This window comes from Aliiglaciecola sp. LCG003 (assembly GCF_030316135.1).
Taxonomy (GTDB): domain Bacteria; phylum Pseudomonadota; class Gammaproteobacteria; order Enterobacterales; family Alteromonadaceae; genus Aliiglaciecola.
In genome coordinates this window covers 1,845,488-1,903,158 of record NZ_CP128185.1, presented here as the reverse complement: position 1 = coordinate 1,903,158, position 57,671 = coordinate 1,845,488, and the positions used below count along the sequence as shown (strand labels likewise).

The window sequence follows — 57,671 nt, the reverse complement described above, 5'->3', positions numbered from 1 at the left end:
AGTCATCAAGGTATCCAAAGATTCAGTGTAAGTTTGACGGTCTTCAAACAAAAACTTAATCAAGACAATGCCAAATTAGCTATTGGATTTATGCCAACGGCACAAATTAATCAGTTACTCCAAGACGGTCTGTTAAACACCAATCAAGTTATTATTTCGGCACTTACGATGGATCGAGACGATATTCACCCGGTGGCTATGTATTCCAACCTGACATTGGGCAATAGTTTGTCGAGTCATTTGGACTTTGCATCAACACTGTTGTCACAAATAGGCTGCAACGCCCCAAGCGATGACTATTCAGTTGGGCAAGCAATGCAAAGCCCTCGCCGTAATTGGTTAGTCGGCACTAAGGGAAGTAAAGTTATAGTGATGCACAACGGCAACCGAATTGAGGTATTGAGCAACGGTAACTATAAGATTTTCGATCGCCAAACCGGTGAAGAAAGTACCGAAGCTCTTAATACTGGATTACTAGGTCAAGCTATCAAGCACTTGACCCGTTTTACTCAATAGTTTACCCGTATTTGATAATATCCAGCAAAGATGTGACTTGAGTGAAAGTCACATCGCTTTTTTGTTCCCTTACAGGCCCATATAAGAAACGCTTTGCTACCCCTGCGGCCTGCGCTGCTTGCATGTCGGAGAGTTTGTCGCCGACCATAATACAGCTAGTTAAATCGAGGTGATATTTATTGGCGGCCTGTAATAACATGCCAGGTTGAGGTTTACGACATCCGCATTGGCCTAAGTACTGAGATTTAGCATCGACTGGGTGGTGAGGACAGTAAAAGGTATCGGCTAACTCCACTCCCCGTTTGACGAACTCTGCGCTGATCCAATTGGCTAAAAAAGCAAATTCAGCTTCCGTATAAAAGCCCCTGCCAATGCCCGACTGATTGGTCACTATAATGATCAAATAGCCTTGTTGCTGGAAGTGCAAACACAAACTAAACACGTCTTCAATGAAATCAATGTCTACTGGACGAGAAACATAGCCATGGTCAATATTGACTACACCATCTCGGTCTAAAAACAAGGCCCTCTTCATGGATTTTTTCTCATCAGATGAATATCAAAGGAGGCATTGCATGGCTGCGTAGACTGTTCAAATTTAGCTTTGGACCCTTCGCTGGCGCGCCAATAAAACGGCGTCATTTTGAGTAATGACAAACGGTCTTCAGGCTGTTGAAAATCTAGTTTAAAATCTAATTGATAACGAGTCATGGTGGTAAAAAAATCAGACTCTGCACTGATAAGACCATGAGATTGAGATGTCTGATAAATGAGATGCTTTAATTGAGCCAAGTGCAGTGGCCCTGGATTTACTCTGATCCAACGACCGTTGGGCTTTAGGATTCTGGCAATTTCTTGCTCACTAGACGGTGCAAATACCTGTATCACCCAATCCATGCTGTTATCAGGTAGCGGGATTTTAAAGGTACTGGCGACACTAAACTCACAACTAGGATAGCGTTTAGCCGCCTGTTGTATGGCAACCTTCGAGATATCACAACCATAAGCCGCTATATGCATATTAGCGTGGGTTGAAACTTGCTCCACCGTATTTAAATAATAGCCTTCGCCGCACCCTGCATCAAAAACATGAATATCCTCTGCAGTATCATCCGTTGACATGCACACAATTTTAGCGATTTCGGCCGCTAATGGCGCGTAATAACCCTGTTGAAAAAATGCTCTCCTAGCTAGGATCATCTCCTTGCTATCACCAGGGGACTTACTATTACGCTCCTGGGCAAGTTGCAAATTGACATAACCTTGTTTGGCTTTGTCGAAAACATGGTTAGCCTCACAACGCCAACTGCTATTGTCATTTAAAAGGGGTTGTTTACAGGCTGGACATATCCACATGAAGCAGGAACTACCTTTGATATTGTTGCCGACAAGTTTGAGTGCTTGTCGGCAATGCTTAATAATGGGGGCTATTAAACCCTTGTTCCACCATCAAGTTCAAGGGTACGACCGGTAAAATAGTCGTTTTCAAATATAAATTTAGCAGCATGTCCCAATTCGGCCACGTCGGCTAAACGACCAGCAGGTACGCTGGCCAAAAACTTATCACGCATTTCAGGACGCATTTGGGCTGCCATAGCGGTATTTACCAAGCCGGGGGCGATACAGCCAGTACGGATATTGAAACGGGCCAATTCTTTCGCCCAACTGACTGTCATGGTTGCCACCGCAGATTTAGATGCCGAATAGTTGGTTTGTCCCATATTACCACCTCGAGAAACCGAGGATAGATTGATAATCACCCCATGGCTATTTGTCTGGATCATCTGCGTAGCCGCTTCTCTGCTGCATAAAAACGTACCAGTAACATTAACATCCATTACTGACTGGAATTGTTGCTTGGACATTTTGCTAACTACCTTGCCCTCTTTGACCTTTAGCAACATCCCATCACGCATGATCCCGGCACTATTAATCAAACCATTCAACTGGCCGAAATCTTGAGCTATTTGGGCAAACGCCAATTCTACTGCTGCCTCATCGGTCACATCGAGTGCATAACCCATGGCCTTAACGCCTAATGCTGATATGCTGTCGGCAGCGGCCTTCACAACGTCTTCTTGCATATCTATCAAGGCCACATTTGCGCCTGCTTCGGCGAATGACTGAGCCATGGCTAAACCTAACCCCTGTGCCGCGCCTGTAATTGCAATAACTTTATTTTTTAATTCCACAACATACCTTACTTATTCATAAATGTAATTTTCAGCATAATTTACTGTTGTTTGCTGAACATTTCAAAAATACTGGAAAAGTCCTTTTTACCATTCCCCTGCAAACTATGCATGGAAAATAAACTCTGTGCCAAAGCGCCCATCGGCGTGGCAGAATGACTCTTCACTGCAGTATCCATTGCCAAGCCTAAATCTTTGCGCATCAAGTCCACCATAAAGCCACCTTGATACTGATTAGAGGATGGCACATTCGCCATTACACCCGGACATGGGTTATATAGTTCTAAGGTCCAATTCCGGCCGGAACTTTGGAGCATAATGTCTGACATAACGCTGGGATCCAAACCGTTATCGATAGCCATTTGCAGAGCCTCGGCAGTTCCTGCCATTAACACTGACAGTAGCATGTTATTACATATTTTAGCGATCTGACCGGCACCTACATCACCTGCGTGAAATATGTTTTTACCCATATTTTCTAACACCGGTTTACTGGCTCTAAACTGTGCATCGCTACCGCCGACTATGAAGGTTAAGGTGCCCGCTATTGCCCCTCCTACTCCCCCTGATACCGGTGCATCTATGAAGCCGATGTTTTTGTCTGCTAAAGCTTTAGCGACTTTTTGCGCAGTTGCCGCATCTATCGTACTGGAATCGATAACAAGAGTAGTACTGGATAGCGTGCCGATAAGTCCATCTTCAGGATCTAAATACAAAGCTTCAACATGCTTACCAGCAGGTAACATTGAAATCACGAAATCTGCATCACGGGCAACCTCAGCCGCTGATGTCGCCAAGGCTGCACCTTTTTTAGCCAGTGTTTGCATTGCCGAGGCAGATAAATCAAAGACCGTCACTTGGTGTCCGCCAGCTAATAAATTTGCAGCCATAGGACCGCCCATGTTACCTAAACCAATAAAGCCAATTTTAGCCATTTTATACCTCTATGTTATTCTAATTTCGGGCAAATTCGCCAAGCTGTTCAAGGGGATGCTGATTAGCAGGCCAAGGGCTGACAAAAAAGTCATTGATAATTGATGCATCTACTTCTACGACATCATTAAACGTCCACTTAGGTTTGCGATCTTTGTCAATTAACAAGGCTCGCACGCCTTCTTGAAATTCACCGAAACTTGCACAACGACACGCCATCGTCAGTTCCATCTTAAAACAGTCTTCAAGGGATAAGTCCTTGCCTCTGACTAACTGCTCATGAACCAAGTGCAATGTAATTGCAGATCCATACTCTACTGACTGTTGTGCTTTACTTAACCATTTATCCTGACTCACATCCAGTTGTGCAATTCCGCGCACGTAAGACACAACATCGGGCTGTCGATTTAAATCCGCCACTATGGCTTGATGACGTTGTAAATTACTCATACTGTTTTGCGACTGAGCATGATACTGCTCACACACTTTAGTAACAGCTTGGCTATTTAGACTAGTGTCGGTAGACCAATTAATTTGTTTTAATGAATTCAGCAGCGACGATTTATCCTGATGGGAAATTCGATGATCCGCCAAACCCACAAACAATGCGTCGTCGGCATCAATACTGGCACCTGTAGTGCCTAAAAACCTGCCAAATCCACTTGGCATTTTATTTAAAAACCAGCTCCCACCTACATCTGGGAAAAGTCCTATACTGACCTCAGGCATAGCGATCCGTGAGGACTCGGTGACAACACGATGACTCGCACCTGCCATTAAGCCTAGTCCACCGCCCATGATGATGCCATTTCCCCATACGAGTATAGGCTTACCGAAGGTATGAATAAGATAATCTAGTCGATACTCTTGGCTAAAAAATGTTTGCAATGATGGGGGGATGGACTCGGGGCTTTGTTGATGCCCCTTAGCCCTAGCGCCCGCAGTGTCGCGCATACCACGATACATCGATACCACATCGCCACCCGCGCAAAAAGCCTTGTCGCCCCGGCTATCTATCACCACCATCGCCACATCAGGGTTTTGCTGCCAGGCAAGCAATTGGATCGATAGTAAATTGACCATTTCAAGATCTAGGGCATTAAGAGCCCTAGGCTTATTTAAGGTTGCTATACCGACGGATTGCCCGTTGCGACAGGATTGTTGGTCAAATAAAACAGCTTGAGTCATGTGTTCCCTCAATTTAGCTAAACGATGGGTGTGTCGTTATCTGCCAATAAACGACGACCAATAATGACCCGCATAATTTCATTGGTCCCTTCCAATATCTGGTGAACCCTAACATCTCTGACATGACGTTCCAGTGGATATTCTTGGATATAACCATAGCCACCATGCAACTGCAGTGCATCATTACATACCGAAAAGCCTACATCGGTTGCAAAACGCTTAGCCATTGCACAGTAAGTAGTTTTGTCAGGGTCATTTTGGTCGATTTTAAATGCAGCGAGACGAACCATTTGTCTGGCCGCCACAAGCTCGGTAGCCATATCAGCAAGTTTAAACTGCAAAGCCTGAAAAGCTGCTAATGGTTTGCCGAACTGGGTTCGGTCTTGCATATAGCGGGTAGCCGTTTCTAACGCCCGTTGCGCGGTGCCGACTGAACAGATGGCAATATTCACTCGACCACCATCTAACCCTTGCATGGCAAATTTGAATCCCTCCCCTTCATTTCCAAGCAGGTTCTGGCGCGGAACCTTTACATCTTCAAAGGTTACCATACGAGTCGGCTGAGCATTCCAACCCATTTTTTCTTCTGCTTTGCCATAAATAATACCTTCAGCATCAGCCGGAATGACAAGCGCGGAAATACCATCCGCACCCGGCCCACCGGTTCTGACCATCACCACCAGAACTTCGGTTTCTCCAGCCCCAGAGATAAACATTTTTGACCCATTAACCACATAATGGTCATCTTGCAATTTTGCACTAGTGCGTAACGATGCAGCGTCCGAGCCTGAACCTGGTTCAGTAAGACAATAAGACGCCAACTTCTCGCCGGTGACCAAGCTTGGGCACCATTGCTGTTTTACCGCTTCCGTTCCCCAAGATGCGATCATCCATGTGGCCATATTGTGAATGGTCATCATTGCAGTGGTAGCTGTACAGCCGGAAGCAAGTTGCTCAAAGATGATGGCCGAATCAAGGCGACTAAGTCCTAATCCACCAGCTTCTTCTGGCGTATACAAGGCACAGAAACCTAATTCACCCGCCTGCTTGATGACATCTTTGGGAAAATAATGTTCTTTGTCCCATTTAGCAGCATGTGGCGCTAGCTCTTGGTCAGCAAACTGTTTAGCAGTTTGTGCAAAGGCTAACTGGTCTTCAGTTAAATCAAAATTCATATCTTCCCCACCCTGACTGATTAGCGCAAATTGATGGTCATATTAGGTCCAGACGGAATATCGTCTTCGAACCAACGTGCTGTGATGGTTTTAGTTTCTGTGTAGAAACGAACGGCTTGTTTACCATAGGCATGCAAATCCCCATAAAAAGAGTTTTTCCAACCGGTAAAAGAGAAAAACGGTAGCGGAACAGGAATAGGTACATTAATACCGACCTGGCCAACTTCAATTTCATGTTGATACTTACGCGCAGCTGCGCCACTTGCGGTAAATATAGAGGTACCGTTGCCATATGGGTTGCGGTTAACCAAGGCAATCGCTTCTTCCAAGGTATCAACCGCCATACAACATAGTACTGGGCCAAAAATCTCTTGCTGATAAATCGCCATTTTTTCAGTTACATCGGTAAATACCGTTGGGCCAACCCAATTGCCGGATTCGTAGCCTTCGAGGGTAAAATCTGATCCATCGACTAAACAGGTTGCTCCTTGATCTTTACCTTGTTGGATCAAGTCCAGTACTTTAGCTTTAGCCTGAGGGCTAATCAGCGGTCCAAAACCGGCTTCTTTGTCGTCCCACAATCCCGGCTTCACTTGTTTAAGTAATTCGGCAAGCTCACCAATCCACTCTTTGCTTTCACCGACAAATACTGCTACAGAAATAGCCATACAACGCTGCCCGGCAGCACCTACAGATGCGCCAACCAAATTATTTAGTACTTGCGCTTTATTCGAGTCAGGCATAATCACTGAGTGATTTTTAGCGCCCGCAAAACATTGCGCCCGTTTCATATGATCAGTGGCTGTTTTATAAATGTGCTGGCCCACAGGTACTGAGCCAACAAATGAAACCGCTTTAATATCTTCATGGGTTAAAAGTTGGTTAACCTGATCTTTACCGCCATGCACAACATTCAATACGCCTTTTGGCGCGCCGGCTTCCATAAACAACTCAGCCAATCGTGTCGGTGTCAGAGGATCTTGCTCTGAAGGCTTTAACACAAAAGTGTTGCCGCAGGCGATTGCCATGGGGAACATCCATAAGGGTATCATCGCAGGGAAGTTAAATGGGGTGATCCCAAGACAAACCCCAAGGGGTTGAATGTAGCTGTAAGTATCAATGCCTCGAGCTACGTTTTCAGCGGTTTCACCCATCATCATCGAGCAAACATTAGCAGCTTGTTCGACAACTTCGATGCCACGCCAGACATCACCTTTGGCATCTGCAAAGGTTTTACCTGTCTCACTGCTTAGTATTTCTGCAATTTCATCATGATGCTTTTTCAACAACGCCTGATAATTCATCATCACACGGGCACGCTCAGGCACAGGAACTTCACGCCAAGACATAAATGCGGCCTTTGCACTGGCGACTGCCATATCAATTTCAGTATCAGTGGCGCAAGGAGCTTGAACTATGACTTCATTATTGATTGGGTTAGTAACATCAATAAAAGTTTGAGTTTGGGATTGAGAGAACTCACCGTTGATGAGTAGAGGCACCTGTTTCATATCTTAAACCTTTGCAATTTAATGCCAGCAATGACGCCAGCATGGGGTGTGTTAAAGAGTTGTAAAATAGACTACCAAAGTTTTTACCTTAACGTTAACGTAAACCAAAAAAAACCGACGTCCTATTGCCAACTTATGTATACATCTGTTTACTTAGCACAGTTGAGGGACAATCAACTAGTCATAAAGGTAACAAGCATGGGAATTATTAACCAGCCTATTACCTATTGAGCCTATGTGTAGTGATGGCGTTAAAATTTCGCCAATGGAAAATGCAAACGGATTGTTTTTATTAAAATTTTTCAATTTTTGAAAATTGGTTTTTGCATCCCTTAAAGTATTATTCCGTTGTCAGCCTTGCTATATTTAGCCTAAGCTTGATTAATAGTTGAATGCTAATTGAATATGCGCAAACTCAACATTGCGATTGTTGAAGATAACGGTATGGCAAGGATCCTTTTGCGCAATCACCTGATTGATATGGGGTTCATGGATATTGCCTGCTATTCCCATGGTCGTGAATTGAAGCGAGTGATGAAAAATCGCCAATTTGATTTAATCCTGATGGATTTTCATCTCGGCAATAACAAAAATGGTGTGGAAATAATTCAAGATTTAAACCGGGATAAATTGCTTAGCTACACTACCAGTTTGATTTTTGTAACCTCTGACCGCCTTCCCCTTATTATTGGCCAAATAGTAGATATTCATCCTGATGATTTAGTCGTCAAGCCCTACACCATAGGTATTCTAGATAAGACCATCCGTAACACTCTGAAAATTCGAAAACACTGCTTGCCGATTTTACGCCTAATGGACCAGCAAAAGTGGTCAAAAGCTTTGCACGAACTGGACCGTATTACTGCCCTCAACTTACTACCAAAATCCCGGACATCCTTATTAAAATTAAGAGCCCGTTTATTATTGAAGATGCAACGATTTGATGACGCGTCATCCTTATACGAAGGCGTATTAAAGAGCTCCGCCAACGTTATTTGGGCAAAATGGGGGGTAATTCATGCGCAATATTTAGCCGGTAAAATAGAAATAAGTGAAGAGCTTTTAAAGGAAATGCTTGGCACCCATTTAACCAATGACAAAGCCTGTGAATGGCTCGCTAGAATTTGCGTGGGTCGCAAAGAATATGAAGAAGCGGAAGAGTATATAGATTTGATTCAAGAAAGTAGTTTATCCATGTCCGCCGCAAAATTAAAAGCCAACGTATATTACATCCAAAATAAAATGGACAAGGCGATTGACATGTTAGAGCGAAAGCGTGCGAGCAGTAAACATGTTAGAGATAAATATGCGGAGCTATCACTGGAACTTGCTCGTTGCTATTTAGCTATCGCTGAGTCTGCTCCAAACAATGAACGAGATAAGCCAATTCAAGTTGCGCGCTTTCTTATCGGCAGTGCTGGCAGAGGTTATTTGGAAGAGAACTTGGTCCTTAAAAGAGACATCATAAATATATTGGTGGCCATTACCGAAGGAGAGCAAGATAAAGCCCATGCTCTTCTTGCGGAAATGGATTTGAAAGACTTCAGTTTGGCGGATGTGCCAACAATGACTGATGCTGTAAAAGCTTGGTTTAGTATCGGGGATGATGTCCGGGCCGCACAAATTTTGTATGACACCGAACGTAAAGTGCAGGACATGGAAGACTTGACTGACAAAACCATATCCACTATTGCGGTGGGCCAGCGAGAACAAGAAATGGGCGAACGCCGTCCTCGAGCCCTTAAATTTAATAAGCAAGGGCTGGAAATGCACAGTCAAAAGCGTTTCGAAGAATCCGTTAGCTATTTTTATCAAGCATATATTCTTTTCCCAAGAGAGGCGGCCTTTGGCTTAAACTTACTGCAAGGTTTAGTTGAATCATCCCTACCAGAACATAAGGATGCTAAAACACTTAGAATATTTAACGAATTAGATAAACGCGAATTGAGTGAAAGTAACCGCAAGCGCCTCAACGAAATAGGTAAGCGGATCAGTGCAGATAAAGATGCTTTCATCATTCAAGGGGAAGCAGATGAGCAGGTATGGACTAATATTTAGCGCTTAAGCGGGCCGAGGGTTTTTAGCTTATCAGACACGACAATTATTTACGCCAAATCCGCCCAATTAACTTGCTTTGCACGAAGCAAAAAAATGAAGGCCATCAAGAAAACCTGATGGCCATTGTTAGTTGAATCAGTTAAACACTATTACCTAAGACGTTTTTTGTGGCCTTTTTCGAGGCTTTAGCTGCTTTCTTTTCTTTTGCAGTTAATAGTGGTTTCTTTTTGTCATTTTTTTTACTGTCTTGGCCTTTACTCATAATACTTTCCTCTTGATGCAATTAGTTAATCCTCAAGTCAGTTGGAGCTAACTAAGGGCCATAGAACTATGCATCGACCTTGATTCAAACGGCCAAATCAATGCGTAGCATTATCAGTATGGCGCTATGCAGCAACAATAGATAGCACTAGCTACAAAATGGCCTATCTCTTAGGCATGTAACCTCAACTCAGATTACATAACCTAGCCCTAGCACCAAGAAATACCCTAGGGTATAAGCCAGTAACAGCAGAAGACTGTATTTTGCGTAGCGGACGAAGCTTAAACCCTGCACTTTACTCATGGTGACAATACCAGCAGCCGAGCCGATAACCAGCAAAGAGCCACCTACGCCAACCGCATAGGTCAAGCTCAGCCAAGAGGTCAATTCCATGTGGATGTCCGTTTTGAGTAGTGCAGCGGTTAACGGCACATTGTCTACCACCGCCGATGTTATACCCATAAGATAATTGGCATAGACAGGCGGAAGATGCTCATATAATTGGACTAGAAAATCGAGTGCATGTATTTGCTCCAACATGCCGACTAACAATAAAATACCTAGAAAAAATAATAAGGTATCAAATTCTATGTAACGAATATATTCGAGTATAGGGTCCTGCTCATTGTTATCATTGAACCAATGCGCAACTAAAAACATTATCGATAAACCCGCTAAGAAACTTAACACCGGGGGGATGGTAAACAACACGTTTGCACATATAGTGAAAATAATAGTGATGAGAAAGATCCCAGCTATCCAATAATCTAACGTACGAATTTCGCGCCGATTTTGCTTTATTCTAACCCTGCCATTCATGCCAATACTAAGCAGTCCCGCAAGCACTAATACCGCAACAAACGAGGGAACAGACAGCCAAAAAAGATTTAAAATACTCACTTTATCAGCTAAAAATATCATTAAGGTGGTGACATCACCGGTAATCAGAGACACACCACCAGAGTTCACCGCAAACACCACTAATACTGCAAATCGCATAGTTTTGTTGGGCGGCAAACTGAGTGACAAGACTAAGGTTATAGCGACCAAGGTAGCCGTAATATTATCTGCCAGAGACGAGAACAGAAAACTAAATATCGCAGTGAAAAATAGTAATTTACGCTCGCTGATGGCCTCAGGCATGACCTTATGCAATAGACTTTCGATGAATCCTTTTTTATTTAGATATGCGACGAACGTCATGGCCGCAACTAGAAACAACCATAAGGAAGAGATATCGGCCAAATTTTCTCGTAGGCTATGATTGATAAGCTCGCGATCAGCACCCGTTTGGGCGAAGACAAACAAACTAATCCATGCGAGGGTACCAAAGAACAAGGTTACTTTAGCTTTATTAACGTGAGTTAGCTCTTCGAGCACCACACCGAGCAACGCTAACCCAGCTAAACTAATCAGAAAATAATGAAATATCATAATACATCGTACTTGCGGGAATTTGGCTGCGTATTTTAGTCTTCGCCACTAAGAATACAATAGCCGAAACAGCTTTATTCACTAGGATGAGCAAAGCAGAATTACTAGCAAAATATATCACATTAACTAGGCTAAAATATGCTGAGTGTTTTTTCAAAACGTTAAAAGACAGTTACAATTCCCCGCCCATTCGCGAAGTATACCTCTCACCAGCATTTCCGCTAAAAAGCTATTCGCTGTATTATTTAAAGCAAAACTATCAATATGAACCTCATCCGTAAGATGTCAGTATATAAATGAATATTTTAGCATTTTTGGAAACCAGTATGGCTTCACTTAAATCCATCACCATTGACCCTGTAGAGGTGGCTTACTACGAGAAGCTCTCATCAACCTGGTGGGATAAACAAGGGCCTTTTTGGCCATTACACATACTCAATGAACTTCGCATGCAGTGGATTATTTTGCAATTATCTAATATCTATCCCTCTGAGCAGCCCCTTAAAGGATTGAAGGTACTTGATGTGGGTTGCGGAGGAGGTATTTTAAGTGAAGCATTGGCTAGGTCAGGCGCACAAGTCACAGCTGTGGATGTGGTGGAGAAGAATATTCAAATCGCTAAGATCCACGCTCAAGAAAGTGGCTTAAATATTGATTATCAACTGACAACTATTGAGCAAATTGCCGCCTCGGGGATGACATTTGATGTGGTTTTTAACATGGAAGTAGTTGAACATGTTGCATGCGTCGATACATTTATGGCCGCCTGCAACAGCGTGGTCAAAACCGGCGGGATTCATTTTATCGCCTCAATTAACAGAAACTGGTTAGCCTTTATGGTAGCAATAATCGGTGCTGAGTATATTACTAGGCTTTTACCCAAAGGCACCCACCACTACAAAAAACTGGTGAAACCGGAAGAGTTAGCCACTATTCTAAACAATAATAATTTCAAGGTTTTTGCAACAACAGGTGTTTCAGTTAATCCTTATAAACGTAATATGAAACTGGTGAATTCAACTAAGGTTAACTATATGTTGGCAGCGCAGAAAACCCGCTAAAAAATTGAGGGTTAATCAATCATTCCCATCGGGTATAGCAACACTATGAATTCCTTAGCTTCTAAAGTAGTACCGGTCGTAAAGAGCGCATTAGCATTCTTAAGCTATCAGCGTGTTGCTGGCTGAAAGTGTTGTTCTGGGCAAATTGCAGAAGCACGGATTTAATATCATCTAACTGCTTCCCTTGCCAACTGCTAGTAAAACCCATGGACCAATCAGAATAGTCCCGCGTGACAATGGAATTTACCCCAATTACCCGTATATTTTGATGCCGCCTATCCGCTTTGATAGATTCCATCAAAGACAGCACATTATGCTCGGGACCTTCAATGACTTGAAATATGTGTTGATTAATTACCACCATCATTCCAGTAATCCCAAGCCCCCTATTTTTCGTTACCGCTGATTTGAGTATAGCTTCAAAATCCTCTGATTTAAGTTCATCGGCAAAATCACTGGCATATATATATTGAATCATGGTGTACACATGTCCTTAGAATATCGAATAGAGTAGGAATTCATCTTTGTAATAATCTTGTACAAAGCTTGAGCAATCTATAGCGTGGGCCAATAACAAAGAAAGTTAAAGGTAAAATAACAACTTATTAGTAGCAGCTTACGCAAGGTTAACAATCAGCTCATTACAAGAGTAGATTGTCTACATGAGTAATAGCGGTTTGCCTGGGCGGGAATATGGGGTTATTTAGTCTTATTTTATTCCATCTAACGAGCCTGCATTTAAGCATAAAAAAGGCCCCAACAGCGCTTTGCTGAGGGGCCTTTTTGCTTAACTACAGCTTAATAAAAAGAGTAGTTAAAGTTCAACATATAAGAAGGACCAAATTGACGACGAGTGGTGACAATACCATTGTCATCAACGGTTTCTTCATCTTCGTCAGTTAGATTAGTGCCTTGCAATGAAACTCGTAACCCTTGCAGGTATTCATTGTCGCTGTCTGCAAAATCGTAACTGATTTGTGCATCAACAAGAGTAACCCCGTCACGAGTAGCTTCGCCAATCTTGTTCGAACCACTGCGCTCATAGGTCAAGAACTCAGAACGGTCAGTTGCTGCAACCCGTATCTCAAACCCTTCCATCGCATAGTATGCGGTAATAGATAAGGTTTCGTCAGACTGACCTGCGATTTTTGAGCCGTCATCCAATTTAGCATCAATGAAAGTAGCTGATGCAGCGATACCAAACCCATCTAACGTATCTGAGAACATATTAAATGGGATATTAGCGGTTAATTCAAGACCTTGCACATCACCTTTTAATCCGTCTTCAAAGAACGAGTAATTACCAAAATCTGGTGGCGTAGCGATATCGCCCTCAGCATAAGCTACATCTGCCGGACCATAGGTGCCATCTTGGTCAATCACGCGGTCGTGGAAACCCGGTATAAAATAATCCGCACCGTCATTAGTGACATCATTACGGAAGTTAATCAGAGCATTGCCTACAGATGATTCCCGCGTCAAATTCACCAAGTCTTTATAAAACAGCGCAACAGATACATAACCTTCATCTTCAAAATAATTTTCAAAGGAAATATCAAAGTTGTTGGCTTCCAGCGGACGCAGCATTGGATTCCCTGCAAATTTAGACCACGGCGAACCATAGGTGTTAACTGCCGCTTCAGAATTAGGAATAGTGATTAGGTCAATATTTTGCTCAAACTTCACAAAACCTGACGCTTTCATCTGGTCAATTCGAGCACGGCTGATTGATTTATTCGCTGCTAGGCGCACAAATTGATTGTCATTGACCTCAACACTGACGTTCACACTTGGCAAGAAGTGACTATAATCGGTGCTCATTTCAGTCAAACATCCTGCATCAACCTGGCCATCATCGTTGGCATCACAGACTTTGAAATTAGCGCCTACAACACCAATATAACCACTAGAAGATTGGTCAGTTTGTACATATTGGAAACCTATATTACCCGATACAGGGAAGCCACCTACTTCTGTAGCAAAATCCGCTTTTGCGTATAGTGTTAAGACTTCTTCTTCAACAACATAGGTATCACCTAGGCGGTCCGGCTCAAGCAAGCCCGCATCGTTAAGAGAATAAGTACCGTCATTATAAGGAGCAAAGCCATCATAGGCGACAACATGACCTAAACCCGCCCAAGTCAAATCTGCCAAACCATACACATACTCAGCCGGAATACCTGTTGATGCGGGGTAAGCACTTGATGTGGCGAAAAAGCCTTTGTTTACCTTATCTTTATAGCGGTCGCTGTAATTGACACCAGCGGTCACCGTACTGAAGATTTCACCATCGATAAAGCCTTCTACTTCAAAGCGTACTGTGGTCAACTCTTCGCTGAAATCAGCATAATTTAAGAAGCCATCTTGGGCGTTAAAATAGCTGTACGGTTGACCATTAGCCTGTAAAACATCAGTTTCAAATTGCTCAGCCAAGTTGGCCATACCGCCACCCCAGACTTGAGGACCCGTAAGCTGTAAAGCATTAGGATCAGAAAAAGCGTCTAGACCGCTGGAGTCAGTGAAGAAAACCCCATCTGAGCTCATCACAAATTCACGCGAGCCTAGTTGATCATTGGTCAAAGTACCTGAGCGGGCTAAACCAGCATATGACTCACCACGTAAATCATGCTTAGTTGACTTGCTGCGGGCTGCATCCAGTTCAACTTTCCAGTTTTCATCTAGTTGATACTCAACATTTAAACCGTAAACTTTTAAATCACCGTCTTTTTGTAGCGGATCCGTCCTTAAAACTGGGTTAGACTCAATTTGTGTACCCGTCGAATTGGTTCCAGTACCAGTTACATTGTCAGACGAAAACGGTTCGATAAAACCACGTAACACACCAGAATCGGAATAATCGATGTTAAGGGCATCGACCACTATGTCTAAGTTATCATTCGGTTGAAACTGCAACACTACAGAAATCGTGTCGCGCTCCAGCACGGTACTGATAGATTGTGAGTCCAAACCGCTGGGCAATATTGCCCCTTCACCGTTATCATTGTAGCCCCACACGCCGTATTTACGCTGATTATTAGGGGATTCTGTGGTAGCTAAGGCAACAGCTAAACCTATAGTGTCGTCAGCAAATTTTTCAACGAATGATAATGAGAAACGCTTACCGGTGTTATCAAATTCTGGGTTATCTGAATCACGGCCGCTTAGTTCGTAGTTACCATTTAAAGTGAGGGTTTCACTCGCCTGCAAAGGACGCACTGTTTGTAAATCAACCGTACCACCAATACCTTGCACTAAAAGGCTAGCATCCATGGTTTTATAAATGGTTGCACCCGTCATAATCTCAGACGGATACAAATCGTATTCAACCCCACGGTTATCACCAATACCAATAAGCTCACGGCCATTCAGTGAAGTACCGGTGAAATCTTCTTTAAAGCCACGAACTGAAATACCTGAAGTACGTCCGCCAACGCGCTCTCCTGCCATACCAGGTAAACGTGCTAAAGACTCGGCAATAGATGAGTCAGGTAATTTACCGATATCTTCAGCAGAAATTGCCTCAACAATAGATGAGTTATCCATTTTCACCGCTTGAGCTCTAATCAAAGAGCCTCTGATCCCTTGTACTGAAATGACTTCGACATCGTCGGCTTGAGCATCTTGAGCCAAAGCGACAGGTGCTGTTGCACCGAATGCGAAACCGCTGGCAATCAGTGCAGTTTTAATTAAATTGGGCTTAAAGTTTTTCATATGTGTGTGTCCCGGTTTACTGGTGAAAAAGTGTTAATCCATTTTCATTTTTTTAGACGAGTAATTAACACTGTTTTAAAATCCAGCGGATAATATCGTTATAACAGCTACACACTCAACTTTATGCATACGTATTCAGCACTTTAAAGATACATTTCATTTACAAAGATGAAAATTAAAAGTCATTAACAGCACGCTTTTACTACTGCATAAGTAATTGTATTAAATGACTTTTTACTAATATGGCAACGCCCCTCCAAATTAATAGAAACACACAATTTGTCAGTTAAGTAAATCAAAGGTAAAAAATAATCGCCAGCCCTAAGATAGGTTATAAAGAATTTGTTAAGGTGCTTATAACCCGGATTGACGCTCAACTACCAAATATCAGTCAGCTGTGATGGTAAGGCATTAGCATCCCGTTTTAAGCAAAGCAATCTGCACTAAATAGATCTTTTCGACCAATAGATAGGCTGCTGCTAGCTAACCCAAGAAGAGCGGATAATAATTATCAGCTGGAAAATTTGCATTAAAAAACCCCATCAAGTTTTAAATTTGATGGGGTTTTTATATCGCATTTTTAGATCACGACTAAATTACCAACCAGTAATTTCACGTAGTCCTTTGCCGATATCAGCTAATGAGCGAACGGTTTTCACACCGGCAGCTTCAAGCGCTTTAAATTTATCATCAGCAGTACCTTTACCACCTGCGATAATCGCACCAGCGTGACCCATGCGCTTACCTTCCGGAGCGGTTACGCCCGCAATATAAGATACAACAGGTTTAGTAACGTTGTCTTTGATAAATTCAGCCGCTTCTTCTTCAGCTGTTCCACCAATTTCACCAATCATAACGATTGCTTCAGTTTTTGGATCGTCTTGGAATAATTTCAAGATATCGATGAAGTTAGAGCCAGGGATTGGATCGCCACCAATACCAACACAGGTAGATTGGCCAAAGCCTTCATCTGTGGTTTGTTTAACGGCTTCATAAGTAAGGGTACCAGAACGAGATACGATACCGACTTTACCGGCTTTATGAATGTGACCAGGCATAATACCAATCTTACATTCTCCAGGAGTGATAACACCTGGGCAGTTTGGCCCAATCATGCGCACACCTTTCTGATCGATATACTCTTTAACATAAAGCATATCAATAGTCGGAATACCTTCAGTAATACATACAATCAATTCGATACCAGCATCAGCCGCTTCGATGATTGAATCTTTACAAAATGGAGCAGGTACATAAATAACAGATGCAGTCGCGCCTGTGGTTGCAACAGCTTCACGTACGGTATCAAATACGGGTAAACCTAAATGGGTAGTCCCGCCTTTACCAGGCGTAACACCACCCACCATTTGCGTACCGTATTCAATCGCTTGCTCAGAATGGAAAGTACCTTGCCCACCGGTAAAACCTTGGCAGATTACTTTGGTATCTTTATTGATTAATACACTCATGCTGCACCTCCAGCGGCTGCAACCACTTTCTGAGCACCGTCAGTTAAACTTGTGGCAGCAATAATATTCAAATCACACTCTTCTAGGGTTTTGATACCTAGCTCAGCATTGTTACCTTCTAGACGAACTACAACAGGTACATTAACACCTACCTCTTCGACTGCGCCTATAATACCTTCAGCAATCATGTCACAACGTACTATGCCACCAAAGATGTTAACGAATACTGCCTGAACATTGCTGTCAGAAAGGATAATTTTGAATGCTTCTGTTACACGTTCTTTAGTTGCACCGCCCCCAACATCTAGGAAGTTAGCTGGGTTGCCACCGTGTAATTTGACGATATCCATAGTACCCATAGCCAAACCTGCACCATTAACCATACAGCCGATATTGCCATCTAGTGCTACGTAGTTAAGTTCCCACTTAGCAGCTTGTGCTTCGCGAGCGTCTTCTTGCGAAGGATCATGCATATCTAGCAGCTTAGGCTGACGATACATAGCATTGCTATCAATAGAAACCTTAGCATCTAGGCAATGAAGATTTCCGTCAGTTTTAATTACCAAAGGATTCACTTCGATAAGGGCAACATCAAGCTCTTCAAACATTTTCGCCAAGCCCATAAAAATGGTGGTGAATTGTCTAATTTGAACCCCTTTCAAACCAAGTTTGAAAGCGATTTCCCGTGCTTGATAAGGCTGTGCACCTACTAGAGGATCCACTTCAGCTTTAAGAATCTTTTCAGGTGTCTCTTCAGCCACTTTCTCGATTTCTACGCCACCTTCAGTCGATGCCATAAAAACAATACGACGCGAACCACGGTCAACGACCGCACCAAGATATAGCTCTTGATCGATGTCGGTACAGGTTTCAACTAAGATTCGGCTAACAGGCTGACCATTTTCGTCTGTTTGATAGGTAACCAAATTTTTGCCTAACCAGTTTTGAGCGAATTGTTTAATTTCGTCTTTGGTTTTAACCAGCTTAACGCCACCCGCTTTACCGCGGCCGCCAGCGTGGACCTGACATTTAACAACCCACTCGCTACCACCGATGCGATCGGCAGCTTCAACTGCTGCGTGAGGAGTATCTGCAGCATAGCCCTCAGAAACCGGTAAGCCATATTCTTTGAATAATTGCTTACCTTGATATTCATGCAAATTCATGGTGTTTCTATCCGTTTTATTTAACATAAAAGCCGCGTGAAACGCAGCTTGATTAAGGTGCCCGTATTATAGGCTAAATACGAGCGAACTGGTAGATGATAACTGCGTGCTACCATCTACCTATTTTTTAGATCAATTCGTTACACATCTAACAGTAAACGAGTTGGATCTTCTAACATTTCTTTAATAGTAACTAGAAAGCCTACTGACTCTTTACCATCGATGATTCTGTGATCATAAGATAATGCCAAATACATCATTGGCAAAATTTCCACTTTGCCATTCACCGCCATTGGGCGATCTTGGATTTTATGCATACCCAATATCGCGCTTTGTGGAGGATTGATGATAGGAGTCGACATCAAGGAACCAAACACTCCACCATTGGTGATAGTAAAGTTACCGCCTTGTAAATCTTCCATTGCCAGCTTTCCATCTCGACCTTTCAAGGCCAAAGCCTTAATACCGCCTTCAACACCGGCCATGCTTAGTGAATCACAATCACGCAATACCGGGGTGACTAACCCCCGTGGGGTAGACACGGCAATCGAAATATCGAAATAATTATGGTAAACAATGTCATCACCGTCAATTGAAGCGTTAACTTCAGGGAAACGTTTCAATGCTTCAGTAACCGCTTTAACATAAAACGACATAAAGCCTAGACGAATACCGTGACGCTTCTCAAAACTTTCTTGGTATTGCTTACGCAAATCCATAATAGGTTTCATGTTGATTTCATTGAAGGTAGTCAACATTGCAGTAGAATTTTTTGCTTCAAGGAGTCGGGTAGCAATGGTTTTACGTAGACGTGTCATCGGCACGCGTTTTTCAGTGCGTTCGCCCAAAGGTACCACTGGCGCAGCTACTGTAGTTGCAGTAGCACTTGCAGGCTTGCTAGAGGCAGCTTTAAGATGTTTTTCAACATCTTCTTTGCTGATACGACCGCCTTTGCCGGTGCCCTTAATATTTGCGGCATCGATACCTTTTTCAGCTAACAAGCGTCTCACTGATGGGCTAAGTGCATCATTGTCATCACCATCACTTGCTGCGGCGTCTGCGCTCGGTGCTGCAGTAGAAGAAGACACTGCGCCTTCAACAAAATTCGCAATAAGCTGCTCTGCAGTAACCGTATCACCTTCTTGCGCCAGAATTTCGCTTAATGAACCGTCAGCTGGTGCTACAACTTCTAGCACAACTTTGTCGGTTTCGATATCCACAAGACTCTGATCGCGAGAAACACTCTCACCTGGTTGTACATGCCAAGTTGCAATTGTTGCATCGGCTACCGACTCCGGCAGCACAGGAACTTTTATTTCCACTGATTTACCCTTTGAACTAGAAGTAGATTGTTTTTCTGGCGAACTCGCTTTAGGCGCTGACGCCCCAGCATTAGCTGCCTTGTCTATTTTAGCAATAACTTGCTCTCCTAAAACCGTATCTCCCTCGGCATCGAGTATTTCTGTCACGATACCTTCTTCTGGAGAGACAACTTCAAGCACAACCTTGTCAGTTTCAATATCGACTAGGTTTTGATCACGGCTGACCTTATCGCCTACTTTCACATGCCAGGTGGCTATCGATGCATCTGCTACGGATTCAGGTAGCACCGGTACTTTTATTTCTATTGTCATACTGGTTCCTAATTATAATGTTAATGCATCGTCAACCAACGCTTTTTGCTGTTGATTGTGAACTGCGTTATAGCCAACGGCTGGTGATGCAGAAGCTGCACGACCGGCATAGGTCAATTTTGCCCCATCAGGGATTGAAGCCCAAAAATGATGTTGGCTACAATACCAAGCGCCTTGGTTTTGCGGCTCTTCTTGACACCAAATCCAGTCTTTTACATTTTTATATCTGTCATTAACAATTTGTGCCATTTCCGCATGGGGGAATGGATACAACTGCTCGATACGCACTATAGCTACATCTGTTTGTTCATTTTTGCGACGTTGCTCTAGTAAATCATAGTAGACCTTACCTGAGCACATCACCACACGCTTGACGTCTTCAGATTTGATCTCATCAATTTCATCAATCACATTGTGGAAAATTCCATCCGTTAACTCGTCCAAACTAGACACAGCTAAAGGATGACGCAATAAGGATTTAGGCGACATAACAATTAACGGACGACGCATAGGTCGAATCGCTTGACGGCGCAACATATTGAACACTTGTGCTGGGTTAGATGGCACACACACCTGCCAGTTGTGATCCGCACACATTTGCAAGAAACGTTCTAATCTTGCTGAACTGTGCTCTGGGCCCTGCCCTTCATAACCATGAGGTAGCAATAAGGTTAATCCGCATAGACGTCCCCATTTTGCTTCACCTGAGCTTAAGAACTGATCAATAACAACTTGAGCACCATTAGCAAAATCACCAAACTGCGCTTCCCAAATGGTCAAGGTGCCCGGCTCTGCAGTAGCATAACCAAATTCGAATGCCATAACTGCGGCTTCAGATAGCACCGAGTCGTACATTTCCATACGGCCCTGTTCTGGATGAATATGCTGTAATGGCATATAGGCATCACCATCAGTTTGGTTGTGCAAAACCGCATGACGATGGAAAAAGGTTCCTCTACCGGAATCTTGACCTGTCATTCGAATGCCAGTACCTAAATCAACAATACTGGCATAGGCCAGGTTCTCAGCCATACCCCAATCTAGGAGTTTGTCACCTTTGAGCATGGCTTCTCTGTCGCCATACAATTTGGCCACACGAGATTGCAGTTTGAAGTTTTCAGGATAACTCAAAATAGCGTTACCTAATTCAAGCAGCTTTTCTTTGCTAATCTCACCTGGATACTCGACATCCCAATCGTGACCAAGATAAGGGGTCCAATCGACCGAGTGCTCGGTCATCGGACGCCACTCTTCGACTACACAAGCACCGTGATCCAGTGCCGCACGATAATCACCTATCAGTTTTTCAACTTCATGGCTCTCAATAGTACCTTCAGCAGTCAACTGATCAGCATATATTTGACGGGGAACAGGATGCTTCTTAATTTTTTGATACATCAATGGCTGAGTAGCATTAGGCTCATCAGCTTCGTTATGGCCATGACGACGATAACAAACCAAATCAATTACCACATCACGCTTGAAAGTATTACGGTAATCTAACGCCAATTTAGTTACAAACAACACTGCTTCAGGATCATCAGCATTCACATGAAAAATGGGTGCCTGAACCATTTTTGCAATATCAGTACAATATTGAGTAGAACGGGTGTCTTCTGTTTTAGAAGTGGTAAAACCAACTTGGTTATTAATCACTATCCGTACTGTTCCACCCACTTGGAAACCGCGGGTTTGCGACATGTTGAAGGTTTCTTGAACGACACCTTGTCCAGCAATCGCTGAATCACCATGAATTGTAATCGGCAAAACCGTTGAGCCATCAGTACAATTACGACGATCGAGTCGGGCCCGCACTGAGCCGATAACCACCGGATTAACGATTTCTAAGTGTGAAGGGTTGAATGCCAGGGCTAAATGCACATTGCCGCCAGGGGTGGCAAAGTCAGAGGAGAAACCGGCATGATACTTCACATCACCCGCGCCTAGACTTTCATCATGCTTACCTGAAAACTCATCAAACAATACGGATGGATTTTTACCAAGTACGTTGACCAGCACATTCAAACGACCACGGTGAGCCATACCAATAACGACTTCTTTTGCACCGTTAGTCCCTGCATGATTGATCAAGGATTTGAGCATGGGAACTAAGCTATCGCCACCTTCGAGTGAGAAACGCTTAGCACCTGGGAATTTAGCCCCTAAATACTTTTCCATGCCATCAACAGCAATTAAGCCTTTGAGAAGATTAATCTTCTCATCGCGCTCGATTTGTGGTTTAGCCTGAACAGATTCGATTCGCTGCTGTAACCAACGCTTTTGTTCCGTGTCGGTGATATGCATATATTCAGATCCAATTGAACCACAATAAGTGCGATTCAACGAAGTGAATAAATCTCTTAATGTCATGGTGTCTTGGCCAATGGCGTAAGAACCTACATTAAAAGAGGTATCAAAATCTTTGTCAGATAAGGAATGATGGGAAAGTTCCAAGTCTCTTACTCTAGGTTGCTTCCACAACTCTAGGGGATCGAGGTTTGCGTGTTGATGCCCTCTAAAACGAAAGGCATTAATCAACTGCAGAACTTTAACTTGTTTTTCATCTCCACCGGATTGAACAGGTGTAGCACTGCCAGCTCGACCAACAGGGCCTAACGCGGCTAGCGCTTTAAATTGTTCACGGATTTGGGAATGATTTGAGTCTAATTCGACACCATCCAGTTTTGGAAGAGCATCAAAAATGGTACGCCATTGCTGCGATACACTACTTGGATCATCCAAATAGGCTTCGTAGAGTTCTTCTACGTATGCAGCATTGCCACCAGCCATGTGGGAAGATTCCCACCACGCTTTCATCACGCTTTGTTGCATTATTGTCCCTTGTTCAAGTAAGGCTAACAACTGAATGACTGTGACACACAGCCATCCTTTAACTTTCTACTTTATACCGAATCGTTACTTTTTTTAAGCAAAAAAGCCATCCTTTAAAGGATGGCTATTTAGACAATGGTTTAGGATAAACACAAATGTTTATCGAAACTATACTAAACAGCCCGTTGCAGTAGCATTGACTTAATCTGGCCAATCGCTTTTGTCGGGTTTAAACCTTTAGGACATACACTTACACAGTTCATTATGCCGTGGCAGCGGAACACACTAAATGCATCATCTAAGTCTGCCAAACGCTCGTCAGTTGCTGTATCACGACTGTCGATTAAGAAACGATAGGCATGCAATAGCCCTGCGGGACCGATGAACTTATCAGGGTTCCACCAAAATGATGGGCAAGATGTAGAACAACAGGCACACAATATACACTCGTAGAGACCATCTAGTTTAGCTCTTTCTTCAGGAAGCTGTAAAAATTCTCTTGAAGGCGGTTGCTTGTCATCATTGATTAGAAACGGCTTGATTTTTTCATACTGAGTATAAAATTGACTCATGTCGACAACCAAATCACGCACAACAGGTAAACCTGGTAAAGGCCTTACTGTAATTTTTCCTTTACCCAAAGCAGATAGAGGAGTGATACAGGCAAGGCCGTTCTTACCATTCATGTTTACACCGTCTGAGCCACACACACCTTCACGGCATGAGCGTCGAAATGACAATGTCGGATCTTGTTCTTTCAGGGCAATCAGTGCATCAAGCACCATCATGTCTTGCCCTTCTTCAACCTCTAGCTTGTATTCTTGCATACGAGGAGCGTTATCAACATCCGGGTTGTAACGATATACTGAAAAATTAAGTTGCATCTTCGTTACTCCAATTAATAAGTTCTGGCTTTAGGTGGGAAAGCTTCGCGTAATTTAGGTGACATATTCACCTCACGTTTCAGCATGGATTCAGACTCAGGTAAATAAACTGAGTGACATAACCAATTCGCATCATCACGATCAGGGAAGTCAAAACGACTGTGGGCACCACGGCTTTCAGTTCTAAAGTTGGCTGCGACGGCTGTACTAAATGCCGTTTCCATCAAGTTATCCAGTTCTAGACATTCAATACGCTGAGTATTGAAATCACTGCTCTTATCATCTAGACGGGCATTTTGTAAACGCTCACGGATTTCTTTCAGTTCAGCCAAACCTTCTGCCATAGCTTCACCTTCTCTGAATACTGAGAAGTTTAGCTGCATGCATTTTTGTAGGTCTTTCTTGATTTGGACTGGGTCTTCACCTTTACCAGCAGTGGAACCTTCCCAACGATTAAAGCGCACTAGTGCTTCATCTACTTCAGTTTGAGAGGCTTCACGGGATTCAATTTGATCGATTGCTTTGCCCAAATGTAAGCCAGTCGCTCTGCCAAATACTACAAGGTCAAGTAGCGAGTTGCCGCCTAGACGGTTTGCCCCATGCACAGAGACGCAAGCGATTTCACCGCAGGCAAATAATCCAGGAATAGGCTTCTCTTTGCCATCTTTGTCTATGCTGAGCGCTTGACCGTCTACGTTAGTCGGAATCCCCCCCATCATATAGTGACAGGTTGGAATAACTGGGATCGGCTCTTTAACAGGGTCAACGTGTGCAAAAGTGCGAGACAATTCAAGAATACCTGGTAGACGAGATTCAAGTACGTCTTTACCCAGATGATCTAATTTGAGTTTAAGGTGCACTCCCCAAGGGCCTTCACAACCGCGACCTTCTCGAATTTCTGTCATCATAGAGCGTGCGACTACGTCACGACCGGCCAAATCTTTAGCATTAGGCGCATAACGTTCCATGAAGCGCTCACCGTCTTTATTCAACAAGTAACCACCTTCGCCACGGCAACCTTCAGTGACCAAGGTACCTGCACCAGCGATACCAGTTGGGTGGAACTGCCACATTTCCATGTCTTGTACAGGAACACCTGCACGTAATGCCATGCCTACACCGTCACCGGTGTTAATGTGGGCATTGGTAGTTGACGCGTAGATGCGACCAGCACCACCAGTGGCTAAAACCACGGCTTTAGATTTAAAGTAAACCACTTCACCAGATTCAATATCAATAGCGGTACAACCAACTACATCACCGTCTTGGTTCTTGACCAAATCTAGTGCATACCATTCACTGAATACTTTAGTTTTGTTTTTAACATTTTGCTGATAAAGCAAATGTAATAACGCATGACCTGTTCTATCAGCTGCTGCTGCAGTACGAGCACCCTGCTCTCCGCCGAAATTCTGCGATTGACCACCGAAAGGACGTTGGTAAATTTTTCCGTTTTCGAAACGTGAAAATGGTAATCCCATGTTCTCCATTTCAATAATGGCTTCTGGACCGGTTTTGCACATATATTCAATAGCGTCTTGGTCGCCGATGTAATCAGAGCCCTTAACGGTGTCATACATATGCCATTCCCAGTTATCTTCATGGGCATTCCCTAAAGCAACAGTGATCCCGCCTTGTGCAGAAACAGTGTGAGAGCGAGTGGGAAAAACTTTAGACAACAATGCACAAGATTTGCCTGATTGAGAAATTTGTAGTGCGGCGCGCATACCTGCACCACCTGCGCCAACAACGACTGCATCGAACTCATGAACTGGAATACTCACTTAACACCCCACAAAACAAATAAACCTACCGCAACATATACAAAGGCAATAATGTTAAGTACATATTGCAACGTTGCCCGTAATCCTGGCGCTTTAACGTAATCTGTTAATATCTGCCACAAACCAATACGTACATGAAACATCACCGCGATCAGAGTCGCTAAGGTAAACACCTTCATAAACATACCTGAAAACAGATCTTGCCATACTTCGAATGTTACCGTAGGCGTGGAGATGAAAAAGTACATCATGTAAAAAGAGAATAAGGTGATGAGCAACGCTGTTGCTCGCAAGGTGACAAAGTCCTGCACACCATTACGTTTTAAACTTGCTTGATTTGTTACCATAATGCTACCCCTACTACCACGGTTAATACCAACCACAATCCGATTGTCGCTTTTGCACTGATGTCACCTGATTCAAGCTCTTCCCAATGTCCCATATCCATAATGACATGCCTGATGCCGCCAAGGATGTGATAGGTAAGGGCGGAAATGGTGCCTATAGCAACAAATTTTCCAAGAGGGCCTGACATGACGTCGGTTACCAGCGCGAATCCTTCACTGGATGATACTGAAACAGCCCATGCCCAGATCACAAAAATCATCGCGAAGAACATAGCAACGCCGGTGACTCTATGTAAAATGGAAACAATGGCTGATGGAGGAAAGCTAATTGTATTGAGTTGTAGATTTACTGGTCTTTGTTTTTTCACTTTATGTGCCTGTAATCATCGTAGGGATATTATATTTAAAAACTAAAGGATTTACCTTTAATCCATTAAATGACATTTTCTGTTCAAAACGGCTCTAAGGTTAAAGTATTGTTAATAAAACGTTAAACCTTTAACAATTAAGCATTTTCAGCGCATTTAATGCATCAAAGTATATCCAGCGTTTTGATTAATTACAATTTTTGTTCTTTATTAAAGTGTTATGAACCAAAGTTAATGTTTACATCGTATACTATTGGTCCATCATCAGAATATATATTAACCATTCACGCATTAAAATTGACTTAATGTGACTTTATAAGTACAAATAGCGACACTTTTTTTCAAGGTCGTTGAAAATATATTCATTTAACGTCTACAGAACTAGTCTGAGGAGAACATCTTATGGCAGAACAGAAAGCCATTTTAAAAGTAGGTGATAAAGAAGTAGAGCTTCCGATTTTATCGGGTACTGCTGGGAACGATGTAATTGATGTTCGTTCTTTAGGTGCGCATGGTTATTTTACTTTTGACCCTGGTTTTATGGCTACTGGTTCATGCGAATCATCCATTACCTTCATTGATGGCGCTAAGGGTGTGTTATTACATCGTGGTTACTCTATCGAAGAATTAGCCCGTGATGCTGATTATATTGAAGTGTGCTACATGTTATTACACGACAAAACGCCGACGTCTGAAGAGTATGCAGATTTTAAAAATACTATCACCCACCACACTTTGGTCCATGATCAAGTAACTAACTTCTTTAGGGGCTTTAGACGCGATGCTCATCCGATGGCAATGCTATGCGGAACAGTGGGTGCGTTAGCAAGTTTTTATCATGATGATTTAGATATTTCAGATCCGGAACAACGTCTGCGCAGTGCATACCGCTTAGTGGCTAAAATGCCCACTCTAGTGGCAATGTGTTACAAATACAGTGTTGGACAACCTTTTGTTTATCCTAAGAATAACCTTAGCTATGCAGAAAACTTCTTAAATATGATGTTCTCTGTTCCTGCAGAGGATTATGTGCTCAGCCCTGCAGTGTCCAGAGCAATGGATAGAATTTTCACACTGCATGCCGATCACGAGCAAAACGCTTCAACTTCCACCGTGCGTTTAGCTGGTTCTTCAGGTGCTAACCCTTATGCATGTATCGCTGCAGGTGTTGCCTCATTGTGGGGACCAGCCCATGGTGGCGCAAATGAAGCATGTCTAAACATGCTACAAGAGATCGGTTCAGTAGACCGTATACCTGAATTTATCGCTCGTGCTAAAGACAAGAACGACCCTTTCCGTTTAATGGGTTTTGGTCATAGGGTTTATAAAAACTTTGATCCTCGTGCAACAGTTATGCGTGAAAGTTGTCATGAAGTGTTGGAAGAACTAAAAATCGATGATCCTTTGCTAAATGTAGCGATGGAACTGGAAAGAATTGCGTTGAGCGACCCCTACTTCGCTGAGAAGAAGTTGTTCCCGAACGTTGATTTTTATTCCGGTATCATCCTCAAAGCAATTGGTATTCCAACCAATATGTTTACCTGTATTTTTGCTTTGGCAAGAACCGTAGGTTGGGTTTCTCATTGGCATGAAATGTTGAGCCAGCCCGGTCAAAAAATCGGTCGTCCTCGTCAATTATATACGGGTGAAGTACAACGTAAATATACCCCTATTAAAAAGTAATTTTTAATATCACTCACTAAAATAGCGCCAAATGGCGCTATTTTTTTCGTTGGACGTTGCATATGAATAAAGCCATCCACTGTCAAATTCTCGGATATGCCGGACTCATCCCATTTATATTACTGCCTTTTTTGACCGTTTGGGGCACAGTATCCTTCTTCGAAGGAGTGAGCTTCTTCAACCAATACTCCGTCATCATTTTGTCATTTCTTGGCGGTGTATTGTGGCAGGATGCAATCCGTTTCGATAAATCTAGCTCACAGTTGTACATTGCCATGCTACCGAGTCTAATCGGCTGGTTTGCCCTAGCATTACTACCGGCAATGAATGTACTTTGGGTACTACTGTGTTGCTATCTACTGGTGTTGATTTACGAATTTAGTGTAATGGATCAGCAAGTTTGGTATCGCTCATTACGAATACGCTTAACTGCCATCAGTATGGGTGGGCATTTGATGATGATTTGGCTGCTTTATACTGGTTTCTAAGCTGCTGGCCGCAGAACTTGAGCTAAGTAGCAATCAACTCAAAAGCTGACTGCTACTTGATTTAGTTAAGCGCGGATAAGATCTAGCAGCTCTTTGGTTTTCTGCTCCATCAAGGGGATATCTCCACGAGACTCCACATTAAGACGAATAACAGGTTCGGTGTTTGATTTACGCAAATTAAAGCGCCAATTACCAAACTCTAAGCCTACGCCATCGGTATTATCGATCACGCTGGCGTGAGGTTGATATGCGTCGATAACTCTTTTCAAAGCGGCATCCGCATCACTCAGCAAACTATTTATTTCACCAGAAGAGGGAAACGCTGCAATACGCTGTTTCACCAGCTCAGACAAAGATCGGCCAGAAGTACAGAGTAACTCAGCCACCAACAACCAAGGGATCATGCCAGAATCGCAATATGCGAAATCACGGAAATAATGGTGAGCACTCATTTCACCGCCATATACGGCATCCTCAGCGCGCATCCGCTCTTTGATAAACGCATGGCCGGTTTTACTTTTTATCGGTGTACCACCGCCAGCTTGCACGATATCTTCAGTATTCCAGTAAACTCTGGGGTCGTAAATGATCTTACTGTTGCTATCTTTATCTAAAAAGGCTTTGGCCAGCAGGCCGACAATATAATAACCTTCAACAAAATCGCCTTTTTCATCAAACAAGAAACACCGGTCAAAATCACCATCCCAAGCAATTCCCATATGAGCCTTATTATTGATCACAGCATTAGCCGTGTCCGCGCGGCTCTCCGGTAGCAATGGATTCGGAATACCATGTGGGAAGTCGCCATTGGCTTGATGATGCACTTTAATAATTTCTATCGGGATACCATGGGCAATCAGTTGCTGTTCAATTGCATCAAGCGCATCTCCTGCAGCACCATTACCAGCATTGACCACTAATTTGAGTGGCTTAAATTTGGCCAAGTCCACGTAAGATAACATATGTTCAACATATGCTGGCATGCAAGACTTAATGGTGTAGTGGCCTGTATCAGCCAATTTAGCCACAGTGACACTGCCCTGCCCTTTAAGAAATGCTTCATCTGAAGCAATTTTTTCAGCGTAAAATGCTAAGCGTGCATCAACGTCAGACTGTTCGAATTGCTCGGCAATATCTTTAATTGCAAACAACCCGGTGTCACCACTGATGGGTCGGGAGCCGGCCTTAACCAGTTTCATGCCGTTGTAATCAATTGGATTATGACTAGCAGTCACTTCGATACCACCATCAACACCTAAGTGTTTGGTAGCGAAGTATATTTCTTCTGTACCTGTCATTCCCAAGTCAATGACTTCGGCACCACCGTCTATCAAACCAGCGCTTAACGCCAGCTTCAACGGTGCAGAGGTATGGCGTACATCGCCGCCAACAACAACACGCTTAGCGTTTAAAAATTGTGCATAGGCGCGGCCAATGCGATACGCGACATTTTCATCTAATTGTTCGATTAATTTTCCGCGTATATCATAAGCTTTGAAACAACTGATCTGCATTTACTTGCCCTTCTTGTCTTGGCTACGGCCATAGCGGTCAGAAAATCTTACGATATCGTCTTCGCCCAAATAACTACCAGATTGAACTTCAATCAACTCTAGCGGTAATTTGCCTGGATTCTCCAAAGCATGAACCACGCCGATAGGAATATAGGTTGATTCATTTTCAGTAACTAAGAAGGTTTTGTCGCCATTAGTGACCTTTGCGGTTCCCGAGACAACGATCCAATGCTCTGCACGATGATGATGCATTTGCACCGACAATTTTTCACCGGCATTAACGGTTATGCGCTTAACCTGAAAACGTTGGCCGTTATCGATAGAATCATAACTTCCCCAAGGACGAAAAACCTCGCGGTGGAATTCGAATTCTGGTCGATGTTGCTGTTTTAGGCTATTAACTATGGTTTTGATATCTTGGACTTTGTTTTTATTGGCTACCAAAATCGCATCTTTGGTCTCAACCACTACCACATCATCTAAGCCGACTACTGCAATTAAGCGCTGCTCAGAATTAACATAACTGTTACGCACATCAGCTAACATCACATCACCGACAGTGACATTTCCCTGACTATCTTTTTTATCTGCTGTTTCCCACAATGAAGACCAGCTACCGACATCATTCCAACCCGCATTTAAGGGCACCATAGCGGCATCGTCGGTTTTTTCCATCACCGCGTAATCAACCGAATCATCTGGGCAAGTGGCAAAGATAGCGGAATCGATTCTGACAAAATCCAAGTCTTTGGCTTCGGTAGAGATGGCTTGTTTACAGATTTCGAGCATCTTGGGGGCAAATTTTTCTAATTCTTGTAAATAGCGGGATGCTTTGAACATGAACATACCGCTGTTCCAAAAATAATCGCCGTTATCGATATATTTTTTGGCTGTATCTGCGTCAGGCTTCTCAACAAATTGCGAAACCGCAAAGCCCGTCTCAGCTTGATTGAGCTGCTCACCTCGGCGAATATAACCATAGCCAGTATGAGGACTGTCAGGCACGATCCCAAAGGTGACGAGTTTTCCTGACAATGCTAGGGCATTAGCATGGGCAATCGCTTTATGAAAAGCACGTTGATCCTTAATTAAATGATCCGCAGCCAGCACTAGTAAGACTGGATCCTCACCATTTAATTGCGCATGCAAGGCGGCTAAAGCAATAGCCGGAGCCGTGTTTCTGCCCATAGGTTCGAGTAAGATGCCGCCATGCTGACGGCCTTGTTGGCGCAGCTGTTCAGCCACTAAAAAGCGATGGGCTTCATTGCATATAAAAATAGCAGGTTCAACATCTAAACCATCCAATCGACTCACGGTGCTTTGCAACATGGTTTGCTCTTCGGTTAAGGATAAGAACTGTTTGGGCAATGCGGCGCGAGATTTTGGCCACAAACGACTACCCGAGCCACCGGCTAATATAACTGGTTTCATTAAAATTCCTTTATTTTTGAACGGACTGACAATCATTGACTTCCGCGTCTTAACTCGATGTGCGAATGCTATAAAAGCTTTTACTACTATTCAATCATTGAATGCATTTAAACGCTTAATTTGCCTTAGATTTTGGTTTATTCAAGCTTTTGCGCAATATTGCGCACAATTTCTTCAGCTATTGGCAATGCTGAGGTAGCTGCAGGTGAAGGGGCGTTGCAAACATGGAAACTCAACTCACTGCTGGCAAATTTAAAATCGTGGATCATTTCACCATTATTGTCCACTGCTTGCGCCCTTACTCCACTTCGAAAAGGTAATAATTCGTCTATGAGAATTTGCTCACAATATTTATGTACTTGATTCAAATAGCCCTGTTTAGACCATGAATTTTTTAACTCATCAATCACACTAGTCTTGTGCTGGGATAACAATCGCCAGAAACCTGCAAAGCTAAGGGTATCGGTAAAATCCTTTAGGTTGAATGCGGTTTTGCTATATCCTTCTCGCGCCATAGCTAGCACGGCATTTGGCCCAACCGTCACGCTACCATCGATCATTTTAGTCAAATGTACTCCCAAAAAGGGTAAATTGGGATCGGGAACGGGGTAGATTAAGTGCTTAAATGTATCATTGTATTTTTTCGGTAAGCGAAAATATTCGCCTTTAAAGGGAATGATCTTAAAATCCAGCTCTAACCCAAAAGCTTTCGCGACCCTGTCAGTCATCAATCCAGTGCAATTGACCAAGAAGCCAGTATTAAGTATTTGCTTAGCGGCGAACAGATCAACACTATTGGTATGTTGTATAATTTTGCGCAGATTAAATCCATACATCACCCCCCCGCCCAACTGCTGAAATCTATCAATTAAACTTCGACAAATTGTAGAATAATCGGTAATTCCAGTTTGCTTAATTAAAATCGCTTCCTTGCCCTTCACGTCAGGCTCATGTTGTTTTAACTGCTGTTGGCTCAACCTAATCGGATTTAAATCATTTTCCACACAACGTGAATACAAATCATGCAGTCTGTGTTGTTCTAAGTCAGACGTTGCGACGATCAGTTTGCCACACTGCTGATAAGGGATGTTATTGCGCTGGCAGAATTCGATAGTTTGCGTGAGGCCTTCCCTACACAGCTTGGCCTTCAGGCTACCAGCGGGATAATAAACCCCCGCGTGAATCACCCCTGAATTGCGCCCAGTTTGATGCTGTGCACACATCTGCTCTTTTTCAAGTAAGACGATCTTTTTGCTGGGGTATCGTCTTTTAAGAGTCAAGGCAGTGGCGGCACCAACAATACCAGCCCCAACTACCGCAATGTCATATTTATTTAGCATCTGTGCTACTGCATATAGATTTGTGACCCTATATTGATATACTTCGCGCAATTTTATAAGCCACAATCCAAATTATATGACAAATATTAAAAACCGTTTTGGCGGTACTGAGCGATTGTATGGTCAGATGCAAACCGACAAGTTACGTCAAGCACACTTTTGTGTTGTGGGTATTGGTGGTGTTGGCACTTGGGTTGCTGAAGCTTTAGCACGGACCGCTGTTGGCCAGATCACGTTAATTGATTTGGATGATATTTGTACCACCAACATCAATCGTCAATTGCACGCCTTGGATAGCACCGTGGGCGAGTCCAAAGTTGATGCGATGGCACAACGAATTAAGCAAATAAATCCTGAGTGTGTAATCAATTGCATCGAAGACTTCGTCACTGCAGAAAATGTCGGTGAATATATTCAGCCGCAAATGGATTATGTTATTGATGCCATTGACAGCGTTGTGGCTAAAGCCGCCTTGATAGCCCATTGCAAGCGTAACAAAATTAAGATTATCACCACTGGGGGCGCAGGAGGCCAGATAGACCCGACCTTGATTACAGTAGGTGATCTTAGTAAAACCATACAAGATCCCTTAGCCGCTAAACTGCGCTCTCAGTTGCGTCGCTTTCACAGTTTCAGTACTAACCCGAAACGCCGGTTTGCAGTTGAATGTGTCTATTCAACCGAGCAATTACGCTACCCGCAGACTGATGGCAGCGTTTGTCATAATAAACCTAATAACCAAGAAAGCATGAAGTTGGATTGCAACTCTGGATTCGGTGCTTCAGTTGCGGTAACCGCAAGCTTTGGTTTTTTTGCCGCATCCAGAGCCATCAACAAATTTTTAGCCCGTTAGTGGGATTAAAACAAAACTAACTATTTCAGACCTGTCTGTATCGAGTAATAAACTAGTTAAACAGGATAAATTCGACAAATAGATCAATAATAGCGACAATCAATGCGACCGTTGTAATTCACTAAAAAGGACCGGCCATGCGAATGACCCAAGAAGAACTTGATCAACTTATGGCTGACAGTGCTCAAAATGCCATTGAAACCACTAAAACTGAATTTAATATTGACCTTGATGGCTCAGTTGAGAGTATCGCGCTGGTAGATAGTGTGATTTTGGCATGGATAGACAAATATAAAGATCAGGCGCTAGAAGACAATGCTGTTTTCACAATATGTAATATCTACGGTGCCTACATAGGTGAAATTTATAAACAATTAGTTGGGGGGCATTGGCGTTACGATGAATCAGATCAAGACGCCCCTTACATCGTGGTTGAATATGCTGGGAAGTCATATGCATTTGCTGGTATCTGCTATCAAAGATTGGTTAACGATAGTCAGATAAGTGTTAATAACTATTTCGAACAAGCAGTGGGCAACAGTATTCAATAGATAATTGCGACAGGGAACCGCAGAGATCAGTGCGGTTTCCAATCTGCCAGCATTAGCCTCACATGACGACTTTTTATCAACCAATAAAACAACACTGCATCAATCATGATAAATAGGCCGATTACCCAAGAAAATTGCCAATTTCCTTCAATTGCAATTTGTATTTGATGGCCGATATCTAACATCAATGTCAACATTAATAAGGGCTTAATCAAGTAACCCAAGATCGCTAACCTACCGCTCCACCACTTTTCTCGATGGGCGGTAATGAGCATGGCAATCACCGCTCCTGCACCAATAATAAAGCCTAAATACATTTCTGACGCATCAGGATAAAAAAAATCCAACAACATGTCTGAGTCTTTTAAATTACTCATAGACACAACAAAAATAAAATAACTTTTGGCTAACAGCAAGCCACAAATCCAAAAAAATTTAGGCGGTTTTATCCGGCCCGCTTCATCATAATGATGTAAAGGTAATAACAATTTACGCATAATAAGTCAGAGTTTCTTTGTAAAATGATGGCTGGAAATATGAAAACCTTTGTTCAAATAAAATTTATGAGCTGCAAAGCGCTGAACACCAGAGTCGAGGTGTATTTGTTGGCACTGGTTAGCTTCTGCATAATCGCTCAACCACTCAAGCATTTTCGCTCCGATACCAGCGCTGCGGACTTCACTAGATACGATGAGATCATCGATATAGAGAAATTTCCCCCAGGCCAAATTCCTTGACAGCCTAAAACCGCCCACACCTGCTACTTCATCATTATACTTGGCACACAGCAGTAAGTAGCCTTCCTGCATTTGAGCTAGCACGGATTGCTTGATTTGCGCCACGCTATATTCAGTCCTAAGTTGATGTAGTACCACACAGCATTGCTGAATTTGCGTGTCGGTTTTGGCCTCATACACAGATAGATTGTTATTCATGCTCGGACCGTTTCTATGCCTAGTGAAAGCTGCATATCATCAAGTACTTCGTCTAAGTCGTCAAATTTATGCCCTGTGACATAGACACTCATACTCGACTGTATACTTACTTTGTCACCCTGATGATCGCCTAACATGGTATTTTCTAACGCATAACGCATACGTTCAAAAAATGATTTAGCTGAGTCTTCCTCTATATCGGTTAAACACACAATAAATTGTTCAGGTGCAAAACGACCTAGAATATCTCTATCACGGGTAACCTGACTAAAGGCATGGGCAATTTGTTGTAAAGCCAGATCACTATTGGTTGCACCAATTTGGCGATTCACTTCGCGAAAGTTGCCTAAATCAAACAACGCCAATGCGTTTGTTCTGCCTGCAGATGGCGGGGGCACCCGACGGATTTTAGCTAATGCGGTTCGGTTATTGAGCAAGTTTGTGGCTGAATCATATGACTTACTATTCAGATATTTTTTTCTGCCAAAAAACAAAATAATACCCAATACAAATAATGAAATAGACACCACTAGCACTATCGCTTGAATACGGAAATTCTCTGATTCTTCTAGACTGGCTTCTAAATTCAAAACTTGACCATGTAGATTAGCTACGCCCAACACTTTGCCGGATGCCTGCTGCTGCCACATTTTATCAAACATCATGTCCGAAAACAGCTGGAAGTCTTGTTGAGCGCCTTCAATATCACCAAAAAATAACGCTATCTCAACTTTAAATTTCACGAAGTCTTTGTTGCGCCTCAAAAGCGAGTATAAACCCGGACTAAAGTCTTTCTCTTGGGCTAAGAACTCAGTTAAACAGGCTTTATCCCCATCCGCTAGACACGGCACCGCGCTATACCATTTAAACAATCCTTCGTATAAGGGGCTGCTAATGCGGTCTAAATAAATTTTCCAACGGGCTAAGCTGTTGCGTAGCGCATCTATATTGCCTGTGCGGTAATGATAACCTGCCTCTGCGAAGTGCAACCACACATTTGACAAGGGGGTATCAACTAGTTGATTTTGAACTTTTAACTCATCTATTACCTGCTTGGCTTGGTCAAATTCACCACTGGCCATTAAAGATGAAATGACACTAATTAACGTTGCAATCCGGTTTGAGCCCGAATAGGTGTTAAACCCTAATTCATAGGTTTTTTGGTATTGTTCCGCTGCGAGCACATGTTGCCCCAACTCGCCGTACAACAAGCCAATACTATTGTGGATTGTCGCTACTGCTGCTGCGCTATTACCTTTTGCACTGTAACGTTCTAGCATGGCATACAATTTACCGAGTTTTATCCCCTCATCGTTATGCTCATTACACATAGTAATTAAGCCCAACTCAGAGCTTAAACTGATATCAGAATATTTGTTTTCGGCTAAATTCTTAGCACGGCTGTAGTATCCGCAACGCTCAGGGTTTTCATATACGTCAGCGATAAAACCTAATTGATAAATCGCATCTGCGAAGTACTCTTGATTCATTTGCACGTTAGGATCTTTTATCAGTGCTAATAATTCATTTTTAGCCTCTTGATATTTACCGACACAAACTTGATGCTGGGTACTCATTACTTTTAGTTGAAAACCCTGCATCGCAGTAATGGTTGGCAGTGCCAAATACTCTTCAACCATTTGTTGGACATGGTCTGCAGGGCAATCGTAGGTTTCGACTTGTGAGTTTTGAATAAATTCGTCGATCTGAATGCTGGATTGCGCAAATACCACTGGACAGGCAATAATCCAAACAATAAAAAAAATTGATGTTAATTTTAGGGCTTTCAAAAAACCGTCCTAGCCAATTATTATTTTCGACTGGGAAATGAAAAATATCATTCCTAATCATTGAGCAATGTAATCTACTGGAATTGATTTTAGTCTAGTCTTTTACCTATCTATGTACAAGACTGTGATAAACGCTGATTTAACAAAACCAGCGTCTACAAAGCAATTCTCACAGGACAGACAGAATAAATACCTATGAGCCATGTTCATTGATGTAGTAGAGGGAGAGTGTTGGCTGAGGTGTTTTGGATATGAAAAAAGCACCAGATAAATGGTGCTTTTTGTTTTAACTATTAGGTGGGACAGATTCGCTTATTGTTTGTTAAATCTTCTTGATGCTAAACCCATAATACCTAATACAAATATGGCTAAGGTCGAAGGCTCTGGGATCGGGGTCTGGCCAATAGGATCTCCGTCAGGAGAAGCTGCCAACAATATGTAATTTCCACCAAATCTGAATTTGCTGAAGGAACTTGCGCCCAAATCTATCCCTCTAAAGCGAAAATCATTGAAGCCGCCTGGCGTAGAAATGGCAGCAGAGACTGAAAGATCCCAGGTTTCAACTACATTGTCGAATTCATCTAGTGCAGCAATAAAGGGATTATCCCCATTGCAACTTGGACAATAATTTATATAAGCACCGAAGGTAGAAACCGCACTGTCAAAACTAAGGTCTGCGTAACCGGTTGCTGAATCAACACCTATATAGACTGCATCACCACCAAAGGAACCGTTCGCCCCTAAGCCGTAGCCACCTTGTCCAATTACTGAACCCGAGCCACTATTTCCACCGCCACCTGGTGCTGCTGTAAAAGTAATCCCGCCTGGCAAGACCTCTGGGCCGAAAGTAAAATTATAACTTCCGTTTTGATATGCGGTGAGGTTCAATCCCATCCCGCTATACCCAACATCTGTAGTAATTAGCGCAGCGTTAGCAGAGTTACCTAGACAAAACATCAAACCGACCAGCGTCGTTTTGAAAAATGTTGATTTCATCAGTATTTCCTTTCAGTTATTTTAAAAAATATCATTTTTTATACTAATGGCTATACATCATCATCGGCACCCACACTACTTCAATCAAACCTTAGGAACAAATTTCACCAGCCTAAAAAACAAGCACGCATAAATCAAACCGTGAGTCATAAACCTATATTTTTCAGATAATTAAGAAATATTAAAATGGCCATAAACCCAAAGGTGTATATTTTTCTGACAATTTTTTACGGAGTAGCATAGTGCTTTATTAAACGCCATTGAGTAAAAGACGTTGCTAATTTGGTCACTCACAAGCTAGCTAACTCAAAACAGTAAACTACCATGCTCAAATACATTGCTGTATAATCCGCGCGATTAGATAACGGTCAACGCAAAATAACAGCTTATTTGCAAGCATCCAGTTATTACCTTTTTTCATCACGCTTAACTCATTCGATTGAAGTCAGAGCAGCAAGGCACAGTATGTCAGTAGAACAATTTACTCCTAAGCAAACCACAACCTTAGAGACGCCATTAAAGGTATTGGAAAATGAGCGCGCAACCTCATCATCAAGTGGCAGTCGTATTGGTTTCGTTTCCTTAGGTTGCCCCAAAAACCTGGTGGATTCAGAGCGCATTCTTACTCAGCTCAGAACCGAAGGATATGATGTGGTTCCGACTTACAATGATGCCGATTTGGTAATTGTGAACACCTGTGGGTTTATTGATACTGCGGTGCAGGAATCCTTGGATACCATCGGCGAAGCTTTGGCCGAAAATGGCAAGGTTATAGTCACCGGTTGCTTAGGTGTTAAAGAGGATGAAATTCGTCAAGTGCATCCTAATGTTTTGGCGATTACCGGACCCCATGCTTACGAATCAGTAGTAACCCAGGTTCACCAACATTTACCTAAACCCCAACATGATCCTTTCATGCAATTGGTGCCTGATCACGGCGTAAAACTAACCCCTAAACATTATGCTTATCTAAAAATATCTGAAGGCTGCAACCACCGTTGTACGTTTTGTATTATACCTTCCATGCGCGGAGACCTCGTTAGCCGTCCAGTGGGCGAGATACTCGATGAAGCCAAACGCTTAAAAAATGCCGGGGTAAAAGAGTTACTAGTCATCTCACAAGATACCAGTGCCTATGGGGTTGATGTTAAATACCAAACGGGTTTCTGGGATGGCATGCCGGTCAAAACCGATATGTTAGGCTTGTGTAAAAAACTCGGTGAGATGGGTATATGGGTTCGACTTCATTATGTGTACCCTTATCCATCTGTGGACAAAATTATTCCACTGATGGCTGAGGGTAAAATACTGCCGTATTTAGATATACCGTTCCAACACGCTAGCCCACGTATACTCAAGTTAATGAAGCGCCCTGCGGCAGCAGAGAAAACCATGGAACGGATTAAAAAGTGGCGAGAAATTTGTCCGACTTTGATCATTCGTTCAACCTTTATCGTTGGGTTTCCGGGTGAAACGGAAGAAGAGTTTCAACAGCTACTGGATTTTCTCGAAGAAGCGCAATTGGACCGTGTGGGTTGTTTTAAGTATTCAGAAGTAGATGGTGCTAAAGCCAATGATCTGCCTGATCCAGTTTCTGAAGATGTTAAAGAGCAACGTCTTGCCCGTTTTATGGCGGTTCAATCTCAAATCAGTGCTGCAAAATTGCAACAAAAAATTGGCTTGGAATATCAAATACTAATTGATGAAGTGACTAGCGAAGGTGCGGTTGGACGCTGCTTCGCCGATGCTCCTGAGATAGACGGTAGTGTTTATTTAACCGATGAATTCGATGTAAAACCTGGAGATCTGATCTGGGGTCAAATCATTCATGCCGATGAACATGATATGTGGGCGGTAAAAGTAGAAGATTAGTTTTTAACTTTAACGACTCAATAACGCATATGAAAAAGCCCAATTTAAACTAAATTGGGCTTTTTTATTTCTAAAATATGTTAGCGAAAATTAACCGATAATCGCCTGTTTCGATGCTTTATGAGCTTTAAAATCGCCAGCTTTTGTGTGTGCTTCAGGAACAATTAATGACCAAGTTCCCTCGATATTTATCCTAATAGTTATTAAAACAATCATAATCTATTTATTTCTCGGCTCAAGTCGATATTGCTATTAGTAACTAGTTTTTCGAGCACTATCACTCTATCAACCAATATATCTAATCTCTTCGTCGTTGCTACTGCTGTATGACTATTGCTTTCTTTTTGTAGCGCTAACAACTTTTGATTGACCTCCGATTTATAATTAAAGTAATTGCGCACAAATATAGTAATTAAAATTGGTGATGTAAGCGCCATCATGACTAAAAATAAGTCAAACATAGTTAATCTTCCTAGCTGTATTGAGGTGTTAGTGAATTTTCAATGGATTGATTTTTCCACAATGATGCAAGGGTTATTTCGCGCTTCTTGCCTCGGCGAACAAGCAAATTAATGTAAACCAAACTTAAAATTATTGAGCTGGCCTTAAATATATTGCCCTCTAAATCACCGGCCGCACCACCTGACATACCGAATATCCCATATGAAGCATTCATAAAAATATGCATCCACAAAGGAAACCAAATCCGATAGCCTGATTCACAGAATAACCATGCAAACCAAGTACCTGCTACAGAGGTTACAGCGAAAGACGCAAAGGCAGAAAGTGCGTCATGTCCTTGATATATATGTCCCATACCAAATATGACTGAACTGACTAAAGCGGCGGGGATAAATCCCAATCGGCAATACCTAAATAAAACCCCAAATAAGACCGCTCTGAAAAGAATCTCTTCGAACACTCCAGCATACACTGAACCTACCATTATTCCCGATAGCTCAAGGTTTAACTCACTACTTAAATAAGCGTATCCTAAGGTCATTGGTAAGCAACACACTACAGCTGCTAAGAAGTAATTTTTAAAACCTTCAATTTTTAAACCTAAAATTTCGAGTAATTCCACCTGTTTAAATAACAATGTTGCAACCAACACTAAGGGACCATAAATAAATAGATACTTTGCTGGGGTTAAAAGAAGGTGAGATTGCTGATCTTGTGCTAATAAAAATTCACTCCAACCAGCGCCCCAAAAATATCGCATCACATAGTGACAGAAAATAAAGGTGGCTATCATTATCAGTGTTTTAATCTTGTTATCCATATGTGCCTTCTTAACTAAAGTTTAAATTTCAAGTTAAGCATGACGAACACTCAATCTAATATCGATTAAATAGGGATAAACCCCAAGCAAAGGTATTAATTACAAGGATTAGGGGAGATTAACAAGCCTCTGGGACTAACAACAAGGCTTGTTTTATCGTGTCGACGTAAGTTCGGGATACAGGGACATTGACACCAATAGACTTCATTACTAATTTTAAACCGCCAGCATTTCCCGAACTAGTTTCTACTAATGCCAAGTTTACTGCATAAGAACGATGACAGCGCAGCACCAATGATTTTTCTGGTAGTTGTTTTAAAATACTTGTAAGTGAACTACGTAATAATTGATGACTAACCCGTTGGTCATTGAAAATTGCAAGCTCACAGTAATTATCAGCCGATTTTATATATAAGATCTGCGATAACGCTATTTGTATTTTGTCACCTTTATTCTCGCCCGTTAAAGTTAATAGTTTGGATGATATAGGCTCGATATTAGCTAACCTATCTTGGCAATTCTTAACTATACTTTCGGCTTCAATAACCTGGGGTGACAAAGTGGCTTTTCTTGCATGGTGATTAACAAGGTAAATAAAAATGATCGGAAACAAACCTATTGCTAATGTATACAAAACAAATAGTAATTGATTTTTCCAATACCAATTTCCATATATTGCGACGACAAAATAGCTATGATTAAACACTGATACAGTGCCAATATAAATGCAAGGAAGAGCCATCAAGCGGAATTTGCTTTTGATTTTCAGGCGAATTGAGCCTATTTCTAATGCTCCAGATAACAATAGAGCACAAAACGTAACCAAACCATAACCAGATAGTCGAAGAAATTTATATGAGATTGAATGATTACTGGTGCCAAAAGGTTGAAACACAAATAAAATGAATAAGGTAATTGTGGAAAAGAGTACCGCACGCTGGACCACTATTTTTCTGGATGCTAGATCATCCTTGAGCCACAGCTTCATTATTTAAAAGTCTTTTGATATAAAATGAATGAGAAAAATAACATAAATTAACCTCTATATGCAGGTATTTTTAGAAACTTATGTAATTAAACTCAATAATAAAATCCCTTTTAGTTAACTGACTTAGGATGTCATTTTGAATGTCCAATTTAGATAAGGTAACTGACCGTTCTAGTTGACCTGAACCCATATCAAAACTCTCTATCAAACCATGATAAATGCAAGATAAACTGATTAAGTGAAGGATTAGTATCCTTGGACTATGATAGCGAACCGGTTGTTAATACCAGCCAACTGTTGAAGGTCTGATTTCGCGCGTATCGAGTGAATAAATGGCAGCATCTACAGCTCAAACATGTACTAATTGAGTATTAAATATAGGTCAATTTTGAAATTAGGTTAGTTGCAATTTGGAAGTATCTGTTTTTCCGCTGAAATAAATGTGCCCGTTAATGCACTTCTCCTCCCTCTCTATACTCAACACTCATTAGACTGGCGATGCAGAACTTATAAGTCCAAGAAGAGCTTCCACTCTTGTGCTTTGCAGTAAAGCTGGCCGTGATTAGGTGTTATATTAATCAGCGCGGCTTAGTTGAAGTCTATCCTAAATCTGGTATTTCACTATCTCCCTAAACTGGATTAAAAGTGATCGACATTGTCACAATAAAAACCCGTGTATTGATAATCGGGAATAATTTGAAGGTATTAACATCAATCGGTCTAAACTTAGGCATGATCTTAGGAGTAAAGTTGGATTAAATCGACTAGACGTGACTGAATGAAAAGACCGCATTGCCTGCTCAGCTTTGTTGTGAAAGATATAAATTAGTCGCGTTCGAGCAAATATTATTCTCCTATGACCACAGCTATTTAAGATTGTCCAAACACAGTTGCGACCTGAGTCACTTAGCACTAGACCAAAGTTGAATAGCGCGTAATTACGCAAAATAGTAGTGTATCAACGCGTATTTTTTACTTACTTATTGGGACATTATGGAATCTTTCGCACGTCGATTCTCATTGGAGATAACGACCCTGATAATATTGGTAGCTTCAGCTTTTGCGATTAGTGCATTCGTTACCGTGTCCAAATCCGTTGAAACCCAAAGTCGAAAACATCAACAATCCTTAGCTCCTGCACTTGAGGTGATTGTTGAAGAGTTAGTAAAACCTTTGCATATATCCGAAACCCTTTCCCGTTCGTCTGTACTTAAAAACTTGCTAGATAGCCCCAAAATTGATGAGCAAGCGCTATTGTTGGAAGTGAAAAACTTGCAGCAAGAATATGGCATGCAATTTTTTGTCGCCAGTGAAGTCAACAGAAAACAATATAATTCCGATGGAAGCACCATGGACTTAGAAGAAGGTAAAGTAGAATGGTATTTTCGCAGCAAACAAGTTCCGCAAAAAATTATTGGTGCGCTAGGCAATCGTACTGATATACATATTTACTTCGACGTCAAAATTTTCAGCGACGAAGGTGAATTTTTAGGATTTATCGGCATTGGGCGTCGCCTCAATAGCTTTATAAAATCATTCGAACGATTCAAAGATGAGTTTGGCTATGATTTTATTTTTGTAGATCAAAATAAAGACGTGGTGCTTTCTTCTGATACGAGTGTGGTGGCAGATGGAAAACGTGTTTTACAACTACAAGACGTACCTTGGTTCAAAAACATAAAAGCTCAAGATTTGAGTGTAGAAAGGCTCAATAATATTGTCGTCAATATGGACTCTACCCAGTACCTCATCACTGAGACTAACCTTAAAGGTCTCAATTGGCGTGTTTTTATCATTAATCCATTAAATTCCCGACAAAATGAAACTACCCTAGTGTTCGTCAAGCATGCCGTTCAAATGCTGGCGGTGATGATCTTTGCCTTTATAATACTGCGTTTATTCTTTGGTTACGTGTTAGAAGAATTAAAAGACAATGATAAAACTGATCCATTAACAGGTTTGCCAACACGGGCGCAATTGACCTCACAGTTCTTGCAGATTCGTCGAGCTAAGCAGAGCTTGTCGGTGATATTAATTGAGCTAGAGAATATTGCCCAAATCAATACAGAACACGGCCGAGAAGGTGGTGATAAAGTGTTGATTCAAATGTCTTGTGTATTGAAAACCGAGATCCGTGAACAAGATGTTATTGCCCGTTGGGATGGCGCAAAATTTGTCATTTTATTACCTGCAACGGACGAAGTCCTAGCCCTTACGATTGCGCAACGCATGGTCAGGAAAATGATTAATCATGCCGTTTTGTTGGGCGATGATGTGGTTAAAGTCACTGCTAATTTTGGTTCGGCGTACAAACAGGAACCAAACCTGCTTGAGGATATTATTGTTCTAGCCGACGACGCATTATATAAAGCCAACGGAAATATCTCAAAAACCATAAAAGTAGCCTCATTCAGCAGCATGCAAGAATGAGTACTCCCTTGGAAGAGCGAGACAAGTCAAAGGGTCTCAATCATTAGCTAACAGATTTTAAATATAGCTTACCCACACAAATAAGTGGATAGCTGACAACAGTTATAGTTTAGTAGGAAATGAAATGTCAAAAGGACATGTATTAGGAATATGCGTATTTGTTACCATAATTGCCTTCGGCGCTTATATCGCTAACTTCCAAAACAACAATGAAAAACAAAAACTAGAGCTGTCGATTCAAGCTTATAGTGATGACTTTATTGGATTCATGGAAGCACAGTCAGAAGCGCTAATCGCATCTCAATTGCGCTTAAAATCCCGCTTAGAAATGGCTGGTTTGAACAGTTCGTATGACTGGACTAGTGATGCGAATCAACATATTGAGGGTTTTGATAGCCTAATTCACTTATATCTAAGTGGTAAAGATGGTCAATTATTTCAATCCAGTGATGAGCAATATAGTAAAATTGATTTCTATGCTGAGGTGAAACCCGCGCTATTAACTTTTTTAGCGCAGCAGCCAGCGTTAGACTCGAGCGGCGAAATTGTGCCCCTACTCAACCAATCAGATAACTTACTCTTTGTTGTCCCATTTACTGACGCAAACAGTAACAGTGGTTATCAAATTATGATGTGGAACATCACAGATTGGGTTCGAGACCTGCTGTCTAAATCCACATTTTTTAAGCAACATTTTAATCTAGAACTAAGCTTTGGAGAACGCGCCTCTTATTCAACTATTGAGCGCTTGGGAAACGGCCAAACGCTGCCGATAATGTCAGCTCAAGCAAAGCTAACCAACGGTATTATTGATGTAGTAATCCAGCCTCGCGAGCAGTTTATTAGTCTGTATCATTCAGACCTGCCAAATCTTATCTTATTTATGTCATTCCTAATGGCTGGGCTCACCGCCTTTGTGCTAGGTGTTTATATTCGTAACACAGAGTTATTGCTCAATCACAAACTCGTCTCACAGAGTTTGGAGCGAGAGTTGGTTGAACGCACCAACGCTCAAAGAGCCGTAGAGATGTCGTCTCGCAAAATTGAAACTATTTTAAACTCAATGCAGGTCAATATTATCGCCACGGATCATGCAGGCACCATGACTTTTGTAAATGACTTTGCTGTGGCGTGTTTAGGCTATAGTAAAGCGGATATACTCGGCCACAACGTAAGTAAGTTGATGCTCGAAAGTGATGCTAAGAAGCATAACTATAATTTGGTTAATTTTATACAGGACGAATTTAATAGCATTGTAGGCAAACCCAGAGACATCAAAGTCGTTAAAAATGGCGGCAGTACCTTTGACGGCCAAATCAGTGTAGTAGAAATTGGCACCAGTGGTGAGCAAGAGTTCGTGGGTGCGATCATAGACATCACCGCACAGAAAAAATTACAGCAACTTGATAAATTAGCGGCCCAAAAAGCCGAGCAATCCAATCAGAGTAAAAGCTTATTTTTGGCCAATATGAGTCATGAAATTCGCACTCCAATGAACGGAGTAATGGGCACACTGCAGTTATTAGAAAGAGAGCAGACCGCCGAAAAGCGTGACCAATTAGTACAAAGCGCAATTCGCTCAGCAAAAAAATTACTGACAATCATTAACGACATACTCGATTTTTCGAAAATAGAAAGCGGTCAGTTAGCATTAGAATCTATCGATTTTGATCTAAATGACATCTTAGAAGATATAAAACATACCCTACTGCCTGCGGCTGAAGCTAAACAGATTGAATTGATATTTATTAATAAAGAAGCCTTTGATGACGGCTGGAGAGGCGATCCCACGAGGATCAGCCAAATTTTACTCAATATTATATCCAACGCGATTAAATTCACCGCCGTTGGCAAGGTAACCGTTGAAGTTAATGCCAAAGTGCTTAAATTTGGCAAAGTGTGTTTGGCTATATCGGTCAAAGATACCGGCATAGGTATTGATCAGAGCACCCAGAAACATCTGTTTACGCCTTTCAGTCAGGCGGACGAAACCATTACCAGGCAGTTCGGTGGTACAGGCCTAGGTCTGAGCATATCCAAACAGTTGACCGAACAAATGGGTGGCAAGATTGTATTGGACAGTGAGCCTAATCATGGCAGTGATTTTACCATCTATTTGCCATTGAAAAAATGTGACCGTTCTAAAATTAAAAAATCATCCTCTTCAAATCGGAATATTCCAGATTTATCCCATCTTGATATATTAGTGGCTGAGGATAACGAAATAAATCAAACCATAATGCAATCAATGTTGGAAGAGACCCATGCCAATGTCAGGTTCAGTTGTGATGGCCAGCAGGCGCTGGATGAATTTGCCAAACAAATCCCAGACTTGATTTTGTTAGATATACAAATGCCAGTAATGGACGGAATTAGCGCTTGCGAAGCATTGCGAGCGGCTAAGTTTGAAGGTCCCATTATTGCTATTACGGCGAACGTAATGAAACAAGACATAGCCAGGTATAAAGCAGCGGGCTTTTCGCAGCATATTGCTAAACCTTTTGTAATGGGAGACATGCTTCAATCTCTCGCAAGACATGGAGAAGCCGTGAAAGAAAAAAAACAGAATAGAACTTAGCGTTATGTCTATACCTAATTAATCCTTAAACGATTTTCTTGTGTACATAACTATTACTAATACCAATTGAGTGGCAACATGTTTTCAATATTCAAATCTGACCCGACGAAGAAGCTCCGTAAAAGCTATTATTTAAAGCTTGAGCAAGCCATGCTTGCGCAGAGAAAGGGTGATATAAAATCTTACGCTATCATTACTGAACAGGCCGAGGAAATTCAAAAACAAATTCAAGCTATAGAAATGGCGCAAAAAGATTAATTAAACCTGGAACAAACTGTGAGAAACATTAAAACAGCTAGATACTGATATAGGGTGTTAATTGCCTAATCAATTAAGCTCTAGGCTGACTGGCTATGAATGTCGACCCAGCAGGATAAATTCGCGCCTTGTTAACGGACTAAATCGTTAGCAGCATGAACCGGCGGTTGCGTTAACTGGGATCTACTAGACCAGTTAAATCTCCGGTAAACAGCGCTTCCCTTTGGAATAATCCTAGTTGGGGATTCAAAATCAAATCGCCAATACACGACTAGACTGGTGATGTAGAGCAAGCCCTTGCTTGCTTCCCCCCCACTGTGGATTTTCAGCTTAAAAAGATCCCCAGCCTAGACCAATTCTGTCCTAGTTACCGAGTCAGAATATGATATCAGCTTGAAAGCACTGGCCGACGCAGTCTGTAAATTCGAAATTTTATTTGTGCTTATATTGTGTGGGGCAATAACCCCTGCTTATCTCCGGTGAGCGCAGGCTTAGATGTTTAGTCGTTCGACCTCTGTGCCGACTACGCCAAAGTTTGAAGCTACTGGGTTTCATAGCTCGACGCATCAAATCTACAAGCGCTTTTTGACTGAGCCCAAATTGAAGCTCTATCGCTTCAAAAGGGGTTCTATCTTCCCAAGCCATCTCAACAATTCTGGACTCTTCGTGCTCCCTTAATATCACATTTACTCTCCGCTCTTTTAACGTAAACAAAGACTACGGGGGAAAACAGCTTAGAGATTAATCGAAAATCAAATATTAGGGGTAGAAGGGCCGAAAAACCACGACAGCCGCAGAACATCACAGCCCTGTGGTCAGGTGTTTTTCTAATGAGTATCACTGTTCAAGGGCTTTATACTCAGAGCACCACATCTTACAGATTTGCTCGAGCTCGATTAACGAGGATTGCTTAACACTGTCTGTTAGTCTCAGGTACCAACCCGCCCCCTTAGCGATGACACAATCGAATCCGTTTATTTCTTGTAAGCGTGAGAAGAAGATTTTCTCATCCTCTTTGCATTTAAAAACGGGGGCCACTATCTCAATCAACATAGGTTACATTATTCGCCGCTAGGATTAAAATTCACTTATTTTCTTTGCTAGGGGTATCATTGCACAGTGCACACTCCGCACCTTTGCGAGATTGATAAACCCTTGAACCTATAAATACCAAGGTCGCTACGCCTGACCATGTTAATGCGAAAATAATAGCATCTTCGACAGAGTGCTGTTTCAGTAGTTGAACAATAAACAGTATTACCAGCACGCCAATAAAAACGTTAAGGGCACGGATAATCCAAAATTTAAATCCCATCTGTTCTCCGACTTATTTAAATAAGTAAGCCTAACTTAGAAAAACCAGTTAGCTTTAACCGACTGTCATTATTCACCTATTGAAGGTGCATTATGTATGGCGTCAGGCTAATTCACCGCTGATTTTTCAACTTGCCTTGCCTGCCTCTGTAGCTTCAGGAACTTCTACCAGTCGACCCGATTTGCAATCATAAATATAACCATAAATTGGAATTGCCTTAGGTACCATTGAGTTATTTCTAATCCGTTGAACATCCGCCAACACGCTTTTACTTTGATCGCTAATGGTCAGCCATTCAAAGAACTTACCATCTGTTGTCCCCCCACCCGCATGGCTATCATGCCAACCGGATTCATCGACACTTGCCGTCTGTAAACTACCAGATAGAAGATCACCCATTATTTCATTGTTGAAGGTTTCCATTCCGCAGTCAGTATGATGAATAACAAACCATTCTTTTGTACCAAGCAGCTTATAGGAAATGATCAATGAACGTATTGCATCATCACTGGCTCTGCCACCCGCATTACGAATGACATGGGCATCACCTTCTGCAAGGCCTGCATATTTAGCTGGGTCTAGGCGGGCGTCCATACAGGTAAGTATGGCGAATTGACGGCCAGGGGGCATAGGCAAATCCCCCTTACTGCCAAAATCTGCTACATAGTCAGCATTTGCTGTGATGACTTCATCAACTATTTTACTCATGTAATTTTTCTCCTATGACTGCCACGTTCCGTTCTATGGTTACAATAGCTGGCAATTTTACAAAAGTCTATTCGTTAACGCGTAAGGCTAACAAACCAGTGTAGGCCCGGTATTCCTATTAGGACGGGGCCTGAAAGTACATCACTATATTTAACTGAATTTGGTGAAGTGGTTAACTTTTCTCAAAGCTGCGTAAGGCATCTTATCCCTCTGACTGCTTGTATAAATAATCCCAAATAGACTAACGCTATGATCAAGTCCCACACGCTTGCTAGCGAGGCAAATACGCCTCCCCCTATAAGGCAGAGTATCGGGGCGATGATAGCGCCTCTAAATTCAACTTCAAACAACCCACTCATAACAGGCTTACAACGTTATGGCTTCGAGAGGTTTATTAACTCGAAGATGACTCAAAGCAAAAATAACAAAGATTTCATACCTTGCATAAGTACAAGCTAAGCCAGCAGCCAGTTTTCCATAACTGAATAGGGTTTTACAAGCTATTTACAACTTTAGTGTCTAAACACTAGAACGCCTTAGCAGGGAATAACAATTAATGAGCCTGTTTAATAACGTCTTGTGCCTTCGTGAACCTATCCTAACCTATGTAGGGAACAAAACCAGAGCACTGCATCTAAGCTGTTTAAGCTTAGGCCAGAGCCGCCAATAATTTTTCCGCCGCTAGTTCGGAGCTCGCAGGATTTTGTCCGGTAATCAACAAGCCATCCTGAATCGCAAATGCATTCCAGTCAGCCCCCTTCTGGTATTTTCCACCCCGCTTGATCAATTCATCTTCTAATAAGAAAGGAACTACATTTGTTAATTGAACAGCTTCTTCTTCGCTGTTCGCAAAACCGGTTACAGCCTTGTCTTTGACCACATACTGACCAGCAGCATCTTTGATATTTAACAATGCTGTGCAAGCATGACATACCGCTGCAACTGGCTTGTTGGCAGCTAAGAAAGATTCAATTAAGGAAATTGAATCTTGGTTATTGGTAAGATCCCACAATGGTCCATGACCGCCTGGATAGAAAACCCCATCAAAATCAGAGGCGTCAACATCGGCCAGCTTAATCGTGTTTGCTATCAATGCTTGGGCTTCACTATCGCCGTCATAACGTTTGGTAGATGGCGTTTGAAAATCTTCAAGTTCACTCTTTGGATCGATAGGCGGGTGGCCCCCTGCAGGTGACACTAACGTTACTTTTATACCTGCATCGATAAAGGTGTAATAAGGTGCGGCAAACTCTTCAACCCAGAATCCGGTCTTTTCACCGGTATCACCTAGCTCTGCATGAGAGGTTAAAACCATTAACACTTGCTTAGTTGCTTGTTGTTTATTCATTATATGTCTCGCTTATTGTTAACCTGAATGAGAGTGTATGTCCTATTATTGCTGGCTTAACGCCTCACTAAGGATTTGCTTAAATTATGCGAAGAAGGAGCAAAAACCAAGTGTTATGTGTCCTTTTGAATGACTATGCCACTACACTTGGTTAAAATAGTGCACGCAGTGAACCAAACCAAGCAGTATTTGTCTCCGTTTAAATTATTGTTATGCGATCCCCTACTCCCAACAACTATATCCATTGGCAAAGATTGTCTTTTTAGCGGCATGAGCAGCAGCCCATCCAAGTGAAAGTGGTGGCCGCGCGTCTGGTGCATCTTCGCGATTCGTCAGTACAATCACAGAAAGCTCGTCTTCAATCGCTCGAATATATGCGGTACCTGCGTATCCACCATGAGTTAGAATGCGACGCTTATTAACAACCTGTACCTGCCACCCACGGGCATACCCCCATGTATCACACGATTTGCCTGTGTCGAATACACGCTGAATAGCCAATGTACCCTCCACCGCATCAGGATTGATCACTTTCGGATCTGCAAGTTCAGCTTCCCATAGCATCATGTCATGTAATGAAGACATTATGCCAAAATGCGATGCCAAGGCGAACTGCCAGACTCGTCGATTGCGTTGAAGCCTGCCTTCCTTCCATGCGTAACCCTGTGAAAGGAATGGCACTATCTTTCTTTGATCCAGTAGATGAGTTTGTTTCATACCTAATGGTCTGAAAAATGTTGACAGCATATACTCGGCGTAGGTTTGTTTGGTCACTGTTTCAATAATACTTCCTAATAAGAAGTACCCTTGATCCGAGTAATTCCAATCAGTGCCCGGTTCTGCGATCATCGGCGTTTTTTTAGCTGAAGTCATCATGGCCTCACGGGTGTAATCAAGTAGTAATACATCATCAACAGTCTGCTCAAAGCGATGTGCTAGTCCACCTTTATGGGAGAGAAGTTGATCAGTTAGCCCAAGCTACAGGAGCTTCTTCAATATAATCGACTAGCTTGGCTTCAAGACTCAATTGACCTTTTTTAACAAGTGTCATGACCGCAAGCGCGGTCATCTGTTTAGTTAAAGACGCCAGTTCAAATACCGTTTGCGTGGTAACTGGAACATTGTTACTTAAATCAGCAAGTCCATAAGTACCGATATGAACAGGTTTTCCCTTGCGCATAACGGCCAGTGCGACGCGCCCCCTGGAAAATGCCCATCTTTCCGAAGTTCTTCAATTCTTGCGTCGAGCTTCCCAATGCGTGAAGCACTCTGAGACTCCCCCCAAAGACGAAGGAACTTCCCAAGGTAAGTACCAATATTAATAATCTGAAAATGCCTTTTAACCGCATACCAACTCCTTTGTTACAGCTAACGACACCATATGGGGCAGCGCGTTTTTTGTGCATCCAGTGAAGGCCGTTTTTTGGCCGTAACGATGTTTAATAAACTTGTTATATTTCACTTATTTCTTGCCTGTGCCAGTGATGCTGTGTGTTAGGATCTAGCTTTACTATCTGGTTTGTAACCTTCTGATTCGCAAATAATTAGTAGCTCACTAACTTTAATAGATATTTTCTGGACTATTTGGCCAGTGGCTCTAAATTCACTAATAGTCTTTTCGGCACTAGCGCGCCATTCTTCGTATCTATCATCAAGTGATGACGGATCATCTATCACCTCTTTCAGACACTTCCATTGTTCAGGCTCAAACCATGCAAAAGAATAAACTATATCTTGTTTACTCATGCTGAATTAAGCGTGAAATATAACCGGGGTGTAGAAAAACTCTCGACCTAAAATTTATTATAAAAACATGCCAAAAATGATCGTAAAACCGTGGTGCTACGTGAAATCAGGATAACTTTCACTATTGAACAACAATTACATTCAACATAGAACATTACTGTTTTTTGGCTCCGACCTTTTTCTACAGCCTCAACGTCGCAAAAAAACGGCTAAGTAATAGTTGGCTAAAATGTGAAGCGAAGCGGAACCGGCCAACTGTTAAAAGTCCTGCTTGAATGGCATGTTTTACGGCGACGGTAACCTACCTTGGCTAATATATACAGCGGCTAACTTACTGTCTCCACTAGCAACTATAAAATCACTTTTACCATCTTCATTTAAGTCTACTAACACTAGCCCCCACGGATCAGGGATATTTAAATGTTTAAAAATGATAGTTTCAAAAGTAGCCTTACTACCTAGAGCAACGAGTATTTCACCAGACCAATTACTGACTAAAGCATCCTTAATACCATCACCGTTAATATCTCCTATAGCAATTTGTTTAGCTCCAGAAGAGGTTTTTATTGATATTTTCTTTTCTTCAATAAAGGTGCCCCGGCCGTCACTTGGAATGATAGCTATAAAACTTCCTGCTGAAGCCACAATTAAATCTGTTTTGCCATCTCCAGTAAAATCAGCTAACTCAACTGCAAAGGGAGATTCGAATGGCGCTAATTTTTTTAACGAAAACGATAAATTATCTGCGCTAGTGTTGATAGCTATGCCAATCTCACTTTGATTTGGTGTAACTAAGTCTAATTTTCCGTCACCATTTATGTCGCCAGTTGTAAATCCAAGGTAAGGGTCACCACCAACGTCGATAACTTGTTCCGTTTTTTTGAACTTTCCATTCCCAAGTCCTTTTAATACACTTAATCCTTTATGAGTGCGATTATCTACAATCAGATCTACTTTATTATCACCATCTAGATCTTTTAATTGAACCATATGAGGATGGGGCTTTGCGTTAATATTTAGCGGCGAATGAGGTGCAAATTTAAAGTTTCCCAGTCCATCACCATAAAGCAATGAAACATATGATGTTTCGTGATTTGCTATAACCAAATCAATATGTCCGTCACCATTTATGTCAGAAATCGACATATCTGTAGGTTTTTCACCCGCAGAATGGCGACTAGCTTCGACCAAGTTGCCTTTACCATCGCCCCGATAAACGACAATGTTATTATCTAAATAATTAGAGACAATAATATCTTGGTGTCCATCTGAATTGAAATCAAAAGCTGAAATCATCGATTCACCTGCCCCAACATTTAGTAGTGAATGAACGAAGGTTGTATTACCTATCTCGACTGTTTTAGCTTGGCAAACAAAACTTAATGAAATAATTAACAAAAATAGAAAATAAGGAACTTTTTTATATTGCTTCATATTGCCACCTTAATTTGATTAGCCATATAATGCCAAAGTTTAGCTTTGAAAGCCGCGCAGCGGGTTGACGTCGCAGCCAGCGCTGTTTGCTGGCGATAAAATTTTTTGTTAGGTTTGTTTTTTAAAGACATGCAAAACATAAGTTTGATTAAAAACACTTATTGCCCCATTAAATACATCAGTTTGCTCAAAGCACCAGCCTTGTAGCGTGCATTCTACCGTCACAGGCCCAGCCGTTTTCTGTTGGCCATTTAATGCAAAAATACTAGAACACGAAGTTGGCTCTACGCCCCTTTCAGCTGAACAGATTAAAATACCTGTAGGTTGCCATGAGCATTCAGTGTTTGGTGATACTTGCTGCAGCGGAATGTGAGTTCTGTGGGATAATCCGATTATTTGTGGATAATAATCAAGGGTGTAGGTTTTTACAATTCTCCTCCCCAGAGCAATACTATAATCGGTGCAAGCAGGTGTCTGAGCTGTTGTCCGATATTCAACCCTTAATTTGAAACCGATTGACTCATCGACATTTCCGACAACATCAATAAATTTTTCAGACGGCATATCAGATTGAACTAAGTCTGTATGCAGCGCACAAGAGCTTAGAACGAGAGCTAAAAATACTGACAAACTCAAACTTTTCATAAAAAATCTAACGCTTAATATTACTGGAAAATACGAGCGCTTTTTCAGCGAGTAATTTTCCAGACGATGTTTTTGTTAGCGGGTTAATTGCAAAGGTTATGATTGAACTCCAGCCATTTCAAACAGGAAAAATGCAAAGCCAGCGAATAAAAAAATACCAACAATAACTATTACTGTGAGGGTTTTAGAACTCTGCATTGAAGTTGCTAATTCTTTTGATGGTAATAAACCCAAAGCGATTAAAATAGTTTCAATAAAACTCAATCTACAACTCCATTTGTTTTACCTGCCAAGCCTTTGAACAACGACTAAATAACTAAATAACTAAATAACTAAATAACTAAATATTAATACTATGCCTTAATAATGTAGGTGGTTAAGAAGCATATAATCAAGGCTTAATCGTGGTAGAGCGGCCCATTACTGAGCCGACCCCACACAGATCCGGACGTGCGGAATTACCGCATCCGGCTCTTCAGTTATATATTCACCCGTGTAAATCACGCGCACCTTAATACCAGTCAACATCGATCACTCTTTTGCTAACTCGTAGCTTCTGTATTTGGAAATACTCTAACATCTTCTTAAAATCACGCCAATTGTAACTTCGACGGCCACTGCGTCGGTTCAGCCATTTGTATAAACTATGCAGTACATAGTTATACAGCTTACTCACGCTGCGGCTGTTGTCGGGTAATCCGAAGTAATTTCTAAACCCTGTGAGTTTGCGTTTCAATTGAGGCAGCCAAATTGCTAGCTTCTGCGAGCGTTTGGCTTTAATGAAATGGTAAAACTCGCTTAGACTGGTTTGCTGCTTCTTACTTGCAGTTCGCCGCCGCAATCTCGGTTTACCTTTCACATCCACTCCCCAGTAAAACGCAAAACCCAAGAACACAAACTGGCGCTTACGACTGGGATGGAATCGACTGAACCTTATCAGGCTCGTCTTTTCTGGTGCCGTGTCCAGTTTGAACTTCTTTAGTCGTTTTGGCAGCACGCGGTAAAATCGCTCGGCATCATTGGCATACTGAAACGCACACACAAAATCATCTGCGTAGCGGATAAGCATAGCTCTGCCTCTCATCTGAGGTTTTACCTTCTTCTCAAACCATAAATCCAATGCATAGTGCAGATAGATATTGGCTAACACAGGGCTAATGATACCGCCTTGTGGGGTGCCACTTTTTGGTTTGAGATATTCTCCTTGCGGGGTGTGTATCCGTGCTTTTAACCATTGCCCTATTAAGCTCAAGAGCGCGTTATCATCAATGCGTTGTTTAAGCATCCCCATCAGCCAGTCGTGGTCAATATTGTCGAAGAAGCCTTTAATGTCAGCCTCAACAATATAACCATAACCTTTGAACTGAAGATTCAAACTCAAACTATGCACCGCTTGATGCGCACTCTTATTTGGCCGATAACCATAGCTGTTAGGCAAGAAATTCGCTTCCCAGATACCTTGCAGTATCTGGCTCACGCTTTGCTGTACCAGCTTGTCATCCACCGTGGGTAAACCTAATGGACGTTGTTTGCCATGACTTTTGGGAATGAAGACACGCTTAATATCATCAGCCCGATAGCGCTTGGCTTCCAAGGCTGAACTTAAACGTGTGACGTTTTCCACAAGCGATGTCTGGTATTTCGGCATAGTGATACCATCAATACCTGGCGCCGCTCGTTTATTCAGTTGCCCCCAACTTTGATACAGTAAATCATCTCCTAGTAATCCATATAGGTTCTGAAATCTGTGATTAGGGTGTGTCTGTGATTTAATTGTGATGGAATTTAGTGCGGTTGTCATAGTGAATCCAGCCCTACTTTGTCCGGCCTATGTATCTGCTAAATACCTGATATAACTGCTTGCCCCTTCGCCACGTGATTGGCTTTCCCAACCTCAAACTACTATGAGCAAGTCTGACTGCCAGAGGGTCATCGTTGGCCTCGCTTGTGGCTTAGCGTCACTACCATTTTCCTTATGGAACACCTTTGGCTCTCTCAAGTTCTCAATACATCTCTTTATACATGCCACGGCTTAATAACTCCGCTGACTCGCCACAACCTTGCCATCTCAAATCCATTGAATAATGGTTGCTTTGCATGGACTTCGACGGCGTTACAAGCCTCGTCAGTCAGAACTTAATTTATTATCGGAGCGATAACAGCACTTCAGGAACACGTATTCCCTATGGCCTATATAATTCTCTGTGTACGCTTCACCTATATTGTTCATCTAGTCACGAATACATCGCTGATAAGTATTTCACCAATCCTAGACTCCGCCATAGGCGCAACACTCGATACAGGTGGCTGGCTAAACCTTACCTGACAGGGACTTACACCCTGCAAGATGCATCAAGCTTCGCTTGACGCACTAACGCTTGTTATGAAGATCAACCAACTCGCAGATAAAAGCAACGCAACTGAAAGACAACCCAAAAAATTGAACCGTATACAATTTACTGAAATCCGAAATACCAAAAGCATTGACTACTTCATAACTGACTATGCACACCAGCAATAATGAGCATACAATTACAAAGCTATATTTCATTACATATCTTAAATTTTAGAAACTGATACGGTTAATTTAACTGCTAACGAGGGTGTAGAAAACCCCTCACCTTAAAATTTGCTATAAAAATTAGCCTAACCTGACCTTCAAAACGCGTTGCTACGTGATATTTGGATAGATTTCACTATTGAACAGCAATTACATTTAAACCAGAACACGATAGCTTTTTGGCTCCGACCTTTTTCTACAGCCCCAACGCTCCTAATAAACGGCGCAAACTTGTTGGCTATAATAGCGAGTTGGGGGCCGGTTGATTGGATTGCCATGCGCAAATTGCCACAATTGATGCGCCCTGCTACAATGATAAGACTTTAACTGGGGGATATATTATGGCAACAGCAAGCATAAGGCTAGATGAAGAGTTGGTCGAGAAAGCGACAATTATAGGT

Annotated in this window: 51 protein-coding genes and 1 pseudogene (2 of these 52 running past the window's edge); 12 read left to right on the top strand and 40 right to left on the bottom strand. The window is 42.1% G+C overall.

Features of this window, described 5'->3' with window-relative positions; genetic code table 11:
• Positions 1-516, top strand: the 3' portion of a protein-coding gene (locus QR722_RS08140; protein ID WP_286286980.1) for a DUF3413 domain-containing protein. It extends 1,020 nt beyond the left edge of the window; the window shows 516 of its 1,536 coding nt (coding positions 1,021-1,536); the start codon falls outside the window, past its left edge; the stop codon is at positions 514-516.
• Position 517: 1 nt separating this feature from the next.
• Here the strand turns inward: QR722_RS08140 and gmhB are convergent, their stop codons facing one another.
• From gmhB to QR722_RS08105, 7 genes are all read right to left on the bottom strand, one after another.
• On the bottom strand, positions 518-1,051 hold the full coding sequence (gene gmhB, locus QR722_RS08135) for a D-glycero-beta-D-manno-heptose 1,7-bisphosphate 7-phosphatase (RefSeq protein WP_286286978.1): 534 nt from the start codon (positions 1,049-1,051) through the stop codon (positions 518-520).
• Complete coding sequence (locus tag QR722_RS08130) at positions 1,048-1,872, bottom strand: putative RNA methyltransferase (protein ID WP_286286976.1); 825 nt, start codon at positions 1,870-1,872, stop codon at positions 1,048-1,050. Before QR722_RS08130 ends, gmhB begins: the two co-directional genes overlap by 4 nt.
• A 74-nt stretch (positions 1,873-1,946) precedes the next feature.
• Positions 1,947-2,708, bottom strand: a complete 762-nt coding sequence (locus tag QR722_RS08125; RefSeq protein ID WP_286286973.1) for an SDR family oxidoreductase — start codon at positions 2,706-2,708, stop codon at positions 1,947-1,949.
• 41 nt (positions 2,709-2,749) lie between these two features.
• Positions 2,750-3,643, bottom strand: a complete 894-nt coding sequence (gene mmsB / locus QR722_RS08120) for a 3-hydroxyisobutyrate dehydrogenase (protein ID WP_286286970.1) — start codon at positions 3,641-3,643, stop codon at positions 2,750-2,752.
• A 19-nt stretch (positions 3,644-3,662) separates the two neighbouring features.
• Positions 3,663-4,829, bottom strand: a complete 1,167-nt coding sequence (locus QR722_RS08115) for an enoyl-CoA hydratase/isomerase family protein (RefSeq protein WP_286286967.1) — start codon at positions 4,827-4,829, stop codon at positions 3,663-3,665.
• A 17-nt stretch (positions 4,830-4,846) separates the two neighbouring features.
• Positions 4,847-6,004 (bottom strand): acyl-CoA dehydrogenase family protein, encoded by a 1,158-nt coding sequence (locus QR722_RS08110; RefSeq protein ID WP_286286965.1) that lies wholly within the window; start codon positions 6,002-6,004, stop codon positions 4,847-4,849.
• A gap of 20 nt (positions 6,005-6,024) precedes the next feature.
• Positions 6,025-7,515 carry a CoA-acylating methylmalonate-semialdehyde dehydrogenase gene (locus QR722_RS08105; RefSeq protein WP_286286963.1) on the bottom strand — a complete coding sequence of 497 codons (1,491 nt, stop codon included), beginning with the start codon at positions 7,513-7,515 and terminating at the stop codon, positions 6,025-6,027.
• Positions 7,516-7,920: 405 nt separating this feature from the next.
• Between QR722_RS08105 and QR722_RS08100 the strand changes: the two genes are divergently transcribed.
• Complete coding sequence (locus QR722_RS08100; RefSeq protein WP_286286961.1) at positions 7,921-9,573, top strand: response regulator; 1,653 nt, start codon at positions 7,921-7,923, stop codon at positions 9,571-9,573.
• Between the two features lie 139 nt (positions 9,574-9,712).
• Here QR722_RS08100 and QR722_RS08095 read toward each other — a convergent pair whose 3' ends face one another.
• Complete coding sequence (locus tag QR722_RS08095; RefSeq protein WP_286286959.1) at positions 9,713-9,835, bottom strand: hypothetical protein; 123 nt, start codon at positions 9,833-9,835, stop codon at positions 9,713-9,715.
• Between the two features lie 189 nt (positions 9,836-10,024).
• Complete coding sequence (gene nhaD / locus QR722_RS08090; RefSeq protein WP_286286957.1) at positions 10,025-11,269, bottom strand: sodium:proton antiporter NhaD; 1,245 nt, start codon at positions 11,267-11,269, stop codon at positions 10,025-10,027.
• Between the two features lie 326 nt (positions 11,270-11,595).
• On the opposite strand from nhaD, the gene ubiG reads away from it, so the two are divergent.
• On the top strand, positions 11,596-12,330 hold the full coding sequence (gene ubiG / locus QR722_RS08085) for a bifunctional 2-polyprenyl-6-hydroxyphenol methylase/3-demethylubiquinol 3-O-methyltransferase UbiG (protein WP_286286953.1): 735 nt from the start codon (positions 11,596-11,598) through the stop codon (positions 12,328-12,330).
• Positions 12,331-12,391: 61 nt separating this feature from the next.
• On the opposite strand, the gene QR722_RS08080 is transcribed toward ubiG, so the two are convergent.
• The 10 genes from QR722_RS08080 to sdhC form a co-directional block, all read right to left on the bottom strand.
• Positions 12,392-12,808 (bottom strand): BLUF domain-containing protein, encoded by a 417-nt coding sequence (locus tag QR722_RS08080; protein WP_286286951.1) that lies wholly within the window; start codon positions 12,806-12,808, stop codon positions 12,392-12,394.
• A 320-nt stretch (positions 12,809-13,128) separates the two neighbouring features.
• Positions 13,129-16,041: a TonB-dependent receptor gene (locus tag QR722_RS08075; protein ID WP_286286949.1), complete on the bottom strand. Its 2,913-nt coding sequence runs from the start codon at positions 16,039-16,041 to the stop codon at positions 13,129-13,131.
• Between the two features lie 596 nt (positions 16,042-16,637).
• Positions 16,638-17,510 (bottom strand): succinate--CoA ligase subunit alpha, encoded by an 873-nt coding sequence (gene sucD / locus QR722_RS08070; RefSeq protein ID WP_286286947.1) that lies wholly within the window; start codon positions 17,508-17,510, stop codon positions 16,638-16,640.
• The gene (gene sucC / locus QR722_RS08065; RefSeq protein ID WP_286287619.1) at positions 17,507-18,676 is read right to left on the bottom strand and encodes an ADP-forming succinate--CoA ligase subunit beta; all 1,170 of its coding nucleotides are present in this window, start codon (positions 18,674-18,676) and stop codon (positions 17,507-17,509) included. Before sucC ends, sucD begins: the two co-directional genes overlap by 4 nt.
• 140 nt (positions 18,677-18,816) lie before the next feature.
• On the bottom strand, positions 18,817-20,310 hold the full coding sequence (gene odhB, locus QR722_RS08060) for a 2-oxoglutarate dehydrogenase complex dihydrolipoyllysine-residue succinyltransferase (RefSeq protein WP_286286945.1): 1,494 nt from the start codon (positions 20,308-20,310) through the stop codon (positions 18,817-18,819).
• A 12-nt stretch (positions 20,311-20,322) separates the two neighbouring features.
• The gene (gene sucA, locus QR722_RS08055; protein ID WP_286286943.1) at positions 20,323-23,142 is read right to left on the bottom strand and encodes a 2-oxoglutarate dehydrogenase E1 component; all 2,820 of its coding nucleotides are present in this window, start codon (positions 23,140-23,142) and stop codon (positions 20,323-20,325) included.
• A gap of 173 nt (positions 23,143-23,315) precedes the next feature.
• Positions 23,316-24,026, bottom strand: a complete 711-nt coding sequence (locus QR722_RS08050) for a succinate dehydrogenase iron-sulfur subunit (RefSeq protein ID WP_286286941.1) — start codon at positions 24,024-24,026, stop codon at positions 23,316-23,318.
• A gap of 14 nt (positions 24,027-24,040) precedes the next feature.
• Entirely contained in the window at positions 24,041-25,810 is a 1,770-nt protein-coding gene (sdhA, locus tag QR722_RS08045; protein ID WP_286286940.1) for a succinate dehydrogenase flavoprotein subunit, read from the bottom strand.
• The gene (sdhD, locus tag QR722_RS08040) at positions 25,807-26,157 is read right to left on the bottom strand and encodes a succinate dehydrogenase, hydrophobic membrane anchor protein (RefSeq protein ID WP_286286939.1); all 351 of its coding nucleotides are present in this window, start codon (positions 26,155-26,157) and stop codon (positions 25,807-25,809) included. Before sdhD ends, sdhA begins: the two co-directional genes overlap by 4 nt.
• Entirely contained in the window at positions 26,151-26,525 is a 375-nt protein-coding gene (sdhC, locus tag QR722_RS08035) for a succinate dehydrogenase, cytochrome b556 subunit (protein WP_286286936.1), read from the bottom strand. Before sdhC ends, sdhD begins: the two co-directional genes overlap by 7 nt.
• A 402-nt stretch (positions 26,526-26,927) precedes the next feature.
• Between sdhC and gltA the strand changes: the two genes are divergently transcribed.
• Both gltA and QR722_RS08025 read left to right on the top strand, forming a co-directional pair.
• Positions 26,928-28,208, top strand: a complete 1,281-nt coding sequence (gene gltA, locus QR722_RS08030) for a citrate synthase (RefSeq protein ID WP_286286934.1) — start codon at positions 26,928-26,930, stop codon at positions 28,206-28,208.
• A 62-nt stretch (positions 28,209-28,270) separates the two neighbouring features.
• Complete coding sequence (locus QR722_RS08025; RefSeq protein ID WP_286286932.1) at positions 28,271-28,696, top strand: DUF3429 domain-containing protein; 426 nt, start codon at positions 28,271-28,273, stop codon at positions 28,694-28,696.
• Between the two features lie 65 nt (positions 28,697-28,761).
• Here QR722_RS08025 and QR722_RS08020 read toward each other — a convergent pair whose 3' ends face one another.
• The 3 genes from QR722_RS08020 to lhgD form a co-directional block, all read right to left on the bottom strand.
• On the bottom strand, positions 28,762-30,210 hold the full coding sequence (locus QR722_RS08020; RefSeq protein ID WP_286286929.1) for a phosphohexomutase domain-containing protein: 1,449 nt from the start codon (positions 30,208-30,210) through the stop codon (positions 28,762-28,764).
• Positions 30,211-31,641: a mannose-1-phosphate guanylyltransferase/mannose-6-phosphate isomerase gene (locus tag QR722_RS08015; protein ID WP_286286928.1), complete on the bottom strand. Its 1,431-nt coding sequence runs from the start codon at positions 31,639-31,641 to the stop codon at positions 30,211-30,213. It abuts the gene before it with no gap.
• A gap of 137 nt (positions 31,642-31,778) precedes the next feature.
• Entirely contained in the window at positions 31,779-32,981 is a 1,203-nt protein-coding gene (gene lhgD / locus QR722_RS08010; RefSeq protein WP_286286926.1) for an L-2-hydroxyglutarate dehydrogenase, read from the bottom strand.
• 76 nt (positions 32,982-33,057) lie between these two features.
• Between lhgD and tcdA the strand changes: the two genes are divergently transcribed.
• Together tcdA and QR722_RS08000 are read left to right on the top strand one after the other, a co-directional pair.
• Positions 33,058-33,834, top strand: a complete 777-nt coding sequence (gene tcdA, locus QR722_RS08005) for a tRNA cyclic N6-threonylcarbamoyladenosine(37) synthase TcdA (protein WP_286286924.1) — start codon at positions 33,058-33,060, stop codon at positions 33,832-33,834.
• A gap of 137 nt (positions 33,835-33,971) precedes the next feature.
• The gene (locus tag QR722_RS08000; protein ID WP_286286922.1) at positions 33,972-34,385 is read left to right on the top strand and encodes a hypothetical protein; all 414 of its coding nucleotides are present in this window, start codon (positions 33,972-33,974) and stop codon (positions 34,383-34,385) included.
• 26 nt (positions 34,386-34,411) lie between these two features.
• Here the strand turns inward: QR722_RS08000 and QR722_RS07995 are convergent, their stop codons facing one another.
• The 4 genes from QR722_RS07995 to QR722_RS07980 form a co-directional block, all read right to left on the bottom strand.
• Entirely contained in the window at positions 34,412-34,882 is a 471-nt protein-coding gene (locus QR722_RS07995; protein ID WP_286286920.1) for a DUF2919 domain-containing protein, read from the bottom strand.
• 6 nt (positions 34,883-34,888) lie between these two features.
• Positions 34,889-35,320: a GNAT family N-acetyltransferase gene (locus QR722_RS07990; protein WP_286286918.1), complete on the bottom strand. Its 432-nt coding sequence runs from the start codon at positions 35,318-35,320 to the stop codon at positions 34,889-34,891.
• The gene (locus tag QR722_RS07985; RefSeq protein WP_286286916.1) at positions 35,317-37,110 is read right to left on the bottom strand and encodes a GGDEF domain-containing protein; all 1,794 of its coding nucleotides are present in this window, start codon (positions 37,108-37,110) and stop codon (positions 35,317-35,319) included. Before QR722_RS07985 ends, QR722_RS07990 begins: the two co-directional genes overlap by 4 nt.
• A gap of 312 nt (positions 37,111-37,422) precedes the next feature.
• On the bottom strand, positions 37,423-38,106 hold the full coding sequence (locus tag QR722_RS07980) for a PEP-CTERM sorting domain-containing protein (protein ID WP_286286914.1): 684 nt from the start codon (positions 38,104-38,106) through the stop codon (positions 37,423-37,425).
• 465 nt (positions 38,107-38,571) lie between these two features.
• Between QR722_RS07980 and rimO the strand changes: the two genes are divergently transcribed.
• A complete protein-coding gene (gene rimO, locus QR722_RS07975; RefSeq protein WP_286286912.1) occupies positions 38,572-39,978 on the top strand; it encodes a 30S ribosomal protein S12 methylthiotransferase RimO in 1,407 nt (468 codons plus the stop codon).
• A gap of 212 nt (positions 39,979-40,190) precedes the next feature.
• Here rimO and QR722_RS07970 read toward each other — a convergent pair whose 3' ends face one another.
• The 3 genes from QR722_RS07970 to QR722_RS07960 form a co-directional block, all read right to left on the bottom strand.
• Positions 40,191-40,439 (bottom strand): hypothetical protein, encoded by a 249-nt coding sequence (locus tag QR722_RS07970; protein ID WP_286286910.1) that lies wholly within the window; start codon positions 40,437-40,439, stop codon positions 40,191-40,193.
• An 11-nt stretch (positions 40,440-40,450) separates the two neighbouring features.
• Positions 40,451-41,260 (bottom strand): CPBP family intramembrane glutamic endopeptidase, encoded by an 810-nt coding sequence (locus QR722_RS07965; protein WP_286286908.1) that lies wholly within the window; start codon positions 41,258-41,260, stop codon positions 40,451-40,453.
• Between the two features lie 118 nt (positions 41,261-41,378).
• On the bottom strand, positions 41,379-42,065 hold the full coding sequence (locus tag QR722_RS07960) for a LytR/AlgR family response regulator transcription factor (RefSeq protein ID WP_286286906.1): 687 nt from the start codon (positions 42,063-42,065) through the stop codon (positions 41,379-41,381).
• Positions 42,066-43,241: 1,176 nt separating this feature from the next.
• Here QR722_RS07960 and QR722_RS07955 point away from each other — a divergent pair.
• From QR722_RS07955 to QR722_RS07945, 3 genes are all read left to right on the top strand, one after another.
• Positions 43,242-44,678: a sensor domain-containing diguanylate cyclase gene (locus QR722_RS07955; RefSeq protein ID WP_286286903.1), complete on the top strand. Its 1,437-nt coding sequence runs from the start codon at positions 43,242-43,244 to the stop codon at positions 44,676-44,678.
• A 124-nt stretch (positions 44,679-44,802) separates the two neighbouring features.
• Complete coding sequence (locus QR722_RS07950; protein ID WP_286286902.1) at positions 44,803-47,256, top strand: ATP-binding protein; 2,454 nt, start codon at positions 44,803-44,805, stop codon at positions 47,254-47,256.
• 78 nt (positions 47,257-47,334) lie between these two features.
• The gene (locus tag QR722_RS07945; protein ID WP_286286900.1) at positions 47,335-47,514 is read left to right on the top strand and encodes a DUF6435 family protein; all 180 of its coding nucleotides are present in this window, start codon (positions 47,335-47,337) and stop codon (positions 47,512-47,514) included.
• 432 nt (positions 47,515-47,946) lie between these two features.
• On the opposite strand, the gene QR722_RS07940 is transcribed toward QR722_RS07945, so the two are convergent.
• The 11 genes and pseudogenes from QR722_RS07940 to ltrA form a co-directional block, all read right to left on the bottom strand.
• Positions 47,947-48,198, bottom strand: a complete 252-nt coding sequence (locus tag QR722_RS07940) for a TIGR03643 family protein (RefSeq protein WP_286286898.1) — start codon at positions 48,196-48,198, stop codon at positions 47,947-47,949.
• A gap of 400 nt (positions 48,199-48,598) precedes the next feature.
• Positions 48,599-48,829 (bottom strand): hypothetical protein, encoded by a 231-nt coding sequence (locus QR722_RS07935; RefSeq protein WP_286286896.1) that lies wholly within the window; start codon positions 48,827-48,829, stop codon positions 48,599-48,601.
• Positions 48,830-48,955: 126 nt separating this feature from the next.
• Positions 48,956-49,537 carry a beta-class carbonic anhydrase gene (locus QR722_RS07930; protein ID WP_286286894.1) on the bottom strand — a complete coding sequence of 194 codons (582 nt, stop codon included), beginning with the start codon at positions 49,535-49,537 and terminating at the stop codon, positions 48,956-48,958.
• Positions 49,538-50,186: 649 nt separating this feature from the next.
• Positions 50,187-50,885, bottom strand: a complete 699-nt coding sequence (locus QR722_RS07925) for a type 1 glutamine amidotransferase domain-containing protein (protein WP_286286892.1) — start codon at positions 50,883-50,885, stop codon at positions 50,187-50,189.
• Positions 50,886-51,107: 222 nt separating this feature from the next.
• Positions 51,108-51,839 (bottom strand): annotated as a pseudogene (locus QR722_RS07920) (serine hydrolase domain-containing protein); the annotation flags it as partial.
• Between the two features lie 10 nt (positions 51,840-51,849).
• Positions 51,850-52,074, bottom strand: coding sequence for a serine hydrolase domain-containing protein (locus tag QR722_RS07915; protein ID WP_286287618.1), 225 nt, complete (start codon positions 52,072-52,074; stop codon positions 51,850-51,852).
• A 305-nt stretch (positions 52,075-52,379) separates the two neighbouring features.
• Positions 52,380-52,631: a hypothetical protein gene (locus QR722_RS07910; protein WP_286286889.1), complete on the bottom strand. Its 252-nt coding sequence runs from the start codon at positions 52,629-52,631 to the stop codon at positions 52,380-52,382.
• A gap of 285 nt (positions 52,632-52,916) precedes the next feature.
• Positions 52,917-54,065: an FG-GAP repeat domain-containing protein gene (locus QR722_RS07905; protein ID WP_286286888.1), complete on the bottom strand. Its 1,149-nt coding sequence runs from the start codon at positions 54,063-54,065 to the stop codon at positions 52,917-52,919.
• A gap of 108 nt (positions 54,066-54,173) precedes the next feature.
• Entirely contained in the window at positions 54,174-54,695 is a 522-nt protein-coding gene (locus tag QR722_RS07900; RefSeq protein WP_286286886.1) for a hypothetical protein, read from the bottom strand.
• Between the two features lie 111 nt (positions 54,696-54,806).
• Entirely contained in the window at positions 54,807-54,974 is a 168-nt protein-coding gene (locus QR722_RS07895) for a hypothetical protein (RefSeq protein ID WP_286286885.1), read from the bottom strand.
• A 247-nt stretch (positions 54,975-55,221) separates the two neighbouring features.
• Positions 55,222-56,511, bottom strand: a complete 1,290-nt coding sequence (gene ltrA, locus QR722_RS07890; protein WP_286284645.1) for a group II intron reverse transcriptase/maturase — start codon at positions 56,509-56,511, stop codon at positions 55,222-55,224.
• 1,100 nt (positions 56,512-57,611) lie between these two features.
• Here ltrA and QR722_RS07885 point away from each other — a divergent pair.
• Positions 57,612-57,671: the start of a TA system antitoxin ParD family protein gene (locus tag QR722_RS07885; protein WP_286286883.1), read on the top strand. Its footprint extends 162 nt past the window's final position; 60 of the gene's 222 nt are visible here — the first part of the coding sequence; the start codon lies at positions 57,612-57,614; its stop codon lies off the right edge, out of view.

Coding starts and splice junctions, on each gene's coding strand:
- gmhB (WP_286286978.1), bottom strand. CDS start 1,051: ATGAAGAGGGCCTTGTTTTTAGACCGAGATGGTGTAGTCAATATTGAC.
- QR722_RS08130 (WP_286286976.1), bottom strand. CDS start 1,872: ATGTGGATATGTCCAGCCTGTAAACAACCCCTTTTAAATGACAATAGC.
- mmsB (WP_286286970.1), bottom strand. CDS start 3,643: ATGGCTAAAATTGGCTTTATTGGTTTAGGTAACATGGGCGGTCCTATG.
- QR722_RS08115 (WP_286286967.1), bottom strand. CDS start 4,829: ATGACTCAAGCTGTTTTATTTGACCAACAATCCTGTCGCAACGGGCAA.
- QR722_RS08110 (WP_286286965.1), bottom strand. CDS start 6,004: ATGAATTTTGATTTAACTGAAGACCAGTTAGCCTTTGCACAAACTGCT.
- QR722_RS08105 (WP_286286963.1), bottom strand. CDS start 7,515: ATGAAACAGGTGCCTCTACTCATCAACGGTGAGTTCTCTCAATCCCAA.
- QR722_RS08100 (WP_286286961.1), top strand. CDS start 7,921: ATGCGCAAACTCAACATTGCGATTGTTGAAGATAACGGTATGGCAAGG.
- QR722_RS08095 (WP_286286959.1), bottom strand. CDS start 9,835: ATGAGTAAAGGCCAAGACAGTAAAAAAAATGACAAAAAGAAACCACTA.
- nhaD (WP_286286957.1), bottom strand. CDS start 11,269: ATGATATTTCATTATTTTCTGATTAGTTTAGCTGGGTTAGCGTTGCTC.
- ubiG (WP_286286953.1), top strand. CDS start 11,596: ATGGCTTCACTTAAATCCATCACCATTGACCCTGTAGAGGTGGCTTAC.
- QR722_RS08080 (WP_286286951.1), bottom strand. CDS start 12,808: ATGATTCAATATATATATGCCAGTGATTTTGCCGATGAACTTAAATCA.
- QR722_RS08075 (WP_286286949.1), bottom strand. CDS start 16,041: ATGAAAAACTTTAAGCCCAATTTAATTAAAACTGCACTGATTGCCAGC.
- sucD (WP_286286947.1), bottom strand. CDS start 17,510: ATGAGTGTATTAATCAATAAAGATACCAAAGTAATCTGCCAAGGTTTT.
- sucC (WP_286287619.1), bottom strand. CDS start 18,676: ATGAATTTGCATGAATATCAAGGTAAGCAATTATTCAAAGAATATGGC.
- odhB (WP_286286945.1), bottom strand. CDS start 20,310: ATGACAATAGAAATAAAAGTACCGGTGCTACCTGAATCCGTAGCAGAT.
- sucA (WP_286286943.1), bottom strand. CDS start 23,142: ATGCAACAAAGCGTGATGAAAGCGTGGTGGGAATCTTCCCACATGGCT.
- QR722_RS08050 (WP_286286941.1), bottom strand. CDS start 24,026: ATGCAACTTAATTTTTCAGTATATCGTTACAACCCGGATGTTGATAAC.
- sdhD (WP_286286939.1), bottom strand. CDS start 26,157: ATGGTAACAAATCAAGCAAGTTTAAAACGTAATGGTGTGCAGGACTTT.
- gltA (WP_286286934.1), top strand. CDS start 26,928: ATGGCAGAACAGAAAGCCATTTTAAAAGTAGGTGATAAAGAAGTAGAG.
- QR722_RS08025 (WP_286286932.1), top strand. CDS start 28,271: ATGAATAAAGCCATCCACTGTCAAATTCTCGGATATGCCGGACTCATC.
- QR722_RS08020 (WP_286286929.1), bottom strand. CDS start 30,210: ATGCAGATCAGTTGTTTCAAAGCTTATGATATACGCGGAAAATTAATC.
- QR722_RS08015 (WP_286286928.1), bottom strand. CDS start 31,641: ATGAAACCAGTTATATTAGCCGGTGGCTCGGGTAGTCGTTTGTGGCCA.
- lhgD (WP_286286926.1), bottom strand. CDS start 32,981: ATGCTAAATAAATATGACATTGCGGTAGTTGGGGCTGGTATTGTTGGT.
- tcdA (WP_286286924.1), top strand. CDS start 33,058: ATGACAAATATTAAAAACCGTTTTGGCGGTACTGAGCGATTGTATGGT.
- QR722_RS08000 (WP_286286922.1), top strand. CDS start 33,972: ATGCGAATGACCCAAGAAGAACTTGATCAACTTATGGCTGACAGTGCT.
- QR722_RS07995 (WP_286286920.1), bottom strand. CDS start 34,882: ATGCGTAAATTGTTATTACCTTTACATCATTATGATGAAGCGGGCCGG.
- QR722_RS07990 (WP_286286918.1), bottom strand. CDS start 35,320: ATGAATAACAATCTATCTGTGTATGAGGCCAAAACCGACACGCAAATT.
- QR722_RS07980 (WP_286286914.1), bottom strand. CDS start 38,106: ATGAAATCAACATTTTTCAAAACGACGCTGGTCGGTTTGATGTTTTGT.
- rimO (WP_286286912.1), top strand. CDS start 38,572: ATGTCAGTAGAACAATTTACTCCTAAGCAAACCACAACCTTAGAGACG.
- QR722_RS07970 (WP_286286910.1), bottom strand. CDS start 40,439: ATGTTTGACTTATTTTTAGTCATGATGGCGCTTACATCACCAATTTTA.
- QR722_RS07965 (WP_286286908.1), bottom strand. CDS start 41,260: ATGGATAACAAGATTAAAACACTGATAATGATAGCCACCTTTATTTTC.
- QR722_RS07955 (WP_286286903.1), top strand. CDS start 43,242: ATGGAATCTTTCGCACGTCGATTCTCATTGGAGATAACGACCCTGATA.
- QR722_RS07950 (WP_286286902.1), top strand. CDS start 44,803: ATGTCAAAAGGACATGTATTAGGAATATGCGTATTTGTTACCATAATT.
- QR722_RS07945 (WP_286286900.1), top strand. CDS start 47,335: ATGTTTTCAATATTCAAATCTGACCCGACGAAGAAGCTCCGTAAAAGC.
- QR722_RS07935 (WP_286286896.1), bottom strand. CDS start 48,829: ATGGGATTTAAATTTTGGATTATCCGTGCCCTTAACGTTTTTATTGGC.
- QR722_RS07930 (WP_286286894.1), bottom strand. CDS start 49,537: ATGAGTAAAATAGTTGATGAAGTCATCACAGCAAATGCTGACTATGTA.
- QR722_RS07925 (WP_286286892.1), bottom strand. CDS start 50,885: ATGAATAAACAACAAGCAACTAAGCAAGTGTTAATGGTTTTAACCTCT.
- QR722_RS07910 (WP_286286889.1), bottom strand. CDS start 52,631: ATGAGTAAACAAGATATAGTTTATTCTTTTGCATGGTTTGAGCCTGAA.
- QR722_RS07905 (WP_286286888.1), bottom strand. CDS start 54,065: ATGAAGCAATATAAAAAAGTTCCTTATTTTCTATTTTTGTTAATTATT.
- ltrA (WP_286284645.1), bottom strand. CDS start 56,511: ATGACAACCGCACTAAATTCCATCACAATTAAATCACAGACACACCCT.